The following is a 56,900-nucleotide window of genomic DNA, read 5'->3' as shown; positions in this document are numbered from 1 at the left end:
GGCCTCGTTGCCGGTGTTCATCAGGAAAAAGGAGCCGGTGCCGTAGGTGTTCTTCGCGTCGCCGGCATCGAAACAGGTCTGGCCGAACAGGGCGGCCTGCTGGTCGCCCAGCGCGCCCGCGACGGGCACCTCGGCCTCGAGGAAGCCCTCGGGATCGGTCGTCCCGTAGGTCTCGTCGTCGCTCGAGGGACGGACCTCGGGGAGCATCTCTCTGGGGATGTCGAACTCGGCGAGGAGGTCGTCGTCCCACTCGAGGTCGTGGATGTTGTAGAGCATCGTCCGCGAGGCGTTCGTGACCTCGGTGATGTGCTCGCCCGTGAGGTTGTAGATCAGCCACGAATCGATGGTGCCGAACAGCACCTCGCCTTTCTCCGCGCGGTCGCGGATGTCCTCGGGCCGGGAGCGCTCGAGTTTGATCGGATCGGCGTTGTCGAGCAGCCACTCGGCTTTCGTCGCCGAGAAGTAGGCGTCGGCCTCGAGACCAGTCTTGTCGCGGATCGTCTCGACGAGGTCGTCTTCCTCGAGTTGTTCGACGCGGTCGGTGGTCCGCCGGTCCTGCCAGACGATGGCGTTGTGGACCGGCCGCCCGGAGTCGGCGTCCCACAGGAGCGTCGTCTCGCGCTGGTTGGTCACGCCGATGGCCTCGAGTTGGTCGGGGCTGATCCCTGCCTGCCCGAGCGCCTGTCGGATGACGTCTTTGGTGTTCTCCCAGATCTCAATCGGGTCGTGCTCGACCCAGCCGGGTTCCGGGTAGATCTGTTCGTGCTTTTCGTAGGCGTTCGCGACGACCTGCCCCTCGTGATCGAACACGATGAAGCGGGTGCCTGTCGTTCCCTGGTCTACCGCACCGACGTAGGTATTGGCTGTCATTGGTGGTCACCCAAACGTCCACGCGCCATCTTTACCGACGACGCTGTGATACTGGTAAACAAGTTTGACGATCATTATAAATGTTATCGAATCCATAAGAGACGTTTCACAAATTGAGAGGGAGAACGGCCGTTTCGAGTGCGTTACTCGCTGGTATCTGGAGAGAAGCGATCAATGACCGATTTTCTCGAGACACAGTACCTGAGCGAAATATTCGATAGCGACCGATTGGTATGGCCGCTTTCTCTCCGTCGATAAAATAAAGGTGCGGGTGGCCGTAGCAGTCAGTGACAGAATGGCACGCGATACTGCGGTCCTCGTCCTCGGCGGTGGCTCGACCGGGTGTGGCATCGCCCGTGATCTGGCGATGCGCGGTCTCGACGTCACGCTCGTCGAGCGGGGCAACCTCACCGACGGGACGACCGGGCGGATGCACGGCCTGCTCCACAGCGGCGGCCGCTACGCCGTCTCCGATCAGGCCAGCGCGACGGAGTGTATCGAGGAAAACGAGATCCTCCGGGAGATCGCCGGCCACTGCGTCGAGGAGACCGGCGGCCTGTTCGTCCAGCGCCCCGAGGACTCGGACGACTACTTCCGTGAGAAACTCGAGGGCTGTCGCGAGTGCGGGATCCCCGCCCGCGTGCTCTCTGGCTCGGAAGCCCGCGAGGTCGAACCGTACCTCGCGGACGACGTCAAACGGGCGATCGAGGTCCCCGACGGCGCGGTCGATCCGTTCCGGCTCTGCGTGGCGAACGCGATCGACGCCGAGAACCACGGGGCGCGCGTCGAGACCCACGCCGAAGTGATCGACCTGCTGCGCGACGGCGACGACATCTACGGGGTCGAGGTGCGCCACGACTCGGGTCCGGGCAAGCGCACGCACGCCACCCCCGGAACCACGGAGGAGATCACCGCCGACTACGTCGTCAACGCGACGGGCGCGTGGGCGGGTCAGATCGGCGCGATGGCCGACCTCGAGATCGAGGTCCGGCCCTCGAAGGGCGTCATGACGATCATGAACGTCCGGCAGGTCGACACCGTGATCAACCGCTGCCGGCCGAAAGGTGACGCCGACATCGTCGTCCCCCACGAGACGACGGCCATCCTCGGGACGACCGACGAGGAGGTCTCGGACCCGGACGACTACCCCGAGGCGGGATGGGAGGTCGACCAGATGATCGACACGCTCTCGGAACTGGTGCCGATCCTCTCGGAAGCGCGAACCATCCGCTCGTTCTGGGGCGTGCGCCCGCTGTACGAGCCGCCGGGAACCGGCACGCAGGACCCGACCGACATCACGCGGGACTTCTTCCTGCTCGATCACGCCGACCGCGACGGCGTCTCGGGGATGTCCAGCATCGTCGGCGGCAAGTTCACCACCTACCGGGCGATGGCCGAGGAAATCTCGGACCACGTCTGCGAGCAGTTGGGCGTGAACGCGACCTGCGCGACCGCCGACGAGCCCCTTCCCGGCAGCGAGAATATCGAGACCCTCGAGGCCGGGATGGACGACTTCGGGCTGCGCTCGCCGGTGGCCCGCCGGAGCAAGCAGCGACTCGGCAGCCGAGCGAACGAGGTGCTCGAGACCGAGGAGCCGAATCCGGTGATCTGCCAGTGTGAGGGGGTGACTCGGGCGGAGATCCGAGATGCGATCTCGCAGTCCGGGTCGGACCTGAACGCGGTCCGCATCCGAACGCGGGCCTCGATGGGGAACTGTCAGGGCGGCTTTTGCTGTCAGAACATGGCGAACGAACTCCACCCGACACACGACGAAGAGACCGCCTGCGAGGCGCTGGACGAACTGTTTCAGGAGCGCTGGAAGGGCGAACGCCACGCCCTGTGGGGCGAACAGCTCTCGCAGGCGATGCTCAACTACGCGCTGCACGCGACGACGATGAACCGGGATCGCGACCCCGCGAGCGCGAGCGAGAACGTCGATTTCGCGGCCTTCGACGGCGGCCGAACCGAGGGGGACCGGGTCGACGGCCCCCGGGGGGCCCGCTGAATGGCCATCGAGGACGACATCCTCGTCATCGGCGGTGGCCTCGCCGGCGCGACCGCCGCGCTCGCAGCCGCGGACCGGGGCGCGCAGGTGCGACTCGTCTCGGCCAAACAGAGCACGCTCCGCCACGCCAGCGGACTGATCGACGTGCTGGGATACGCGCCGGCGGGCGACGGCCCGCTCGCGGACCCGTTCGCGGCGCTCGAGGACCTGCCGGCCGGCCACCCCTACGAGCGGGTGGGCGGCGAGGCGGTCCGCGAGGCACTCGCCTTTTTCGACGAGATCGCCGGCGACGCCTACGAGGGGGGGCACACGGACGCGAACGCGCTCGTACCGACCCACGGCGGCACGGTCAAACCGACGGCCAGATATCCGGTCTCGACCGCCGACGGCCTCGCGAGCGACGACCGCGACGCGCTGCTCGTCGGCTTCGAGACGCTGCCGGACTTCGACGCGCCGCTTTCGGCCGCTCACCTCGAGGCCGCCGGCGCGCCCTTCGAGGCCCGCGGCGTCACGGTGCAGTTCCCCGGTATCGTCCGTGACGACGCGAAGATCACGCGGTACGCCCACCTGCTCGACCGGCCCGAAACGGTCCAAACTGACCGCGGCGAGACCACCGCTCGCGAAGCCCTCGCCGCGGTCGTCGACCCGCACCTCGAGGGCGAATCCCGCGTCGGCTTCCCCGCCGTCCTCGGCGACGACCACGCCGACGCGGTCAGGGCCGACCTCGGGGACCGACTGGGCGTCGACGTCTTCGAGGTCCCGATGGGGCCGCCGAGCCTGCCCGGGATGCGACTCGAGGACCTGCTCTACGACGCGCTCGAGGAGCGGGGCGTCCGCGTGACGACGGGGGTTCCGGTGGTCGACTACGAAACCGACGCGGACGGGGCGAACGCGGACGAACCCGCGCGGATCGATCACGTCGTCGTCGACCGCAACGGGACCGAGATTCCCCACCGGGCCGACCAGTACGTGCTCGCGACCGGCGGGCTGGTCGGCAAAGGGGTCGAGTCGGAGCGCGAACGGGTGTTCGAACCGATCTTCGACTGCCACGTTCCCCACGCCGCGGACCGCTACGACTGGTTCGTCGACGATGTCTTCGGCGACCAGCCCTACGCGCGCTTTGGCCTGCCGGTCGACCGCGACCTCCGCCCGCTCGACGCCGACGACGGCCTCGAGTTCCCGAACCTGCGCGGAGCGGGCGCGGTGCTGGGCGGCTACGACTTCGCGGCCGAGAAATCCGGTGCCGGCGTCTCGCTCGCGACGGGCTACGTCGCAGGCCGGCGTGCCGCGGAGGAGAAACGATGACCGGCGGAGACGGCGTGGACGACTCGAGGCGGAGCATCAGTAACGGACTCGAACGACGACGACGGGCGGGCGAACGGACCCGCTCGATCGATGCGATCGACGGCGGACACGGTAGACAATCGATTCAGGTGATACGATGAGTGACGCAGAACGGCCGACCGACGACGGGGTAACGGGAGACGACGAGTTCGAACCGATTCAGGTCTTTCCGGAGGCCGAGGAGATGGACCTCCGGCCGGGCGCGGACGACTGTTACAAGTGCTCGACCTGCGACACCAACTGTCCGGTCGCCGAGGTCGACGACGAGTTCCCCGGGCCGAAGTTCCAGGGGCCCGAGCAGTGGCGGCTCAAACGACAGGAGGATCAGGACATCGACGACTCGGTGATGAAGTGCTCGAACTGCATGCGCTGTGACAGCGCCTGCCCCTCCGACGTGCCGCTCTCGCAGATGCACAACACCGCGCGCGGCGAGTACGTCGAGGAGCAGATGGACAAGTTCTCCCGGGAGTACGTCCGCAACCGAATCCTCGCCAACTACCGGCGGCTCGCCCCGCTGGGGTCGATGTTCCCCCGGACGACGAACTTCATGATGGGCCTCTCCGCGACGCAGTGGCTCGGCGAGAAACTCCTCGGGATCACGAGCGAGCGCGAACTCCCCGAGTTCGCGACGGAAACCTTCCGCGAGTGGTGGACGAAACGGGGCGGCGCGCAGGTGACGAACCCGGACAAGCGAATCGCCTACTTCCACGGCTGCTACGCCAACTACAACACCCCCGAGGTCGCGAAGGCGCTCGTGCGGGTCTACGAGCACCTCGGCTACGAAATCATGGTCCCCGACCAGCACTGCTCGGGGACCCCGATGTTCGCCAACGGGATGCTCGAGGACGCGCGTCGCTCGGCCGAGACCAACGTGCGCGAACTCGCCGCCGCGCTCGAGGACGGCGCGGACATCGTCGCCTCCTGTAGTTCCTGTTCGATGTCGCTCCGGCAGGAGTACCCCGAACTGTTCGACTTCGAGGGGACCGAAGACGTCGCCGAGAACACGTGGGACGCCGTCGAGTACCTCCGCGTTCACGAGAACCTCGCGGCCGAACTCGAGGGGACCTCGGTCGGCGACGAGTTCGACGACTTCGCCTACCACGCGCCGTGTCACGCCCGGAATCAGGGCCTCGACGGGCAGACGCTCGAAGTGTTGGCCCACATCGACGGCGTCGAAGCCCACGATGTCGGCGACTCCTGTTCGGGGATTTCCGGCACGTACGGCTGGAAAGCGGAGAACTACGAAACCTCCATGAAAATCGGGGAAGAAATGGTCGATCACATGGAAGACGCGGACGCCGAGACGGGGCTCACGGAGTGTCCGACCTGCTCGATGCAGATGGAACACGGCACCGGCTACGAGATCACACACACCCTCGAGGTGCTCGAGGCGGCGCTGGTCGGGGCGACGGGGGCGAACGCGACGGGGGCGAACGCGCAGTAATGGACCTCCAGGAGCGCATCGCTCGCCGCCGATCGGCGCGACAGGGCCGGCGCGTCGTCGTCGACCGCGACCAGCTCAGCCCGGCCGTCCACCGACCGGAACCGGTCGGTCGCGGCCCCGTGTTAGAGCAGTTGCTCGACGCGCTCGAGCCGATTTTCGAGGGCGAGTTGCCGCCACCGGTCGCGGTGGTCGGTCCGTCGGGGTCGGGCACGTCGGCCGTCGTTACCGCGCTGTTCGACGCGTTGAACGACCAGTTCGGCGGCTCGAGTCGGGCGATCGTCACGACGACACGGGGCGGCAGCACCGACCCGGCCACGTGGTTCGTCACCGTCGACGGCCGGCGGGTCGAGAGCGCGTTCGCGTTCTACCGAGCCGTGCTCTCGGGGATCTCGAGCGAACGGGTCCCCGAGAGCGGCGTCGGCACCGACGATCTGCGCGAGCGTCTCTGTGACGGCCTCGCTCGACCGGACCGGCACGCGATCGTCGCGATCGACCACCACGACGAACCCGAGACGCTCGGCCTCGAGCGGGTCCGGGAACTGCTCGCGCCGGTCGCGGACAGCACTGCCACCGTCGCGGTCGGCCATCGGGAGCCCGACGACCACTCGGGGCCAGCCGTCACCGTGCCGGCCTACCGCGATCACGAACTCGTCGACGTGGTGACCGACCGCGCCTCGACGGGGCTCGCGGCGGGCGCGCTCGATCACGACGCCGTTCGCGACCTCGCCGCGTGGGCGGACGGGAACGCCCACGACGCGCTCGCGGCCCTGTTCGGCGCCGCCGTGCTTGCGAGCGAGGACGACGCCGAGCGGATCGAACCCCGTCACCTCGAGACGGCGCGGGCGGACGTACCCGACGACGGCGTCCACGTCGGTCGCCCGCTCGCGCTCTCGGAGACCCGCCAGCAGGTGCTGCTGGCGCTCGTCGAGATCGAATCGACCGACCGACCGATTCGCGAGGTCGCGACCGCGATCGCCGATCGGTCGTCGCTGACCGACGGAACGGTCAAGCGATTCCTCTACGAACTCGCCGATCGCGGGGTCATCGAACGGCTGCCCCTCTCGACCGCCGACGCCGGGAGCGGTCGACGACCGAGTACGGTCGAGCCGCGGTTCCCGACGATCGCGTTTCGGTCGCTTTCGACGACGACATCCACGAGTGACTCGGAATGACGACACCGTCCTGCCCAGTCTAAGTGATACAATCATTTTTGATCGTGGGGAGGAATGGTTGCAGTCGTACAGAGTGAGCTATGACGATCGAGATCGAGGATACGACGGACCCGACCGGACTGGAAATATACGACTCGATCGAACAACGCCGCTTACGGATCGAAACGTCGGGGTCCGTCTCGCCGGATGCGGGCGATTCCGGTGAGTTCTGTTTTCCCGTCGAAAGGACCTGCGTGATCGAAACGAACGAGATCGTTCTCGATCAACTGTACTCCGTTACGATCCATGGACCAACGGGGCAGACCGAGGCGAACTTGGACGCCGGTGAAACGGTCCACCTCGAGGACCGAACCCAGTTCATCGGGTTGAGCGGCCGTATCAAACTCTATTGTCGAATCGATGTCCCGGGGACGATCAGTATTGGCTTAACGTCGATTCGAATCTCGCTCGACCGGAGTGCTCGGATCGAGTTGGGCATTCGATCGCTTCATGAACGTCCCGCAGCGACGGTAACGACCACCTCCGATGTCGAATCCATGATGGAGGCAGTCTCCGCCCTGCCGTCTGCACTGAAGACGATCTCGGCCGAACGGACGTGGCCGACGTTGCGCGGCCACCCGCCGCTGATCGAACTGGGCGATCGACTCGAGATTCCGGCTGTCATCGACCGACCGGCCAGTGACGTAACGCTGACCGTGCCGCCGGATCACGCGTCACTCTATCAGGCCGCTCCCCTCGTGTTCTTCCTCGGTGCGAGGGTACAACCGGGTCCCCAGCCGACGCTCGAAACGAGTCGGTTCGAACGATCACTCCCGACTGGCGAGGCATTCGAGGACGCGATCGCCCGACTGTTGAAGCGATTCTTCTTCCTCGAATGCGTCACGAGGACGGAGGGGATATTCCGATACGAACTTCACGAGCGGCAGATACTCGAAGAAGAGTTGCCATACGACCTTGCGGAGATCTACGAGGCCGATCTTCCAGAACGACTCGAGCGGTATCTCGACGTACCGTATGAACGGCTCGAACCACACATGCCGCGCTGGCCGCTGACTGCGCACGTGCCGGCCGATCCCGATACTGTCGAACTGTTACCGTACATTATCAACGAACTCGGCGTCGTTCGAGACTCACGCGGCGGCCCGCCGGAAACAGTCCCGTGTCCTGATGATACGGCGGGACTGGTTCGATCGGCCACCGGCGTCCGCCGCTCGTCACAGCCGTCGGGCGCTGACCGGTCCTCGTTTGTCGTTCCCGATGTCACCGACGAGTCCGTCGAACACGCCTGGTTCGGCGACGGCATTCCCCAGCAGGCCTCGAAGGCGACTCTCGAGGCATACCGCAATCAACTGGCCCGCGACGCCAGAAACGAATCGATCGAAATCCTGCTCGTCTGTAACGATGCCCGGATGATCGACGAACACGATCTCCTCGACGGTACGTACGGCAGTCGTGAGGTCCTCCCCTTCGAGGTCCACTCGGAGTTCGGAGTCGATACGGACCGACTCGCCAAGCTACTCACCGAGGGTGGCTACGACTTCTTTCATTATATCGGTCACGCAACCGAGGACGGTATCCGCTGTCCGAACGGCGATCTCGACGTACGGACCCTCGATTCGGTCGATCTCGGGGTCTTCTTCCTGAACGCCTGCCGGTCTTATAATCAGGGGGTGGCGCTTACCCGACGCGGCGCGTTTGGGGGTGTCAGCACGTACGCCGATGTCGTCAACGATCGGGCCGTCGAGGCCGGAGAGACGATGGCCAGATTGCTCGACTGCGGCTTTCCGCTTCGGGCCGCGCTCGAAATCGCTCGAACGAACTCGGCTCTTGGTGAGCAGTACCTCATCGTCGGCGACGGGTCAGCTGATATCGCCCAATCGGATAGCGGTGCGCCGATGGTTGTCGAACTCGAACAGTGTGGGGACGGCCAGTTCGACTTCGCCGTTCAATCGTATTCGACCAAGGAATTCAAACTTGGTACGTCCACGGAATCGACGCTCCCGTCGGTTGCGGACCGTCATCTCAGCCCCGGGAACACGTCGTTCTCACGGGTCGATCGGGAGGATATCGAGGAGTATCTCATCTGGAGCGAAGCACCGATCCGAATCGACGGGACGTTACAGTGGAACGACGGGATCAACGCGCTCACGTTAGGCGGTCTGCATCGCTAACCAGGAACCGTCTACGAACCGCTTTCCTCCGTTCTCTCTCTTCGAAAACAGTCGACTGTCAAGAGTAGTCCGCTGTTACGGTCCGACCTGTGACGAACTCGTCGCTATGGCCGATCCGGCTTGACTGAGCAGGACAAACATCGTGAACAGGGCGCCGATCATTCGTGGGTGCTGTGCGAGGTAATCCTTCATGCTGTCTGTCGCGGACATCACATTCCAACGGTTGTCACCGGCAGAAATAAATTTATCTAATACTTACGTATATGAATTATTATAATTGAACGAAGATTCGGATTCGACGACGATTTCAACCAAAACGACTCTCGACGCTACCGATGGGGCTTAGCGTACTCGAGTCCGTCGGTATATCGATCAACCAGCAAGACGGTTCCGACACCGACGATACCCGCGACAACGGCCACCGCGAGATCCGCTCTCAGTGCTGCATCGAGGTTCGACGAGACTTCCGTGGCCGGGAGCCGAAGCCCGCCTACCATCAAGCTCACGAGAAACGCCAGCGTCGTCACTCGATAGCGCTCGAGGGCGCGGCGCACGGCGTGTGCCATCGTAAACAGCCCGACGACCGCTCCCAGCGCGAAGAGTACGATCACCGTTCCTGTCTCGAAGACCGAAGCGAGCCCCTCGCCCGTGAGCAGGCCGAACAGTCCGTCGACGAACGCACTTACTGTCCCCGTGATGAACTCGTACTGGCCGAGTATCAGCAAGAAAAGCGAGCCGGAGACGCCGGGGAGAATCATCGCACAGACGGCAACGGCACCCGCCAGAACGATCATCGCCGGCCCGTGTGACACGCCGGCTTGCGTCACACCCGTCACCGCAGCAGCGAGGCCGATACCCGCGACTGAGACGGTGACGCGGCGGCCGGTCCAACGATCAATCTCACCATAGAGGATAAACGCCGATGCGGCGATCAGCCCGAAGAAAAAGCCGTAGGTTGGGACCGGATACTCGGTCACCGCGGTGTACAGCACCTCCGAGAGGACGACGATCGCCGTCCCGATTCCCAGCCCGAGTGCCAGCAGAAACGTCGCGTCGATCCGCTCGAGTTCCGCGCGGAGCGCCGCTCGCTCCGCCGGCTCGGAGACGCGCACCGCCGACCGGAACGCGCGCGGGTCGATCGCCGTGATCGCTCGGATCAACCGATCGTAGATGCCGAGGATCAGCGCTATCGTGGCTCCCGATACCCCGGGGACGACGTCCGCCGACCCCATCGAGAACCCCTTGAGATACACGACGAGAAACTCCCGCATTCCTCGAGACGTATTTCGGACCCCATCAAAAGACTTCTCACTTCGTTCGTCGCCCGAAGACGACCGCGTGACTCGAGCGGCAACGAGTCAGTTCGTCAGGGTCAGTGAGCCGGCTCAGCCGCGACCGTCGCGAGCGACTCGCTGGTCCCGTTATCGGCCGTTCCGTCGTCGGTCGATCCGGAGTCGCCGGATGCGGTTTCGCTTTCGTTGCCGGTCGACTCGTTACTGTCGGTCTCGTTCCCTGCCGGTTCCTCGGACTCGACTTCCTCGAAGGCGACATCGTCGATCGTCTCGCCGTTCACGACCGCCGTTTCGGGAACGTCCGTCTGTCCTCTGTACTGGACGGCGGGGAAGCCCTGCTCGCCGGGCGCGATGACGCTGACGTTGTAGTCGCCGGTGGCCTCGACACTGCTGTTCGTGTAGCCGTCGTCGACGCTGAGTTCGTCGTTCGTCGCGTACGGCACCGTCAGTTCGAAGCTGCCGTCGTCGGCCACGTCGGCTCGCTGGGTGTAGTTGAACGTTCGATCGGCATTGGTCTCGAGTTCGACCGAGGCCGAGACCGTGGCGTTGTCGGTATCGTTCAGGCTTCCCTCGTCGATGGAGCCCGTGATCGTCGCGCCGTCGACGCGCTCGTAGGTCTTGACCGCGGCCGCCTGCTTCTGATCGAAGATTTCGACATCGTACTGGGAATACTGCTGGATCCGCTGAAGCTGGGCCTGCGTCTGCTGGTTCCACGCTCGGTTGATCCCGACTTGGGGCTGCCCGTTCTCGTCGAGCAGGACCTGATCGTTCTGGGGATCGACGATCGCGTAACTGACGTACGCCGACATCCGAATGTCGTTCTCGTGGACGAGCCGGTAGTGCTCCATGCCCGCAGCGTCGCCGAAGTACAGCGACGACATCGTCGTGTTGTCGTACGGCACGTTGCTGAACGTGCTGGCGATTTCGTCCCGCGAGATCTGCTGGCCCGATTCGTAGTCTTCGGGGGTGACGTAGTGGTTGTAGTCAGGCCCCGTCCACTGCGTGATCGCGCCGAACTTCCCGCCGGCCATCTGGTCGTCGATCATCACGTATCGCATCTCCTCGTCGGTCTCGTTGCCCTCGACGGCCGTCCGGAGCTCTTCGTTAGACTGCTCCGAGACGGATTCGCCGGCCGCGATCGCATCGAGGATCAGCTCCGCTCGTTCCTCCGACTCTGCGGTCAGGAACGCCGACGACGATCGCGCGTTCTGCTGGAACGGATTCGAGTGTGGAATCCGCTCGCCCTGCGTCGTTATCAGGTGGCCGTAGTCCCACCACGACATGACGCCGTACGCGCCGTCGGGATACTCGTAGTCACCGTCTCCGGGAGTGTACGTCCCGTAATAGTCGAGTTCGCTGGCGTTGTTCGCACCGCCGTAGTTCCCCGGTGCGGGCGTGTTGTCCTGTAGCCACTGGTTCGAATCCTCCCAGATGACCGCGCTACCGCCCGGTTGAGCGCCCTCGGCGCTGTCCCAAGCGGTCGCCGACGCCAGCGGCGGCAGCAGCGGTGCGAACAGGAGCAAGACGACCAGTGCGACGACGATGACCTGATAGGTCTCGATCGATCGGATCGACTCGAGGTTCGTCGTGAGATCGATGTCGAAAAGCCCGACGACCTCCGCGACGAACGCGGCGTTGACGATCGCGACCGCGAGCATGAGGTAGTACGAGAAGCGGACCTGCGTCGCCGCCATGCTGATCAGGAACAGCGACCAGACGATGACGAGCGTGTGTTCGGCACGGAGCTTCCGACCGAAGAGCGGCCGGATCGCGAGGAACGCGAGTCCGATGAGCATCGTGTAGAACGCGGACCCGAACTCTCGGAAGACGCTGTTGAAGAAGTCCTCCGGCGGCTGGGCCTCCTGAATGGTGAGGTCAGTGGTCGCCCCGCCGAACGGTAACATTCGACGCGTCGCGTTACCGATGATCGTATCGAACAGACCAGGAAGGGCGAGCCACATCACCAGCAGCGTCGCACCGATGAGGCCGCCGATCGCGACGGGATAATACCGTCGCTCGAGGCCGCGGTTGTTCCACTGGCGGGCGAGCCACGCCATGAAGACACAGCCGACGGCCACGAGGAAGGCCGTAAGTGGCTGGAGGAGTCCGAAGCTCGTCGAACTCGTGCTACCGGGTTGCTCCATCAGGAGCACCGTCAGAATCGCGGTCACACCGAGGCTCACCGCGCCCACGAATGCGACGTGGTCCGGCGAGACGCCGCGGAGGTAGTCGAGGCAGAGTTGGACGGTAAAGAAGACACCGAGAATACCGATCAGCAACACGGCCGACGGCCAGACCCAGATGTAAAGCGAGAGTGCGAGTCCGGCGAGGCCACTGTAGAGGGCCGGCGTTCGGAGCGTGTCCCAGTCCCTGTCGACGACCAGTTCGTAGATCGGTTTCTCGCGTTCGGCCGCGGTGAGCGCGACCATCATCGAGAGGATCGCGATCGCCATGAACAGGACCTCGCCGACGTGGTGGTCGAGTTGGCCGACCGTCGACCGCGAGAGGAACTGCCCCTTCGCGAGCGCGAGGACGAGCACGGAAACGATGCCGCCGAGCGTGCCGCCGAGCCGCCGACCGGCGTAGAAGACGGGAATCGCCACGAGTGCGGCCATGACCGGAATCGCAAGCAGCGAGACCGTATACAGCGTCTCGGCCGACGGATCACCGAGCCCGACGATCATCGCCGCGGTGACGATGAGTTGGTCGAACAGCGTGCCGAACTGGCCGACGTAATTTCCGGTCGGGAACCCGGTCCAGACCTCGTAGGGCATCGTCTGCGGGAAGTTTTCTGCCGTCCAGTTGATCGTCCGCCAGTGATACCACGAGTCGATGCCCGCCAGCGCGGGCGTTCCGTCATCTGTTACGAACTGCTCGTACGACTGGGTTCGCAACCAGACCATAAACAGCATCACGGCCCCGAGAACGGGGAGGTGATACCAGTCTCGGAACGACTCGAGGAGGGACGTTTCGGTTCCGTCCTCGACGCGTTCTGTGTCGGTACTCATTAGCTTGCACCAGACCCAAGCCAAGAATAAGTCTTGTTATATACTCGTCAGTGTTTGATATCCGGTCGTCGAACGCGGCCGATTCGCGGACTCTCAGGGATCCGTGATCGTCGCGCCAACGGACTCGTGTGAACGAAAAAGCTTATTCAGGCCTCACCGAAATCCGTCTCCGATGAAGGTCTCCGTCGTTATCTGTACCTACGCGATGGAACGCTACGATGTCTTTTCGGAGTGCGTCGATAGCGTCCTCGCACAGACGTACGACCCGCTCGAGGTCGTGATCGTCGTTGACGGCAACGAACCGGTCTTCGAACGCGTCCGAGAGGACTACGGTGGTCTCGACGACGTCGTCCTCCACTGTAACGACGAGAATCACGGGATCTCGTACAGTCGAACGCGGGGTGCCGAAATCGCGACCGGAGACGTGGTCGCGTTTATCGACGACGACGCCGTCGCCGAGAACGATTGGGTGGCCGAACTGGCTCGAGTCTACGACGAAACTGACGCCATCGCAGTTGGTGGCGACGTCGTACCTGAGTGGGTGACGGAGAAACCCGACTTCTTTCCGGAGGAGTTCTATTGGCTCGTCGGCTGTGTAGAGCCTGGGTTCGCTGAAGATAAAGAAGAAGTCCGAAACACGTACGGATCGAACATCTCTTACCGTCGTCCAGTATTCTTGACGGTCGGCGGCTATGATCCCAATACAGGCAGGAAAGGAGACCAGCACTTACAGGCCCACGAGGCACCGGTCGGAATTCGGTTATTAGAGCGATACGGCAAAGGGATGATTTTCACCGAAGACGCGGTTGTCCACCACAAGTTGTTCGACTATCGCGGTGACCTTCGGTGGCTCGTGTTCCGATCGTTCTGGCAAGGGTACTCGAAACGGATAATGGATCTCCTCTATCCAAACGCCCCCGATGATAAGGGAGACTATCTGAAGCAATTGCTAACACACTTCATTCCGAGGCGAATTCGTAGTTTGGTTCGATCACCGTCAACATTCGGAGCGAAGCAGTTGCTATCGATTGTTCTCTTCACGGGTGCTGTTGGGCTCGGTTACCTATACGCGATTCTAACACCGAATCTCATCGAGAAAGCGAATGCGTAGCCATCTGTTCTGTGCCGAACAGAAACTCGTAGTAGTAGCCCAATCCGCGACACGCTAGCATCGCTACCGAAAGTATCGTGAACGCTACGCGCGTTGCGATGGAGTCCGGTTCGTCTCCATGGTCGCTACTCCCGGAACCAGTCGGTGTCGGTGGTATTCCCGGTCGGCCATATCGATCCGGGTAGTATCGCTGTTTCTGACAGAACCCGCGACCGACTCGGAAGTTCTTCTTCGCGATCGATTCAAGGGATGTCCGTGCAGGATGGCTGACAGTGGCATCTTCTGCATATCCCTGCACGTAATCCGCGGCTGCGACTCGGTGTCCGAACTCGATGTCGCCACCCGAAATCAGCCGACTATCGAACGCACCGACATCCTCGAAGACTTCGCGCCGGACGAGGAGCGCACACGTCGGCGCGTAATTCTCTTCCTGCAGATACGCTTGGACCGGGAATCCGGTTCGAGAATTGTACCGACCGACGAGCGTCTCCGACTCGAGAGTCAGCTTAACGGCACATCCGAGGTACGCGGCATCTTGTTCGTTCCTCGCTTCGAGTGCTGTTTCGAGCCAGTTCTTGCCGACGGTTTCGTCCGCGTCTAAGAATGCGATGATGTCTCCGGTCGCGCGTTCGAGACCAGTGTTTCTTGCCGCGTACGAACTCTGGACATCCGTTTCGGTATATCCGGACACCACGTCGGGGTATTCCGATTCGAACGCATCGATAATCGCCGGCGTTTCATCCGTCGAGTCGTTGTCGACAACGAGGACTTCGAACGGCGGAGCATCTCGCTGACTTGTTACTGATTCCAACGTATCACGGAGGCCGTTCGGATCGTTATAAACTGGGATAATAAACGAAACGAGAGGAGACGACGGCATACAAGACGGCTATATCCCGGTGCTGTTAAAAGCGTTCCTGATAGAAATCTCAACGAAGATGGATCTCAGTAACGTCCCGGGTCGTGCGGTCCGTAAGGTTCGGCAAGACGGAGCAGCGGAACTCATCTCCGAGGGGCGTGATCTTGTGGTCGATGATCTTCTTCTCTATCGAACCGTATACAAGCATCTTCTCGAAAAGCGCGTTGATATACTATACCGCGACGACGTACGGAATCGGTCGGAATGTCTCGAATACGAAGAATACAACGAACCGATGCGACTCAAAGGACCAACCGGATTCCGGGGACTCGACACGCCTGAGCAGTACGAACCCGGAAATAGATTCGTTTGCGAGTTCCCGGATGCGATGCTACTCGGTCCCGTCGGTCCTGGTCTCACTGCGGAGGGAACCGTCATCGCCGACACCGTCGGAACGCCGCCGCTCACACAGCGACGAACCGGTGTTACTATCGCACGGTCGATATCGGAGAACGGTGCTCGGCGAACTCTCGATGCACTCCGTGGCGATGGAGAACCGGATCGGCGATTCGACACAGTTGCGTTTGCCGTCCCGCCGTGGAACAACTACTACCATTGGACCGTAGAGTGTCTCTTGCGCGTTCGCCTCCTCGAGCGATATGGCTCCGAAACGGGGATTTATCCGACGCTGCTTGTCCCAGCTGACTGTTCAAGCTGGATGAAGGAATCGCTCGATATCATCGATTATACCGGAGAGATCGCCAGTTTTGACGGTGGGGTCGCGAAGGCGAATTCGTTGGTCGTTCCAACGTTTCCCGACCCCATCCCCGAGGAGTGTTTCTGGATGCGTAATCGGATGCGTGATGGCACTGTACGCGATGGCGGTTCCGATGAGGAACGGAGTAACCGGATCTACATCGCACGCGGCGATGCAACGGTACGACGCGTCTCGAATAGAGACGCGGTTCAACGTGTGTTAGACGAGTACAACGTCAATACGTATCTCCTCGGCGAGTTGAGCGTCCGTGAACAGATCGACCTATTCCGTCGTGCTGACGTCGTCGTTGCACCCCACGGTGCAGGGCTGACGAACATCCTATACGGCGACGATCTCACGGTGATTGAATTGTTTGGAGACAAGACGATGGCTACGTTTGACCGACTGGCCGCGAGCATGGATCACGAATACCGGTACGTCCAGTGTGAGCAGGTCGGCGTTGATGTTCGTGTTGATACCGACACGCTTGCTGAAAGACTCCAGACGACCATAAGAACGTAGACCGTACCGGTAACGCTACAAATAACCCAAATCTTCTAATCGCTCTTCGGCGGTCGCCGTTTCGGTAGCCGACTGTGGTGCTGGAGCACGAGGTTCATATTCCCGGTATCCGCAGCGGTTGTCTCGGCCCACGGGACGGTTCGCATACACGGCAGTGGACAACCGATAACGTGTCGGTAGAAGCTATACTCCCCGAATGCTTCTCCGTGGTCTGCAGTGATCACGACATTGTCAGCATCGACGTTGTCGAGCAAAACTTCGACTTCATCGAGCACGAACCGAAGGTTCTGTAGGTATTCGTCCCACGTCTCGTCGCGATCGACGCGTCCCGCTCTGAGCGCATCAAACGGTTCCTGTAGGTCGGGATCATCGGCCAGTGGATAGGGATCGTGTGGATACATGTAGTGGACGACCAGCCGGTCAGTGCTACGATTTCGGCCTGCCGCAATTGCACGGTCGGTCGTATAGCGTGGGTGAACACGAGTGCCATCCTCACTCCCGACCATCCACTCAGCAGAGTCGTCAAACTCTACCCGCCAGAGTTCCTCGAGATAACCGAAGTCCTCGGGACTGACGACATCGTACTCGGATGGTCCGAACGGCATCGCTGCGTGTCCCGTATCGCCGCCGTTATCGAGTACCCGCTCCGTATACCCGTTTCCGGTCACGTATGCGGTATCCTGAATCTCGTCCCGATATTCGGCGTCAAAGGTATGGTTCATCCATTCGAAAGACGTACTCCCGACTGAGGTTATCGAGTCGTCGACGGTCAGGAACTCGTACTCGTCGGCGACCTCCCGTAATGCATCAACACGACAGGCGTCGAGAATGATGAGCGCATCCCAATCACGTTCGAAAATGTTGGTTCCGTACGGATACTACTTCGTGATACTGAGAAGGAACGCGACGTAGATATAATAGATCGGTCGGAAAACACGTGACAACAGCGGTTTATCCGTCTCCCGGAAATTCGATATACTCTGAGAGAACAACTTTGTAAAGCTAACTGTCATTAGTGGTGAAGTGATTTGCACCTGTTTATCACTAACGGAATGCGTCAGATAGGGTTCTAATTTCTTTAGTATTTCCTCGTGTATAATATGGCAGGTGTATATTCCACCTACCGAAGTATACAAATATGCCCGTCCGAACCCATACGTATGGATCAGCCGAACGTTCTTCTCGTTATTCTCGACAGTGTTCGTGCCCAAAACGTGGGCCATCTTGGCTATCCGCGACAGACAACACCACGTCTGGACGAGTTTGCAACCCGATCGACGACCTATACAACTGCGAAATCACCCGGTATTCACAGCATCTCGAGTCACGTGAGTATTTTCACCGGCTATCACGTGGCCGAGCATCGGGCTACGTCGCATAGTGCGAATTTAGCGTCCGGACATACGATTTGGGAAGAGCTAGCTGACGACGGGTACCGGACTGGACTGTTCACACCAAACGCGATCGTTTCTGAATCTTCGAACCTTTCGACGTTCTTTAACCACGTTGTGGGACCGAAACGTGATGAACTAGTATTTCCGGATGCGCTCGGTCCGGAACACGTTTCGGGAAATCCGAGTTACATCGAGTACGTTCGAGCGTGTCTCGAGAGCGAGTCACCACTCAAAGCCATCGCGAACGGGTTAGCGAGGGAGTTCGGCAATTCGAGCGCGGCACACGATCCGGAGAGAGAACACGGGGGAGAGTACGTCAAAGAGTTCCTCGAGTGGCGAGAGTCGAACGACGGCCCGTGGGCGGCGTGTCTCAATCTCATGGACGCTCATTATCCGTACTTGCCACAGGAGAAGTACGACCGGTGGGGCGGCGATGTCCTCCAAGACCTCCATCGAGAGGCAATGGGCGGGCCGCTGACGACCCAATACCTCGGCGACCGGCCGTTCTGGGAACTCGAAGCGTGTACGAGTCTGTACGACGGCTGCATCAGGCAAGCCGACGCGTACCTCGCCGAATTGCTCGACAGACTCGAGGCGGCGAACGAACTCGAGGACACCTTAGTTGTCGTGACGAGCGACCACGGCGAGGGGTTCGGAGAGTACAGCGTCGTGAACGACGCAGTACGTCTGATCGACCACAGTTGGGGGATCGGTGACGAACTCGCTCACGTTCCCTTGGTGGTCAAGTATCCCGGACAGACGGCAGGCGAAACCGTAACCGAACCCGCGTCGTTAACTCGATTTCCGTCAGTCGTGAAAAGCGTCATCGACGGTGAGAGAGGGAGTTTCGTTCCGGACGACGGCTATACGATCACGAGTTCGTACCGACTCGAGGAGCCAGCAACGGAGTTACCGTTGCCGGAGAGCGAGCGGGAACCGTACTTCGGGCCGTGGCATGCAGTCTGCCACGAACAAGGTGACAGAACGGTAGTTGACGCCATTCGTCGTGAGGACCAAGTTCGATTCGAATCGACGAGACACGATCAGCGAGCGGCGAGAGGACTCGCGGACCGGGAACTTGTCGAATCGTCCGTTGAAACCTTAGACCGAGTCGACGTGACGGAAGCCGACGGAGATATCGACGCCGAGGTCGAGCAGCGATTACACGAACTCGGATACAAGGCGTAAATAACGGCTGCAACCGAGAACAACGCGTGAATTATGTCTCGAGTACTTCGCTGTTAGTATCGAAAAAGAGGCCTTATTGCCTTCCCGCCCACCGGTAGGCGTATGCGACTGGGCCAGACATCGATCGTTCATTTCACCTCCCGGTTTTTGGCATCCATGCTTGGGTTCGTCGCGACGATATTTATCGCTCGATTTCTCGGTTCCGAGACGCTCGGTATCTATTATCTCGTGCTCTCGACGGTCTCTTGGCTCGGAATCGCAGTGAAAATGGGCGTTCCGAGTGCGATCAACAAACGCGTCAGCGAGGGCGAGGACGAAGCGGCCTACACGATCGCCGGCGGGACGATCGTCCTCGCCCTCTTCCTGATCGTCTCCGTACTCACCCTGCTCTTTCGCGAACAGATAAACGACTACATCGGATACCCTGCCGCGGCAGCCGTGGTACTGTTCTTATTCGTGAATCTCGTTCAGTCATCCGTAAACTCGATACTGAGCGGACAACACCTCGTCCACATCTCGGGTATCTTCAATCCGATTCGGACCGGAACACGGAGTCTCGTCCAAATCGGAGCCATTCTCGCTGGGTTCCAGATAACCGGTCTCTTCATCGGGTATACTGCTGGGTACGCACTCGTCTCCGTACTCGGGCTCTGGATAGCGATTCGTCATTTCGACTCGATCTCGCTCCCGACGGTGGAACACTACCGCCGGATCGTCTCTTATGCGGAGTACTCGTGGCTCGGCGAGATCCGTTCGCGCGCGTTCAACTGGGTTGACGTCGCCGTCCTCGGGTTCTTCGTGTCGTCGTCGCTCGTCGGAATCTACACGGCGGCTTGGAACATTGCGGTGTTTCTGATACTGTTCGGCGGCTCACTGAGCGAAACGCTGTTCCCCGAGATGAGTTCGCTCTCGGCGGACGACGACTCAGAATCGGTCGCGGAACTATTCGAGGCTGCGCTCACGTACGGTGGGTTGATCCTCATTCCGGGGCTCGTCGGAGGAACGCTGCTCGGTGAGCAATTACTCCGAGTGTACGGCGAGGAGTTCACGCAAGGAGCGACCGTTCTCTCAGTTCTCATCGTCGCGACGTTGATTCAGGGGTACCAGCGACAGTTCACGATGACGCTCGACGCGATCGACAGGCCCGACGTGTCCTTCAAAATCAACGCTGTATTCATCGGGGCGAACGTCCTTCTAAACGTCAGTTTGATCCCGATCTTCGGTGTTGTCGGTGCGGCGGCGGCGACTGCTTCGTCAGTCGCCATTAGTCTCGTCATCGCCTACATTTCTCTCTCGTCACTGGTCGAATTCTCCGTTCCCGTCGGAGAGATCGGACGACAGTGGATCGCGGCAGGAATCATGGGCCTCTTCGTCTACGCTGGTCTCTGGTTCGAGGCAGAATACGTAAATCTCAGCAGTAATATCGCCGTCGTGCTAGCGCTCGTTGGACTCGGCTCGGTCGTCTACTTCACGACCCTCATCGTCATCTCCGCTCACTTCCGGCTGACTGTCGATCAGAACCTTCCAATCGATCTCCCGCTGGATTGGACCTGACGTGTGCGATCGGATATATGCATCCGAACTGGAGATAATGTGGCACCCTGTTACCGAGAGGATTTTATCAGGCTGTCGACGAAGATAGTATATGACATCGCCTAACGTTCTCCTCGTCGTTCTCGATAGCGTTCGAGCGGCGAATACGAGCCTTCACGGCTATTACAACGAGACGACACCGAATCTGGAGGAGTTTGCGTCAGAGGCGACGGTGTACACGCAGGCGCGCTCACCGGGCATTCATAGCATCGCGAGCCACGCGAGCCTCTTCACTGGATACGAGGTTGCTGAACACCGTGCCGTAGATCACACGGCGGAACTCAAGCGGGGAACGACCATCTGGGAGGAACTTTCCGAGGAAGGGTATCAAACTGGTCTCTTTACGTCCAACACTGTCGTCGCCGAAGCGTCCTCGCTTGCACGGCCGTTCGACGATGTCGATGGACCGTCGTCTTCGACGTACCCGTTTCCTAATGCGTTGTCACCCGATGAACTGAGCGGCGCGACCGGAAAAACGGAGTATCTTACCGCCGCGCTCAGCAGTGATCACCCGATCAAATCGTTATACAACGGTGCTAGCGACCAGATCGAACAAATTCGGGGACCGACCGTTGATCACGACGAGAGCCGCCAGCATATCGAATCGTTTCTCGAGTGGACCGACGACCGGAGTGACCCGTGGGCGGCGTGTATAAACCTCATGGACGCCCACTATCCATACCTTCCGGCGACGAGGTATGATCGATGGAGCAGTTCGGAACTCCGAAGTCTCCACGAGGGGATCAGTGAGCCGTTGTTACGTGAGTTTTTGGGCAATCGTCCGTGGTGGCAACTCGGAGCATTCGAGTCACTGTACGATGGGTGCATACGGCAGGCCGATGCGATCGTCGGCGAATTGATTGAGGCGCTGAAGGCCCGCAACGACCTTTCTGAAACCGTACTCGTTATTACGTCCGATCACGGGGAGGGATTCGGAGAACCGTGCGAGCTCGGAACACCGATACGGCTTATCGATCATAATTTCGGGATCAACGAGGAGCTAACACACGTTCCACTTCTCGTTAGTACACCCGACGACAATAGTGGGTTGACTATCGATGCTCCTGTTTCGCTAACCCGGTTCCCCGATGTCGTGCGCGCCTACGTTGAGGGCCATCCTCGAACGTTCGAGAGCGACGACCCCGTCGTCACTTCGACGTATCGGATGCAGGAACCAGGTGATGAACTTCCGCTTGAACCGGACGACCGAGAGCCGTACTTCGGCCCGTGGCACGCGGTGTACAGCACCCAAGATGGGGCCGTTCGAAAGGATGCACGCAATGGCGATCGGGATGCGTGCGTCCTGATCCAGAACGCTCGAGAGCGATCCGTCGTCGGTGGCGCCGACCGACCTCTGATAGAGGAAACCGTTTCGGCTCTCCAGCCGGCCGATGTCGTTTCCGGCACACAACACGCATCCGACTCGATCAAACAGCGACTGAACGATCTCGGATACATTCAGTAGCCTTCGAGACAGGGACTGTTCAGTAGCTATTGATTCTATCTGAATCGCGTTCGAGTTCTGCTCCGTACCGTGCAGACAGGGCAGTAACGATCCCCGCTCCGGTCGAGTCCCGAGCAAGCCGTCCCGAAGACATATAACACTCAAGTATAATCGGTGAGCATATGCAAGCAGTCGTACTGGCCGCGGGAAAGGGAACTCGCCTCCGGCCGCTTACCGAAGACAAGCCGAAGGTCCTCGTCGAGGTCGACGGGAAACCCCTCATCGAGGACGTTATGGACAACCTCATCGAGGTCGGTGCGACCGAATTCGTCCTCGTCGTCGGCTACATGAAAGAGAAGATAATCGAACGCTACGGCGACGAATACGAGGGCGTTCCGATCACCTACGCCCATCAGCGCGAGCAGCTCGGACTCGCCCACGCGATCCTGCAGGCGGAACCGCACATCGACGACGACTTCATGCTCATGCTCGGAGACAACGTCTTCCGGGCGAACCTCGGCGACGTGATCAACCGCCAGCAGGAGGAACGGGCCGACGCCGCGTTCCTCGTGGAGGAGGTCCCTTACGAGGAGGCCTCGAGGTACGGCGTCCTCGATACGAACGAGTACGGGGAGATCGTCGAAGTGATGGAGAAACCCGACGATCCGCCGTCCAATCTCGTCATGACCGGCTTCTACACGTTCACGCCGGAGATTTTCCACGCGTGTCACCTCGTCCAGCCCTCGGCTCGAGGCGAGTACGAACTGCCGGACGCGATCGATCTCCTCATCCAGTCCGGGCGGACCATCGACGCGATCCGGATGGACGGCTGGCGCATCGACGTGGGCTACCCGGACGATAAGGACCGCGCCGAGGAGCGACTGGGTGACGCTGAAGTCGCGGTGCCGACCGAGTAACGACGGCACCCGCTCACTGCTGTCGCCGCCGCTCGAGCACGCGCCGCACTCTTTATCGAGCGACGACGCGAGTTCACTCGAGGGACGCCGAACTCCCCGTCCGTCGCGCATCGACTCGTCGCTTGAATCCCCAGACGAGGACGCCACAGAGGCCGGCGACGAGTGCCGGCCAGCGGTCGGTGCTCATGTAGAGCCCGCCCGAGGGCGGCCGGTACTCGGTCAACGGCCAGAACGCGGCGTAGGAGTACCCAGTCGGCGTCATGAGTCCCAGATCGAGGAGGTGGTGTGACGCCGCACCGATCGCGACCAAGAGGACCGCGTCTCGGCGGTGCTCGGGGGCGAACAGGAGCGATCCGAGGAGGGCGACGACGATCGTTCCGCCGAGGGTGTGCAGCGGTCCCCACGCGAACGGAACGCCGAGCAGATAGCTGACGAACTCGTCCGGGAACGCGAGATCGGCCTTCACGAAGTCGGGCGAGAGCGCGCCGACCATCGCGAGCGTGACGTGTGCTCGCCGCAGTCGCGGGTAGCGAATCGACAGGACCGTCCCGATGATGTAGCCGACGATAGCGTGCGTGAGGACGTCAGGCACCGCGATCACCTCCGCTCGCAGACCCTCGAGGCCACGGGGTCACGTCCCGAAGGGAGAGCGGGTCGTCCCGAGGGACGAACGCGAGTCGGTCGAAATCGAATCGCCAGTCGCGGGCGAATCGGCCGACGACCCAGAGGCCGGCGACAAAGGAGACGAGAAGCATGTACGCCGTCCCGGCCGTATCACCGATCGTCGTGCGCTCGGCGACGAGGGTCGACTCGTCCTCGAGCGTGCCGAAGGCGGTCACGCTGTCGCCCCGCTCGAGCGGTTCGTCCCCGTTCTGGAGCCCCTCGTTTGCGTTCACGAGGGTGAACCTGCCGGAGCCGCTGGCGCGAGTCGCGATAACGACGGGATCCGTCTCGACGACTCGGCCGCCGAGGGCCACACGATCGCCGACGTAGGCTTCGCGGTTCTGGGTCACGTCGACCTCGGTCGGATGGTCGCTATCCGTCAGATCGCCGGGGATCGTGCCGGCCCAGCACACGAATCCGGCCAGAACGACGAGGAGGACGACGCCTGCCACGAGGCGACCGCGTTGGCCGAAGGGTTCCTGCATGCCTTTCTAGAGGCGTCCGAATAGCAAGAATAGCTTTCGTGTTCGTGACGGTCACTGATCGCGGTCGGTCCGGCCGCTCGAGCGCGTTTCGGCGTCCCTGCTCGGGGATAGTCGGCCGAAAAGCGCGGATCCGTCTCGAGCCGACCGAACCCAAAAGGGACTAACGAGACCGGCGCGTCTCGTCCGCTATGAACGTCTCCATCGTCGGCAGCGGCTACGTCGGCACCACCGTCGCCGCCTGCCTCGCGGACCTCGGCCACGACGTGATCAACATCGAGATCAACGAGGACATCGTCGACGCGATAAACGCCGGCGAGGCCCCGATCCACGAGTCGGGCCTCGCGGAGCGAATCGCCGAGCACGCCGGTACGACCCTCCGCGCGACGACCGAGTACGACGATGTCCGCGATACGGACGTGACCTTCCTCTGTCTGCCCACGCCCCAGTCCGACGACGGGAGCCTCGACCTCGCGATCATGCGGGCCGGCGCGGAGTCGCTTGGCCGCGCGCTAGCGGACAAGGATGACGACCACCTCGTGGTCGTCAAGAGCACGGTCCTGCCTGGCACCACCGAAGACGTCGTCGGCCCGATCCTCGAGTCCGAATCGGGAACCCCGCTCGGGGACGGCATCGAGATCGCGATGAACCCCGAGTTCCTCCGGATGGGGACCGCGGTCGGGGACTTCCTCGAGCCGGACAAGGTGGTCTTGGGAACGGCGAGCGAGGGAGCCGCCGCGACGCTGCGCGAACTGTACGCGCCGATCCTCGAACGGGAGGAGACGGACCTCGTCGAGACGGACATCCGCGAGGCCGAACTCATCAAGTACGCGAACAACGCCTTCCTCGCGTCGAAAGTCTCGCTGGTCAACGAACTGGGCAACATCGCCAGGGAGTACGACGCGGACGCCTACGAGGTGCTCGAGGCGGTCGGCCTCGACGATCGGATCTCGGAACGGTTCATGCGCTCGGGCCTCGGCTGGGGCGGCTCCTGTTTCCCGAAGGATGTCAACGCCCTGCGGGCCGGCGCTCGCGAGCAGGGGTACGACCCCGAACTGCTCGACGCCGCGGTCGCGGTCAACGACGAGCAGCCGCGACGGCTCGTCGGCCTGCTCGCGGATCACGTCGACCTCGAGGGGGCCCGAATCGCGGTCCTCGGACTGTCGTTCAAGCCCGGCACCGACGACGTTCGGAAGTCCCGCGCGCTGGACGTGATCGAGTACCTCGCGGATCGCGGCGCGGACGTCGTCGCGTATGATCCGGTCGCGATCGAGAACGTCCGGCCCGATTACCCCGAAATCGAGTACGCCGAGTCGGCCGAGGGCGCACTCGAGGGGGCGGACGGTGCCGTCGTCGCGACCGACTGGCCCGAGTTCGACGACCTCTCCTTCGAGGGGATGGCCCGGTCGGTCGTGGTCGACGGTCGGCGGATCGACATCGACGAAGACGCCCTCGAGGTCTACGAGGGACTGACTTGGTAACGCGGTGATGGCCGCGTTCCGAGGGACCGACCGTGATCGCCCTTCGCGTTCGGAACCGAGAGTGCCAGCAGCACGCCGACGTAAAAGCCCGACACTGGTCAATCAGTAGCCTTTTGCAGTTCGGAGGGGGAATAGTGCCCGATGGAAGATGACGCGGTTCGTGCGGGCTCGAGTATCCTTTCGGACGGCGCGGGGACGGTCGCCGTGACCGAGGACGCCCGCGAGATCTCGTCCGACGACGTTTGCATACTCATCCCAACGCTCGACGAAGCGGCGACGATCGCCGACGTGATCGAGGGCTTCTACGAGCACGGGTACACGAACGTCGTCATCGTCGACGGCGACTCGAGCGACGACACGCGCGAGATCGCCCGCGAACACGGTGCCGAGGTGCTGGTCCAGTCCGGCGACGGAAAGGGCCAAGCCGTTCGCGAGGCCCTCGAGTACATCACGGTCCCGTACGTGTTGATGGTCGACGGCGACGGCACCTACGATCCGGCCGACGCCGACAAGATGCTTGAGCCGCTTTCGCGGGGGTACGAGCACGTGATCGGCAACCGCTTCGCCGATATGGACGACGACGCGATGCGCGCCCTGAACGGCTTCGGCAATCGGATGATAAACCGCGCGTTCGGGTTCGTCCACGGCGCGAACTACGAGGACATCCTGTCGGGCTATCGGGCGTTTACCGTCGACTCATTCGAGCGGCTCTCGCTCGACTCGGACGGCTTTACGATCGAGACCGAACTCGCCGTCGAGTGTGTCAAACACGGCGTCGAGACGACGGTCGTCCCGATCAGTTACAGCGCCCGGCCCGACGAGTCAGAAACCAATCTCCACCCGGTCAGAGACGGCGGGACGATCCTGCTGGCGCTGTACTCGCTGGCCAAGACCAACAACCCGCTGTTCTACTTCGGGAGCCTCGGCGTGACCGGCATCCTGTCGGGCGGCCTCATCGCGACCTACGTCCTCTGGGAGTGGATCCAGTACCAGCAGGGCCACGAGATCATGGCGCTCGCCTCCGCGGCCGCCGTTCTCCTCGGCGTCCAGCTGCTCATGTTCGGCGTCCTCTCGGACATGCTCGTGACCCTCCACCGCGAGCAGCGACGCCGCCTCGAGCGGATCGCTCGAGACTCGCGCGACGAGTAACGGACGTCGTGAATCGGGTCTTCGCAGTGTCCGTTTCTCAGCGTCCGAGATCAAAACAATACGTTCGTCCCCGACACCTGTGACCGGAGCCAGCGACGAGCGATCAGTGGACGACGCCGACCCGGGTTCAGAACGGCAACAGCGAGCGAAACTGTGCGACGACGCCGTTCGAGTTGTTCCGTCGGTACGCTTCGAACGGCTTGTGGAGCGCGTTCAATAGCTCCTGTCGGGAATCGAACTCCTCAGCCGGGACTTCGGCGAGCATCTCGCTGAGCGGGACGTCGTTCCCGTGAACGTCGTAGGGGATGCGCTCGTGGCCGATTTCGGCCCTGATATCGTCTTTCGTCGCCGGAAAAGACAGGTCCGAATTCCTGAGATGAGCGTCGACGGCGGCGATGCCGAACTCGATACTGTCGGGTTCCTCGTCGTCTCCGCTCGATGGTGGCCGAACTCCCATACCTAGCACCCGCTACGGAGCCAGATATAAAAATGGCTGTGGAGACGGTCGGCGGCGAGCCGACTGGACCAGCAGGTCGCTGCCTGTCGACACTCCTTTGGGCCCCGCGACGGAGTATGGGATATGACCGAGTATACCACGGTGTCGATCCCGAAGGACCTCGCGGACCGGGTCGAGGACACCATCGAGGGAACGAGTTTCCAGAGTACGAGCGACCTCGTTCGGTTCCTGTTGCGCAGCATCGTCATCCAACACCAGAAGGAAGGCGAACTCACCGAAGCTGAATTCGAGGAGATCACCGAACAGCTCCGCGGACTCGGCTACCTCGAGTAGTTCGGTCCGTCATCGTTCGTCTTCCCTCATTCGTCGCCGTCGCAGCAACTCCATCGCTCGGCGTCTGAGAACAGTGCTTTTGGGCCTCGAGGCACTAGTTCCGACGGGGTCGAGAGTATGCCACACGTTCCGAACTTCCCGTCAGACGACTCCGACGACGGCGACGAGCGCGATCGGAACTCCGGTCGCATCATCGATCGAATTATCGGCGACGACGAGGTCCCGGTACCGATCGCATAACGCACCGTCCCGTCTTTTTCGAGCGCGCGACTCAGTCCGTCAGCGATTGCCCCGGCGGCGAGGCGTCGACGATCTCGAGGGGCTGGCGCGTCCCGCTGCGGTCGAACGCGCCGAACGACCGCTCGTCGACCTCCCACGGCGGGACGGCGACGAAGATCACCTGCGCCAGATCGTCCCGTCGCGTCACCTCGAGTTCACCGACGGGGTGGGAGACGAATCGGCCCTGCGTCTGGCGGGCGGGCGTCGAGAGATCGACGCCGAAGACGGCGTTGACGGGATTACCGGGGTCGGGGAGAAAGAAGTCGGTGAAGACCGGCGTCTCGGGCGGGATTCCGTCCGCGCCCTCGAGGTCGCTCGCCGGGGTGACCGAGACGCCGGTCGTCACGTCGTCGGGATCGGCGTCGCTGGCGAGATCCAGCAAGACGTCGACGAGCCCGCGGGTTACGTAGACCACAGGGCTGCTTTGGGTGCGGGGTAGTTAGATGTATGCCTCGCGCGGGATGGCGTCGCTCCGCGCTGTCGATTATCGTTAGAAGGGGAGCATTTCCCACGCCGTCGACGCGTACAGCCGCGGGGCTCGCTTTCGGGACCCGGCGAGCGCCGCCTCGAGGACGCGCGCACCACCGTCCATCACGCCGGATCCGTGGCCGACGAGGACGCGTTCGGGCGCGACGCCGCGGAGTGGCGTCCGCGGTGGTGTTAGTCGCAACATGGGATGGACCCCGAGTTCCTCGTCGCCGGCGAGGAAGAACTCGGCCGTGCCGACCGATTCGGGGACGACGAGCGTCCCGTCGGCCGGGTTGTAGAGGGCGACTTCCTGCCAGAAGCGGCTATCGATGAGCGTGATGGCTCGGATCCCGGTATCGGAGAGTTCGTTGTCGAAGCGGGCGACCGCGGCGTCGAGTTCCCCGGTGACGCCCTCGAAGAACTCGGGGAGGTAGACGGGAACGTCGTGTCGGTCCGCGACGGCGGCGGCGTCGCGCTTGTGCCGATCGAGGGTGACGACGACGCCGGCCACGTCGCCGAACTCGGCGAACAGGTCGTCGATCCCCTCTGCGTCGACGGGGTCGACGACCCAGACCTCGCCGTCTACCGCGAGGGCGTGGCTGGCGCGTTGCATCCGTTCGTCGGGGTGGGCGATCCAGCCGACGCCGCCGTCGAAGCGGTCGATCTCGCGGAAGTCGGTCGCGCGCTCGTCGACGCGGAAGCTCATACGAGCGTGATACGGCCGCACAGCCCATAAACGTATAGTAGCCACTGAAAGTCAATGCACACCTGATCGCCGGACTACGTTGTGATCAGTGTGTGAATCGTTTCAGTGGCTACTAGAGGCGAACGGTCCGGGACGCGGCCCCGATGTGTCTCGAGCATCGACGACTGCGAGCGGTCGCTCACGGACCGTTCGGCGGGGACTGCCGGCGACGCTTCTATGCACCCGCTTCGCGTACGGTCGGGCATGCTCACCGGGCTGGCTTGGCTCGCCCTCGAGGCAAAGTTCCTCGAGTCGGCGAGGGAGTTCTACGAGGAGCAACTGGGGCTAACCGTCAGCGAACACGGGGCGGACGAACTCGCCTTCGCGGCCGGCGAGACCGATCTCGTCTGCCGCCGCCCCGACGACCTCCCGCGGGGTGGTCTGCACACGCACTTCGCGTTCTCGATTCCCGAGGACGAGTACGACGACTGGTGGGACCGACTGGACGACGAGTACGACCTCGAGGAAGCCCAGTTCGGCCCCGCGCGGTCGCTGTACCTGTACGATCCCGACGGCAACTGCGTCGAACTCGGCCAACAGGATGTGGCCGGCCCCGGAATCGATGGGATCTTCGAGGTCGTCCTCGAGGTCGAGAGCCTCGAGCGCGCACGGGAGTTCTACGAGGATTTGGGCTTCGAGACCGTCGATACCGGAGAGAACCGCAAGCGCGTGCGACTACACGGGCCGATGGCCCTCGAACTCTGGGAACCCCATCTCGGCATCGCCGACGCCCGCGGCGGCGTCCACGTCGACCTCGGGTTCGAGACAGACGATCCGAGCGCGGCGCTCGCGGCGGTCCGGGACCGGATCGGCTCGCTCGAGCGGGAGACCGAGGCGGAAATCGTCGTCCGCGATCCGGACGGCCACTTTCTGACGTTTACCGCGCCGTGACTCCTGTTCTCCGACGCCGACAGCATTGACTCACACCCCTTCGTCGCCGATTTCGAGTCCGCTCAGAGGCGTTCGGTACTCACGTCGACACCCGGCGGCGCGACGAGCAGAAAGCCCCGGAAGTGGACGAGGTTCCCGCCCGCTTCCTTGACGTCCCGCGCGAATCCGGCGGCCAGATCGTTGACGTCGCCGTCGACGTTCAGTACCAGCACGTTCCCCTTCGAGATCGCCTCGAGCCACTCGTCGGCCGGCGTCTCCCCGTCGAGAACGCCGAGGACGATGCTGCCCTCGATCTCGAGTTCGTCGTCGATGTGCTCCTCGACGGTCCGAAGGTCGAGGTCGAAATCGCTCATACGGGCTGGGTGGAAGCGGTACGAGAAAAACGTTCGGCATCGACCTTTTACGCTGCGGTCTGTCGCGCTGGCGGCACCATAGCTGCCGCACAGCGCACCGTCCCTCGGTAAAAGGTCGATCAAAAGCACGTCGTCACCCCCTCAGCCGCGCCACCGGCGCGGCTTCGAGGATTCCTCGGCCCGCTCGCTCACTGGCTCACGGCTTCGCCGTTCGCCTTTCCGCGGCGCAAAGCGCCGCGCATCCGTTCGCTCGCGGATGCTATTCTTTGGTCCGACCGCTCACCGACACACGACCGTGTCCGTTCGTCGTTGCGCGGCACGTAGCGGCGCGCACCCGTTCACTCCCGATCACTGTCGAGTACGAGACGATCAGTCCATGGGGAACTCCTTCTGGAACCCGCGGAACTCCGTCCGGTGGGCCTCCTCGTCGGTGAGGATCGTCACCGCCACGTCCTCCGTGACGGGATCGTTCGCCTCGGTCGCGGCCTCGATCAGGGACCGGTAGGTCTCGATGGCGTCCTCCTCGGCCTCGAGGACGCCCTCGATGACCGACTGGACGTCGGTCGTGTCCTCGGGCGGCTGGAGGCTGTGCTGGTTGGCCTCGAACGACTCCGAGCCGGGCGGGGACTCGTCGAGCTGTTTCAATCGCTCGCCGATCATCTGGGCGTGGTCGAGTTCTTCCTGTATGTCCTCCTCGAGGCTCGTCTTCACTTCCTCGGCGTGAATGCCGTCCAGCACGATCGCGTTCGAGAGGTAGTTCATCACGGTCTCGAGTTCGTCGTTGTACGCCTCCGTCAGCAGATCGGTGATCTCGTCGGTCGTCATGCGCGCTCCCCTACCACGACCGGGCATAAAGTCCTGATACGCGCGCTTGCGTCGTCGTTCATGTCGCAGATTCGGGGCTCAGTCGACGTGTCGATACCGCAGCCTCGAGCGTGACCATCGAGTCCCGGCGACGATAACTGGCTGCCCGTCTTCGAATCACATCGAAATTGGACGATTTTTATTTCGGGGCGGGATTCGGGAAGCGGTACCGACCGAACGTCCACAGCAGAGCGCGCGCCAGCGCTCGAGCGAGCCGATTGGCCGTGGGTGGGCGATCATTCGCGCTCGAGACGCGGAATTCGCGCCGCTCGGCCGAATCGGACTAAACAATACTAGGATGTACGAGTCAATAATAGGCCGACGCCGTCCTTCGGTTTTCGAACCTTGATTATTGATGGTGGGTGTTATTAGATACCATGAATCGTCGTCGACAGCGGTAGCTTTATATATATCGTCGCACCTCGGATTCAGATACAATGTCTTCACAAGACAGCCCATCCTCTGATACCAATCAGGGGGGTCGAGTTCTTCCAGGGCACGTTAGATTCCACTGACGAAATAGAGTCAGCACGTGTCTTCGATACGACCCTCCGGGACGGCGAGCAGTCGCCCGGCACATCGTTTTCCTACGACGACAAACGGCAGATCGCGTCCATTCTGGACGACATGGGAACCCACGTCATCGAGGCCGGGTTCCCCGTCAACTCCGACGCGGAGTTCGAAGCCGTTCGTGATATCGCTTCGGCGACCAGTTCGACGACCTGCGGGTTAGCCCGCGTCGTCGACAAGGACATCGAAGCGGCCCTCGATTCCGGCGTCGAGATGGTGCACACGTTCGTCAGCACCAGCGACGTCCAGATCGAGGATTCGATGCACGCCACCCGGGAGGAAGTCGTACAGCAAGCAGTCGAGTCGGTCGAACGCATCAAAGCGGCGGGCGCGACCTGCATGTTCTCGCCGATGGATGCGACCCGAACCGACGAGGAGTACCTGATTGAGGTCATCGAAGCGGTCTCGGATGCGGGTACCGACTGGATCAACATTCCCGACACCTGCGGCGTCGCCACGCCGACCCGGTTCCGGGCCATGATCGAGAAGGTCTGTGCCCACACCGACGCGCAGATCGATGTCCACACCCACGACGACTTCGGGTTGGCCACCGCCAACGCGCTGGCCGGCATCGAAGCGGGTGCGGCACAGGCGCAGGTGTCGGTCAACTCGATCGGCGAGCGGGCCGGCAACGCCGCCTTCGAGGAGTACGTGATGGCCGTCGAGTCGCTCTACCAGTGCGACACCGGGATCGACACGACGCGCATCACCGAGCTCTCGAACGTCGTCGAGGAGAAGAGCGGGATGGACACGCCGGGCAACAAGCCCGTCGTGGGCTCGAACGCCTTCTCCCACGAGAGCGGCATTCACGCCGCCGGCGTCATCGAGAACTCCGATACCTTCGAACCCGGCGTCATGACCCCCGAGATGGTCGGTGCCGAACGCCGACTGGTCATGGGGAAACACACCGGGACCCACTCGGTCCGCGAACGGCTCGTCGAATCCGGGTTCGACCCCACCGACGAGCAGGTCCGTGCGGTCACCCGCCGGGTCAAAGACTACGGGGCCGAGAAGCGCCGTGTCACGGTCGACGACCTCGAGCGCTTCGCCGAAGAGGCCGATATCGAGCGTCAGCACGAGGAGGAGGAGGAGGTGCGCGCCTGAGGGATGTCCTCCCCGTTTGCCACCGTCCGCGAGCATCGGGTATCGCGTTCGAGCAGTCGGACTCGAGTGACCCGTAACGATTATGTCCCTCGAGAGAGCTACGTAGACAGTAATGACGGTCCGCGCTCCACTGTCGGCTCGCGTTCGCACGGTCGGCAACAGCGCGCTCGCTCCGATTCGTATTGTAGGGGCGTTCTAGCCCCATTTTCAGCACTTCGTAGCCCCGGACCCGAATTCGCGGTATCGTTCTCCGAGCGATCACCAATCCAGCAGATGACATACTACCGTACACCACCCGATCGCCTGCAAACGGCGGGAGACAACCGATGAGCGAACGCGCAGCAAAGGTCACGCCAGCGGACGACGAACAGGACGACGACCAAATCACCGACAGCGCCGCGCCCGACGCGGCCACCGACGCGTCGACCGAGTCCGAGACCACGACCGATCCCGTCACGACGGGTGCCGAATCCGTCGTGCGCGCACTCGAGAACGCGGGCGTCGAGTACGCCTTCGGCGTGCAAGGCGGGGCGATCATGCCCGTCTACGACGCGCTCTACGACTCGGACATCTACCACGTGACGATGGCCCACGAGCAGGGCGCGGCCCACGCGGCCGACGCCTACGGCATCGTCTCGGGCGAGCCGGGCGTCTGTCTGGCAACGTCGGGGCCGGGCGCGACCAATCTGGTCACCGGCATCGCCGACGCCGACATGGACTCGGACCCGCTGCTCGCGCTAACCGGGCAGGTTCCGACGGAGTTCGTCGGCAACGACGCGTTCCAGGAGACCGACACCACCGGCGTCACGACCCCGGTCACGAAGGAAAACACCTTCTCGAGCGACTCGGATCACGTCGGGAGCGACGTCAGCGAGGCGTTCGCACTCGCCCGCGAGGGTCGACCGGGGCCGACGCTGGTCGACCTGCCGAAAGACATCACGAACGGCGAGACCGACCGCGAGCCGGACGCGCCGAAGGTGCCCGACACCTACGAGGTCCAAGAGCGGGCCGACGAGGAGATCGTCGCGGCCGCGGCCGAGCGGATCGAGAACGCCGACCGACCCGTCTTGCTGCTCGGCGGCGGCGTCATCAAGGGCGAGGCCAGCGAGGCCTGCCGGGAGTTCGCCATCGAGCACGAGATCCCGGTCATCACCACGATGCCCGGCATCGGCTCGTTCCCCGAGGATCACGAGCTCTCCCTCGAGATGGCGGGGATGCACGGCACCGGCTACGCCAACATGGCGATCACCCACTGCGACACGCTGATCGGCATCGGCACCCGGTTCGACGACCGACTGACCGGCGGGATCGAGACCTTCGCGCCCGAGGCAGAGCTCATCCACGTCGACATCGACCCCGCGGAGATCTCGAAGAACATCTACGCGGACTACCCGCTGGTCGGCGACGCCGAAACCGTCGTCGAGCAGCTGTCCGACGCCGTCGACGAGTCGCCGGAAGCCAAGAAGTGGCGCGCGCAGTGCCAGCAGTGGAAGTCCGACTACTCGATGGCCTACGACGCGCCGGAAGACGAACCGGTCCAGCCGGAGTTCGTCATCGAGGCCTTGGACGAGGCCACGAGCGACCGCGCGATCGTCACCACCGGCGTCGGCCAACACCAGATGTGGGCCTGCCAGTACTGGACCTACACCGAGCCCCGCACGTGGGTCTCGAGTCACGGTCTCGGGACGATGGGCTACGGGCTGCCATCGGCCATCGGCGCGCGGATCGCGGCCGACGACGATCAGGAGGTCGTCTGTATCGACGGCGACGGCTCGTTCCTGATGACCCTGCAGGGGCTGTCGGTCGCCGTCCGCGAGGAACTCGACATCACCGTCGCCGTGCTCAACAACGAGTACATCGGCATGGTCCGCCAGTGGCAGGACGCTTTCTTCGACGGCCGCCACTCCGCGTCGGACTACGGCTGGATGCCCGAGTTCGACAAGCTCGCCGAGGCATTCGGCGCTTGCGGCTTCCGGATCGACGACTACGACGACGTCGCCGAGACGATCGACGAGGCGATCTCCTACGACGGCCCGTCGGTGATCGACGTCCACATCGACCCCGACGCCAACGTCTACCCGATGGTTCCCAGTGGCGGCGACAACGGTCAGTTCGCACTGACGGAGGACCAGCTATGAAACGCGGACTCGAGGGACCTGAACCCGAGGAGCGACCGTCCCCCACGGGGCGGCGCAACAAGCAGGGCATTCGCATCGACCCCGAGGTCGAAGCGACCCACGAGCCCCGCCGGACCGTCATCTCGGCGCTGGTCACACACGAACCCGGCGTGCTCTCGGACGTCTCGGGACTGTTCTCGAGGCGGCAGTTCAACATCGAGAGCCTGACCGTCGGCCCGACAGAAGACGAGGATCGCGCGCGGATCACGATCGTCGTCGAGGAGCCCGACCCGGGGATCGACCAGATCGAGAAACAGCTGCGCAAGCTCGTGCCGGTCATCTCGGTCCGGGAACTCGAGCCCGACGCGATGCGCCGGGAGCTGGCGCTGATCAAGGTCGACGCCGAGCGCCCCGATCAGGTCGCCGCCGTCGCGGACATGTACGACGGGAAGACCGTCGACTCGAGTCCGGAGACGGCGACGATCGAAGTGACCGGCGCGCGTCAGAAGATCGAGGCCGCGATCGACACCTTCAGCCAGTTCGGGATTCGGGAGATCTCCCGGACGGGGACGACGGCGCTGGCCCGCGGCACGGACCGAACGGCCGCTCCCAGTTCGACAGCACAGCCCGCCGACGAGGCGAACCACGACGACCAATACACACCAGCAGACGATGACTGACGACTTCACCACCGACATCTACTACGACGACGACGCAGACGTATCGACGCTCGACGACGAGACCGTGGCCGTGCTGGGCTACGGGAGCCAGGGCCACGCCCACGCACTGAACCTCCACGAGAGCGGGGTCGACGTGATCGTCGGCCTGCGCGAGAGTTCGTCCTCGCGATCGGCCGCCGAGGCCGACGGACTGACCGTCGAGACGCCCGCCGACGCGGTCGCACAGGCCTCCTACGTCTCCGTGCTCGTGCCCGACACCGTCCAGGCGTCGGTCTACGAGAACGCCATCGAACCCAACCTCGAGGAGGGTGACACGCTGCAGTTCGCCCACGGCCTGAACATCCACTACAACCAGATTCAGCCCCCCGAGGGCGTCGACGTGACGATGGTCGCGCCGAAGAGCCCGGGCCACCTCGTCCGCCGCAACTACGAGAACGACGAGGGGACCCCCGGACTGCTGGCGGTCTATCAGGACACGACCGGCGACGCCGAAGAGCGCGCCCTCGCGTACGCGAAGGGAATCGGCTGTACCCGCGCCGGCGTCATCGAGACGACGTTCCAGGAAGAGGTCGAGTCCGACCTCTTCGGCGAGCAGGCGGTGCTGTGTGGCGGCGTCACCTCGCTGGTCAAACACGGTTACGAGACGCTGGTCGACGCGGGCTACTCGCCGGAAATCGCCTACTTCGAGTGTCTCAACGAGCTCAAACTGATCGTCGACCTGATGTACGAAGGCGGGAACATGGAGATGTGGAACTCCGTCTCCGACACCGCCGAGTACGGCGGTCTCACCCGCGGCGACCGGATCGTCGACGAGTCGGTTCGGGAGAACATGGAAGAGGTCCTCGAGGAGGTCCAGAACGGCGAGTTCACGCGCGAGTGGATCGTCGAGAACCAGGCCGGCCGGCCGAGCTACAGTCAGCTTCGGAACGCCGAGCAGAACCACGACATCGAGGAGGTCGGCAGCCGACTGCGCGACCTCTTCGCGTGGGCCGAGGAAGAGAGTGAAGACGAAGACGAGTCCGTCCAGGTGCAGGCGGACGACTAACGAAAGCACATGAGCGAGACCGACGACACAACGGAGACGATGGCCGACGTCAGCCACACCAATCCCTACACGGGAGAGACGGCCGGTCGGCTGTTCAGCCGCGGGCCGACCGTCGTCGCCGACGGCGGGGAGTCGGCTGCGACCGAAGCCAGCGAAAACGGGCGCACAGAGACGGACGAAACGATGCGTAGCGTCGACCACACGCCGCCGAAACAGGCCGACGACGCCAACCGCGTCTTCGAGCGCGGCACCGAACACGGTCGCCGCGTCGAGCGCGACACCGTAGGAGACGAGAAATGAGTCAGGGCACGCTATACGACAAGGTCTGGGATCGACACAAAGTAACCCAACTGCCGACCGGACAGGATCAGCTGTTCGTCGGACTCCACCTCATCCACGAGGTGACCAGCCCGCAGGCGTTCGGGATGCTCCGCGAGCGCGACCTCGAGGTCGCCTACCCCGAGTTGACCCACGCGACGGTCGACCACATCGTGCCGACGGCCGACCAGTCCCGGCCCTACAAGGAGGACGCGGCCGAGGAGATGATGGCCGAACTCGAGGCGAACGTCCGCGACGCGGGCATCGAGTTCTCGGACCCGACGACGGGCGATCAGGGGATCGTCCACGTCATCGGTCCGGAGCAGGGCATCACCCAACCCGGCAAGACGATCGTCTGTGGCGACTCCCACACCTCCACGCACGGCGCATTCGGCGCGCTCGCGTTCGGGATCGGGACCTCCCAGATCCGCGACGTGCTCGCGACGGGCACCATCGCCATGGAGAAACAGAAGGTCCGCAAAATCCAGGTCGACGGCGAACTCGGCGACGGCGTCGAAGCGAAGGACGTCATCCTCGAGATCATCCGCCGACTCGGCACCGAGGGCGGCGTCGGCTACGTCTACGAGTACGCCGGCGAGGCCATCGAGTCGCTGGGGATGGAAGGCCGGATGTCGATCTGTAACATGTCCATCGAGGGCGGCGCTCGCGCGGGCTATGTCAACCCCGACGAGACCACCTACGAGTGGCTCGCGGAGACCGACTACTTCCAGGAGAACCCGGAGAAGTTCGAGAAACTCAAGCCGTACTGGGAATCCATCCGGAGCGACGAGGACGCCGAGTACGACGATGTCGTCCACATCGACGCGAACGAACTCGAGCCGGTCGTCACGTGGGGGACCACGCCGGGACAGGGGATCGGCATCTCCGACCCGATTCCGGAGCCGGAGTCACTCGCCGACGAGAAACAGGACACGGCCCGACGCGCACAGGAGCACATGCGCGTCGAGCCCGGCGACACGATGGAGGGCTACAACATCGACGTGGCCTTCCTCGGGTCCTGTACGAACGCCCGCCTGCCGGACCTGCGACGCGCCGCCCGGATCGTCGAGGGCCGCGAGGTCGCCGACGACGTTCGCGCGATGGTCGTCCCCGGCAGCCAGCGCGTCCAAAAAGCCGCCGAGGAGGAAGGACTCAAAGACACCTTCGAGGAAGCCGGCTTCGAGTGGCGCAACGCCGGCTGTTCGATGTGTCTCGGCATGAACGAGGACCAACTCGAGGGCGACGAGGCCTGTGCCTCCTCCTCGAACCGGAACTTCGTCGGCCGACAGGGGTCGAAGGACGGCCGCACGGTACTGATGAACCCGCGGATGGTCGCCGCCGCAGCGATCACCGGGGAAGTCTCTGACGTGCGCGATCTGAAGGAGGTGAACCTCGCATGACGGACGAAGTCGAGATTCCCGAAGTTAACTACGTCTCCGGCTCTGGCGTCCCCATCCGGGGCAACGACATCGACACCGACCAGATCATTCCCGCGCGGTTCATGAAGGTCGTCACCTTCGACGGACTGGGCGAGTTCGCGTTCTTCGATCTGCGGTTCGACGACGACAACCAGAAAGAGCACCCGTTCAACGAGGACCGCTTCCAGGACTCCTCAGTGATGGTCGTCAACAGCAACTTCGGCTGTGGCTCCTCCCGCGAGCACGCCCCCCAGGCCCTGATGCGCTGGGGGATCGACGCGATCATCGGCGAGAGCTTCGCCGAGATTTTCGCGGGCAACTGTCTGGCGCTCGGTATTCCGACCGTGACCGCCGACAGCGAGACGATTCAGACCCTGCAGGACTGGGTCGACGCGAACCCCGACGGCGAGATCGACATCGACGTCGAGGCCGAGGAAGTTACCTACGGCGACACGACGATCGACGTCACCGTCGACGACGCCCAGCGCAAGGCGCTTGTCGACGGCGTCTGGGACACGACGGCGCTGATGAAGTCCAACGCCGGCGCAGTCCGCGAGAAGGCTCGAGAGCTGCCGTACGTCGACGGCGCGGCGATTCCGGAAGCCGAATAACTCGCTCGACCCCTTCGAGATTGCCGTTTTCCCCTTGTACTGGACCTATCGCCAGAGACATCGCAGTCGGCCGTTCGTCTCGCAGTCCTCGCTCGAGCGGTCGGATTCGAGCGATTCGCGATCATACCGGAAGCGGGAGACCCGTGCCGGCACCGCTACCGCTTTCGGCGCCAGTCCGTAACGTCGGGTATGTCTCGGAACCGCGACGTGGCGATGTTTCTGTCTCTGGCCGTGCTGTGGGTCTTTCCTTTCCGTCGATCTCTATCGGTCTCGAGTCGCTCCCGCCGTTGCTCTTCGCCGCCGCTCGGTACGATATCGCGGCGTTGCTGTTGCTCGCCGCCGCGGGCGTCCGGGTCGACGACTGGCGGCCGACCGCGCGGAACGACCTCGCGGCAGTCGCGGGCGGGGCGTCTTCCTCATCGCCGGCAACGGCCTGCTCTTCCTCGGCCAGCAGACGGTCCCCAGCGGTGTCGCCGCGATCCTCCAGGGGCTGGTGCCGGTCATCACCGCGCTGTGGGCGATCCCCCTGCTGGGCGAGCGCCTCTCAGGGCTCGGCACCGCCGGTGCCGCGGTCGGCTTCCTCGGCGTCGGCCTGATCGTCCAGCCCGATCCGGGGAACCTGCTCGCGGGTGACACCGCCCCGAGACTGCTCATCGTCGGACAGGTCTGTAGCGTCGCGCTCGGCGGCGTCCTGATCCAGCGGGCCGGCCTGACCCTGGAGCAGTTGCCGCTGGTCGGCTGGTCGATGCTCGTCGGCGGCCTCGTCTTGCACGCCGTCAGCCTCGGCGCGGGCGAGGTTCCCAGCGCCGATGTCGTCGGCCCCGTCTCGGTCGGGGCGCTGCTCTACCTCGGTGTCTTCGCGACCGCGATCGCGTTCATGATCTACTTCGCGATCCTCGAGGAACACGGCGCGTTCGAGGCGGCGCTGATCGGCTATCTGGTACCGATCGTCGCGACGATCGCCGGCATCGTCTTACTCGACGAGTCGATCAGCGCGCTGACGCTCGCCGGTTTCGTGCTGGTCGCCGCGGGCTTCGGGCTGCTCAAACGCCGTGCGATCGCCGACGCGGTAGGGTTCTCGACGGGCGTCGGAAGCCCCTGAATCGGACGCGAGCGATGACGGTATCGATACCCTCTTTTCGGGCCCACGTCGATGGGTGTGTATGACTCACGAAATCGCCGTCATTCCGGGCGACGGGATCGGACAGGAAGTGACACCCGCCGCGGTCGCGGTCCTCGAGGCCCTCGAGATCGACTTCGAGTTCGTCGAAGCCGACGCGGGCGACGCCGTGAAAGAAGAGACGGGCGAGGCGCTGCCACAAGAGACCTACGACCTCGCGGCGTCGGCCGACGCGACGCTGTTCGGGGCGGCCGGCGAGACGGCGGCGGACGTCATCCTGCCGCTCCGAACGGCCGTCGATTCGTTCGTCAACGTCCGCCCCGCGAAGGCGTATCCGGGGATCGACGCCGTCCGGCCCGAGACCGATCTGGTCTTCCTCCGCGAGAATACGGAGGGCGTCTACGCGGGCCACGAGGATCGGCTCACGCAGGACGTGTCGACGCTCACCCGCGTCGTCACGGAGTCGGCCTCCGAACGACTCGCCGACTTCGCCTGCGAGTACGTCTCCGGCGACGACCACGACGGCTTCACCATCGCACACAAGGCGAACGTCATGCGCGAGACGGACGGACTCTTCCGCGATACGGTCCGCGACGTGGCCGAAACGAACGGCGTCGAAACCGACGAGGTGCTGATGGACGCCTTCGCGACGCGGGTCTGTCTCGACCCCGAGCAGTTCGATGTCGTCGTCTGTCCGAACCTCGCGGGCGACGTACTCTCGGATCTGGCGGCCGGGCTCGTGGGCGGTCTCGGTCTCCTGCCCTCGGCCAACATCGGCCCCGATCGCGCGCTGTTCGAACCAGTCCACGGTACCGCGCCCGACATCGCCGGTGAAGGGATCGCGAATCCCGCCGCGACGATCATCTCCGCCGCCATGCTCCTCGAGTACCTCGGCTACGACGCGGAGAGCGACCGCGTCCACGAGGCCGTCGAGGCGACGCTCGAGGACGGGCCGCGAACGCCGGATCTGGGCGGCGACGCCTCGACCGAGGACGTGACGGAAGCGATTATCGACCGACTGTAACCGCCCGGCGCGAGTTCTGCTCAGTTTCGGTGCCGGCTTTCGGTCCGGTTCCGAGGTCTGTTTTCGAGTCCGGCACCGGCCCAGGTTCGCGTTTCGTTTTCGCCCGCCGTCGTTTCGCGCTGCCTGTAGCCGACGAGCGAACGCGATCCGTCCCACGATCGTTCTATGCAAACAGAAACGATCGCATAGATCGGCATAAACAAATAAAACCGTGCAGACCCGAGACGGTATCGAAGACGATCCCCATGTTACCCGAACAGCGGAAGCGGAAGATCGTCGAACTCGTCTCGGATCGGGACGGCTGCTCGGTCGACGCGCTCGCCGACGAGCTCGGCGTGTCGAAGGCGACGATTCGGCGTGACCTCGACGAGCTAGAGGACGAGCGACTGATCGAGCGGTCCCACGGCGGGGCCGTACCGGTGACGGCGGTCGGCCGCGAGCAGACCTACGGACAGAAGGAGGTCCAGAACCTCGAGGCGAAAGCCGCGATCGGTTCGCGGGCGGTGACGGAGATTCACGACGGTCAGGTCGTCTTCTTCGACTCGGGGACGACCACGATGCAGGTCGCGATGCAGGTGCCGACGGACATCTCCTTCATTCCGGTGACCAACTCCCCGCTGCTCGCGCTCGAACTCGGGAAGGAGGCGACCGACGTGAAGCTCACTGGCGGGACGCTTCGCCACCGGACGCGGGCGCTCGTCGGCCCGAGTGCGGAGGCGTTCATGGAGCGAACGAATTTCGACCTCCTCTTTCTCGGAACGAACGCCCTCTCCGACGACGGGAACCTGACGACCCCCAACGAGGACGAAGCCCGTATGAAACAACTCATGGTCGAGAGCGCCGAGCGCGTCGTGCTCGTCGCCGACGAGACCAAGTTCGGAGAGCGGAGCTTCGCCCAGTTCGCCACCCTCGAGGACGTCGACGTGCTGGTGACCGACGCCGAACCAACCGGTGAACTCGCCGAGACGTGTTCGGCGGCCGACGTGACTGTCGGGGTGGAGGCTGGATGATCGCGAGCGTCACACTCAACCCGGCAGTCGACTACACGGTCGAGTTGCCGGACGCGCTCGCCGACGGTGCGATCGCGCGCGCCGACGAGTACCGCTACGACGCGGGCGGCAAGGGGATCAACGTCTCGAAGTACCTGACGGCACTCGGTGTCGACACCGTCGCGACCGGCCTGGCCGGCGGCCGGCTCGGGCGGTTCCTCCGGGACGAACTGTCGACGGGCGGGATCGCGACCGATTTCGTCGAGATCGAAGGCGAGACCCGGCTGAACACGACCGTCCTCACGGCCGACGGCGAGTACAAGATCAACCAGAACGGCCCGCGGGTCTCGGGGGTCGCGATCGAGACGATCGGTGACCGACTGCGCGAGTACGACCCCGAGACGGTGGTCATCGCCGGCAGTCGCCCGAAGGGCGTCGGCCCCGACGCGATCGATCGGCTCGCCGACGCCGGACCCTGGGAGACGGTCGTGGACGTCGACGGCGCGACGCTCTCGGAACTTGACGGGGAGTATGGGCTCTGCAAACCGAACCTCGAGGAACTCGCGGCGGCGACGGGAACCCGGATCGACGGCGTTCGGGACGCGCTCGCGGCCGCCGAGGCCCTTCGGGCGGACGGTTTCGAGCGCGTCGTCGCCTCCCTCGGTGATGAGGGCGCCGTGATGGCGACCCCGGAACGACATCTCCACGCACCTGCGAGGAACGTCGACGTGGTCGATACCGTCGGCGCTGGCGACTCCCTGTTGGCCGGCGTCCTTGCCGCGTACGCGCGCGGCGAGTCGGCCGCTCAGGCGCTCCGATCCGGCGTCGCGGTCTCGTCGCGCGTCGTCTCCGTCTCGGGGACCCAGGTCCCGTCGCTGACCGATGTCAGCACTGAGCGGGACGCGATCGCGGTGTCGACGTACTGATCGAGCGCGATTGCATTCGATCGAACCGATCGGTGTGACCGACGGTGACGCAACCGATTGTACTCCTCCCGTACTGACCGCCTCGACGCGTCCCGTCCGTCTCCGCCCACGACTTAATAATATAAGGTTCGGTAAGAAACAAACATACTCGAAACTATTTTGCCACAGAGATGCGAATGTTTCGCTATAGCGTGTTAGATAATAATGAACGATAGGGTAGCAAACGGACTTCGCACGCACCTCACGTCTGTGAAAGAGGACCTGATGACGGGCGTATCGTTTATGATCCCGTTCGTGACGATCGGCGGGATCTGCCTCGCGCTCGCGTTCATGGTCGCCGAGCTGCCAGAGACGGTTCTTGGAATCACGGTGCCCGGCGCCGGAGCGACCACCGAGACCGTCTTCGAGGACACGGGGACCCTTCCGTGGTACCTGGCCCAGATCGGCGACCTCGGACTAACGATGATGATCCCCGTACTGGGCGGGTACATCGCGTACGCGATCGCGGACAAACCCGGACTCGCACCCGGATTCATCCTCTCGTGGGCGATCCAACAGGAGGCGATCATCGAGGCCGCCGGTCTGGTCATCGGGTTCGAAGCCGAGGGGGCGACCGCCGGCTTCCTCGGCGCGATCGTCGCCGGCCTGCTCGCGGGCTACGTCGCCCGCTGGATGAAGGGTTGGTCGGTGCCGTCGGTCGTCTCGCAGATGATGCCGATCCTCGTGATTCCCGTCTTCACAACGCTGTTGCTCGCGCCGATCGTCATCCTCGGACTCGGCGTCCCGATCGCCATCCTCGACGACGCGCTGACGTCCGCACTCGAGGGGATGCAGGGGTCGAACGCCATCCTGCTCGGGGCGATCCTCGGCGGGATGATGGCAGTCGACATGGGCGGCCCGGTCAACAAGGTCGCGTACGTGTTCGGGACCGTTCTCGTCGGCGAGCAGATCTTCGCGCCGATGGCCGCCGTGATGATCGGCGGGATGGTCCCGCCGCTCGGCCTCGCGCTCTCGAACTTCATCGCACCCCAGAAGTACGCCGCGGAAATGTACGAGAACGCGAAGGCGGCCGTGCCGCTCGGCCTCGCGTTCATTACGGAGGGGGCGATTCCCTACGCCGCCGCCGATCCGCTCCGGGTCATCCCGTCGGCGGCCGTCGGCAGCGCGACGGCCGGCGCGGCCGCGCTCTGGCTCGGGGTGACGATGCCGGCGCCCCACGGCGGCATCTTCGTCATGTTCCTCTCGAACAGCCTCTGGCTGTTCCTCGGCTGCATCGCGCTCGGGACGGCGATCACGGCCACGGTCGCAACGCTGATCAAGCCGGACTACCACGAGCGAGTCGCCGGCGCCAAACCCGCAAAATCCGTGACGGACTCCGGACAGACGAACGCAGGACAGACAAACGACTAACGCCGCGATGGCCGATACCACCACAGCGATCAGACGATGACTCAAACCGAACCCGAAATCGACGCCGTACTGACTTCCGAACTGATCACGCTCGAGGAACCGCCCGCGGAGAAGGCGGCCGCGATCGAGTTCCTGCTCGATCGCGCGGTCGACGCCGGCCGCGTCACCGACCGCGAGGCGGCCCTCGAGGCGCTGCTGGCCCGCGAGGAAGAGACGACGACCGGCGTCGGCATGGGAATCGGCATCCCGCACGCGAAGACCGACGCGGTCGCCGAGCCGACCATCGTCTTCGCGCGCTCCTCGGCCGGCATCGACTTCGACGCGATGGACGGCGAGCCGGCGACGCTGCTGTTCATGCTGCTCGTCCCCGCCGAGGGCGGCGAGGACCACCTCGAACTCCTGAGTTCGCTCTCGCGGGCCCTGATGCACGACGACGTCCGCGAGCGCCTCCACGAGGCCGACTCGAAGGCGGCGATCGAGGAGACGATCACGGAGGCGGTCGCGTGATGGAGCGCACCGTCACCGTGGTCCCCGAGGACGGGCTCCACGCGCGGCCGGCTGCGACGTTCGTCGAGACGGCGACCGAGTTCGACGCCGACGTGCGGGTCGCCCCGGCCGACGGGGACGATCCGGTCGACGCCGCGAGCATGCTCGCCGTGACCAGCCTCGGCGTCGCCAGCGGAGAGGACGTCCGGCTGATCGCGGAGGGCGACGACGCCGAGGCGGCGCTCGACGACCTCGAGGAACTGCTCTCGACGCCCGAGACCGAGTCCGCGGCCGAATCGAGCTCGGGGACCTGAACCGATGGCTGCCAACGAGACCGCACCGCGATCGCACGATGGAACCGGCGTCACGCCGCTGTCCGGCGTCGGCAGCGCCGTCTGGTACGATCCGAACGCCGACCTCGAGCTCGGCGAGCCGCCGGCGGCCGAGACGGTCGATCCGGACGCCGAACGCGCGCGGTTCGAAGACGCCCGCGACCGCGCCCGAACGGAACTCGAGCGCGAACGCGAGCGGACCGCCGAGCGCGTCGGCGAGGACGAGGCGGCGGTGTTCGACGCCCACAAGCAGTTCGTCGACGATCCCCAGATCGTAGACGGCGTGGAAGCGGCCGTCGACGACGGCCTGCCCGCCGAACACGCGGTCGACGCCGCCTTCGAGGATCCCATCGCGCAGTTCGAGGGGATGGACGGTCGGATGGCCGAGCGCGCCGACGACCTCCGCGACGTGCGGGACCGACTGCTGCGGCTGCTCACCGACGCGGATCGCGTCGACCTCGCCTCGCTGTCGACGGGTTCGGTTCTCCTCGCCGAACGCTTGACGCCGAGCGACACCGCACAGCTCGACTCCGAGCGCGTCGCCGGCTTCGCGACGATCGAGGGCGGGCGGACCTCCCACGCCGCGATCTTCGCCCGCTCGCTGGGGATCCCCGCCGTCGTCGGCGTCGGTGACGACCTCGAGTCGATCGACGACGGGGCCGACGTGCTGGTCGACGGGGAGGACGGCGCGGTGATCGCCGACCCGACGCCCGACCAGCGCGAGCGCGCGGCCGCAGGTCGCGACGTCGAGGTTCGCTCAGAGCCGGTCGCGACGGCCGACGGGCGCGCCGTCGAGGTCGCGGCCAACGTCGGTACCCCCGCGGAACTCGAGGGCGCCGTCGCGCAGGGCGCGGACGGGATCGGTCTCTTCCGGACCGAGTTCCTCTTTCTCGACCGCGAGGCACCGCCCGACGAGGACGAGCAGTTCGAGGTCTACCGCGAGGCGCTCGCGGCGTTTCCCGAGGGGCGGGTCGTCGTGCGGACGCTCGACGTCGGCGGCGACAAGCCGATCCCGTATCTCGACATGCCGGACCCGGAGAACCCGTTCCTCGGCGAACGTGGGATCCGGCGATCGCTCGGGCCCGACGCCGACCTCTTCGAGACGCAGTTGCGCGCGCTGCTCCGGGCGAACGCGGCCGAACCGGGAACGCTCTCGGTGATGTTCCCGATGGTCGCGACGGTATCGGAACTCGAGGCCGCCCTGGAGACCGTGGCGTCGGTCGCCGACGACCTCGCGTCCGAGGGACTCGACCACGAGGTGCCGGAGCTGGGCGTGATGATCGAAACGCCGAGCGCGGCGCTGACGGCCGAGGCGCTCGCCGAACGCGTCGACTTCCTGAGTATCGGGACGAACGACCTCACGCAGTACGTGATGGCCGCGGCCCGGGAGAACGACCGGGTCGCCGAGTTGCACGATCCCTGCGAGCCGGCCGTGCTCGGGGCGATCGAGCGCACCGTCGCGGCCGGCCACGCGGGCGACGCGTGGGTCGGCATGTGCGGCGAGATGGCCGGCGATCCCGACCTGACCGAACTGCTCGTGGGACTCGGGCTCGACGAGCTCAGTATGAGTGCCGTAACGATCCCCGACGTAAAGGCAAATATCGCGGCGGTCGATACCGCGGACGCCGAGACGGTCGCCGATAGCGCGACGGACGCGGCCGCGAGCGCCGCCGTCCGCGAGCGCGTAGCGAACCGTGATTCAGATTCAGACCCAGACCCAGATTCCGAAACACCATGAAATTCGTCGCAGTCACGTCCTGTCCGACCGGTATCGCACACAGCCAGATGGCAGCAGAGAACTTAGAGCAGACGGCCCAAGCGAACGGCCACGAGATCGATGTCGAGGTCCAGGGTGCCATGGGCCAGGAGAACGAACTCTCGAGCGAGGCCATCGAGGCGGCCGAGGCGGTCATCATCGCCGCGGACACCTCGGTGAACCAGGACCGCTTCGCGGACATGCCGGTCGTCAACGGGCCGGTAAAAGAGGCCGTCAACGACGCCGACGGGCTCCTCGAACGCGCGATCGAGGAGGCCGACGGTGCCGCGACGGCGACAACCCCGAGCGAGCCGGGAGTGGAGACCGATGTCGCCGCCAGCATCGACGGCGACATCGAGGGCTCGAGCGACTCCGTGAAACGCGGCGGCGACCCCTCGAAAGGGCTGTTCGCCCGGCTCAAGCGGCTTCTTTCCTAACGCCGATCGCTTCGGTGTGTTCGCTCTGTTCTCCGCCCGCACGGTCCGCTCGATCGCTCCGGGTGCGAGCGCGTCGACTTGGTATCGAAACTCGGTGCAGTAATCGAAGTCGCACTCGTTACTCGGTCCCGAGGACGGATTGTATCCGGCCGATCGGCTCCGGAGAGCCGACGAAGACCGGCACGCGTTCGTGCAGACCGTTCGGGTCCCGCTGTCGGAGCCGGTTCGGTGCCGTGTCTGTATCGGCCTCACTCCCGACCGTGGGACCGTCGATCGCTCGGCCGCCGGCAGTCTCGACGACGTGTGCGATCGGATTCGCCTCGTACTGCAGGCGCAAGACACCGTCCGGTCGGCGATCCGTGCCCGGATAGCAGAGCACCCCGCCGTGTTCGAGGAGCGTCACCACGTCGGCGACTGCCGCGCCGCAGTACCGCAACCGTCGCTCGGCGCGGAACGAATCGAAGAGATCCAGCAGGGTCGGCGACAGGTCGTCGCGGCGGCCGGAGTAGCCACAGACGCCGTTGATCTCGTCGCCGGCACCGTCCGCGACACGCTCGCTCGCGAGAGAGACCCGGTGTGGATCGGTTCGCTCACCGTCCTCGTCGACCCGATACCGAACCACGTCGCCGTCGGCCGCGACGGTCATCGTGACAGTCGGCCCGAAGATCACGATTGCGCTCGCGACGAGGTCGGTGCCGCGGGCCGGCAGCGGCGCGTCGTAGATCCCTAGGACCGTCCCGATCGGGGCGTTCGCGGCGAGGTTGTCCGAGCCGTCGAGCGGGTCGATGGCGACGCCGTACCCGTCGCCGCAGTCGAGCGCGTCGGTGCGTTCCTCGCTCGCGTAGGCGCCGACCGCCTCGAGCGACGCGATTGCCTCGCGAAAGCGGTCGTCGAGCCACCGATCGGCCGCCGACTGATCGTCGCCGGTCGGGTTGCGTTCGTCGGTCGCCCGGTCGTCGTCACCGCCAGTGGCGGCGGGAGCCGTAGCGGCGTCGCGGTGGCCGCGCAGACGCGGCAGTTCGGCGGGCACGTCGGCGGCGACCGCCGCGACCGCGTCCAGGATCGGTTCGTGGTCGGCATCCGAATCGACCACGGTCATAGCGCGCCGTCAGCCGACGCGCCCTCGAATATCACTCTCTCGAGGGCGTCGAGGATCCGTTCGGGGTTCTCTCGCTGCCAGACGTTTCGACCGACGGCGAGCCCGCCCGCACCGGCGTCCATGGCAGCTTCGACCGTCGAGAGGAACTCGTAATCGCTCGTCTTCGACCCGCCGCTCAGGACGACCCGGACGTCGCCGGCCGCGTCGACCGCGTGTGCGAGCGCCTCCGGACTGCGCGGGTACTTCACCTTCGCGATGTCGGCGCCCAACTCGAGTCCGATCCGGGCCGCGTAGGCGATGACCTCGGGACTGCGGTGTTCCTTGATCGCCTGGCCGCGCGGATACGACCACATGGCGACGGGGCGGTCGTGCTCGCGCGCTCGTTCTTGGACCGCGCGGAACTCCTCGAACATCTCCGGCTCGCGGTTCGTGCCCGGGTAGACGGTGTAGCCGATCGCGTCGGCGCCGGTCTCGACGGCGCTTTCGACCGACCACGTCCGCGGCGAGTACGGTTCTCCTTCCCAGAGGCTCGAGGTCCCGTTGCACTTCGCGAGCAGGGCCACGTCGTCCTCGTAGGAGGGGTAGTACGTCTCGGCGAGTCCCTTCTGGACGGCCAGCGCGGTGACCGCGTCGTGGGTCGCCATCTCGAAGACCGTCTCCGGATCGAGCCGATCCTCGACGCCCTCGAACGCCGTCGGCCCGTGCTCGAGGCCGTGGTCGTGGGCAAGGATGAGCGATTTCCCGTTTCGACTGATCGGTGTCTCGTCGAACGCTTTCATGTCTCGTCCCATTCGAACCCAGTGATGAATTGTTTTCGAATATGATTGTTTCCGATCGATACTATCGAATTAAGGTCGCCAGTGTTCACTGAGTGACATCGGCCGTGACCGATCCCAAATCCGGGAGACGGGAGTAGCCATCGCGTTCGAACCGACGCCGGTTGTGAAAGCAATCCCGACACCTATCACACTCGCCGTGATTGGGGCAGGTATGCCTCGGGACGACACCCTCGCTGGCGTCGACTCGCGAACCGTCGAAACCGACCGCCTCGAGACGCACTACCTCGAGTCCGGCGGCTCCGGTCGAGCCGACGAGGGCGAAACCGTCGTCTTCCTCCACGGCAACGTCTCTTCCTCGCGGTTTTTCGAAGACGTGATGGCGGACCTCTCGGGCCGTCACCGAACGATCGCGCCCGACTTGCGGGGGTACGGCGATTCGGAGACGAAACCGGTCGACGCGACGAACGGGCTCGGCGATTTCGAGGCCGACCTGCACGCGCTAGTGACCGAACTCGACCTCGCGCGCCCGTTCGTTCTCGTCGGCTGGTCGAACGGCGGTGGGGTCGCGATGCGGTACACGATCGATCACCCCGAGGCCGTCTCCGACCTCGTCCTCATCAACCCCCTCTCGCCGTACGGATTCGGCGGCACGAAAGACGTCGACGGAACGCCCTGCTTCGACGACTACGCGGGTTCGGGCGGCGGAATCGGCAACGACGACTTCGTCGCGGGACTCGCCGACCGCGACCGGAGTGTGGAGGGCCAGACGTCCCCGCGAAAGGTCCTCCGAACCTACTACGTCGACCCGACCCACACGTTCGACGACGACCGCGAGGAATCGTACCTGACCGGGATGCTCGATACGGCGACCGGCGACGAGAACTATCCGGGCTCCTCGAACCCGAGCGATAACTGGCCGGGTATCGCCCCGGGCGAAACAGGTGTCAACAACGCCATCTCACCGAAGTACTGCGAGCTCGAGGCGATCACCGAGATCGACCCCGACGAGAAACCGCCGATCACGTGGATTCGCGGCGAGGACGACCAGATCGTCTCGAACGCCTCGCTGTTCGATCTCGGCACGCTCGGACGAATGGGCGAACTGCCGGACTGGCCCGGCGAGGACGTCTTCCCGCCCCAGCCGATGGTCGACCAGACCCGCGCGGTCCTCGAGACCTACGCCGACCGCGGCGGCGAGTTCGAAGAGGTCGTCTTCGGGAATACGGGCCACACGCCCCACGTCGAAGTCCCCGGGGACTTTCTGGATCGCCTCGAGTCAGTCGTGGACGGCTGAGGCCGGACCGGGCATGACCGCCGCGATTCGCAGGCCCGTTTTGCCTACGACCTCGCGTTTTGCGCCGGGGTCGCGTCCGCTGCTCGCTCTTCCTCTGCTTCGTCGGTCGCACCCTCGCTCCGCATCGATCGCAGCGTCGACAGTCCGCGCTTCCGGGTCACGCCCTTCGAGATTCTGACGCCGTCGAACGTGCCCTCCCATCGGTCGTCGCTCGCGCCGAGGTGATCCATGTAGTACGCGAAGGCGCCGAGCCACAGGAGTGTGGCCGTGAGTGCGAGGAAGGCGACCGCCGAGACGACGGTCGACGGACCGAGCGCACCGACTGCGATACCGGCGACGACGTAGACGAACGCGGCGATCACCATGAGGACCGTGATCGTCGCGAACATGTCGTTGACCGCCGTCACCCGGGCGTTGTACTCGATCCACCGCCCGTAGCTCCGGAGCAGTCGCACCTCGAACCGGTCCGCGTCGGCCGCGGGATCGGTTCGAGCCGTCGCGAGCGCGGCGTCGACCGCGTCGCCGTCGATGCCGCCCCGGAGGTTCGAGGCCGTGTACGTCACACCGGCGAGCCCTGTCGAGACCAACAGGAGGAGCGCGCTGGCGATCGTAAAGGAGTTGATGAAGGGCGCGATGTCGAGGTCGGTCTGGACGACGATCGATCCGCCCGTGACGACCAACCCGATCAACAGGAGGTTCGCTTTCAGGATCTCGATGGCCTTCTCGTCGATCTCCCGTACGCGCTCGACCTGATAGTCGAACGTCGTCCGGAGTTCCTCGCGGGCCAACTCGAACGTCTCCCGGTCGAAGTCGGCCCGCTCGTCGGCTGCGTCCGACTCGTCGAGGCGAGCCGCGTCGTCCGTGACCTCCGGACCGCTCATGGGCCACCCTTTCCCGCCCCGGCCGTAAATCTGCCGGCGTTCGGTTTCGAACGGAATGCCGTCTCGAGTCCGAGCGATTCGATCGACGGGGCGACGGTCTCACGCAATGCGGAGGCTCTCTCGGTCCGCACCGGCCAGTTCGACCAGCGCGTCGGCCTCGAGCAGGTGACACTCCCCCGGAACGACGAGCAGATGCAGCGGATCGCCGAACTCCCGGTCCGCGAGTTCGGCCATGGTCCCGGCCTCGACGAGCGGGTCGGGGCTGCCCGCGCGGGCGACGACGACGCCCGCGAGGTCGGGGTACTCCTCGGCGATCAGTTCCGCACCGACGTCGGCGGTCATGTACTCCTCGCGCTCGGCCTTAATGTCGAGGTAGACGACGGTATGTAGTCCGTCGTCCTGATTGTCATCGATCGTTTCGGTCACGCTCGCGGGGAGCCCGTCCGCGCCGTGGGCGTAGGGAAACGGCAGCGTCGTCGCTTTGCCGAACCGGTAGTTCTGTAGGCCTGTCAGCGAACTGGTGGCGGTCTGGGCGGTGACGCCGTGGATCACGCGCGTCTCGATCCCGCGGTCGTGAGCGCGCAGCCGCAGGTCGACGTGGGTCGTCGAAATCATCGTATCTCCGGCCGTCAGGAAGGCGACGTCCTCGGTTTCGGCTGCCGCGAGCATGTCGTCCGGTTCCTGTTCGACGCCCGCGCGGTCCCGGACCTCGATCTCGATATCGTGGGCGGCCTCGAGGTCGTCGACCGTCGTGCCGATCAGTTTGCTGGTGTAGAACTCGGCGTAAACGCGGTCGGCCGCCTGCAGGGCGTCCCGGCCCTCGACGGTGATCGAGCTCTCGTCGTAGAGACCGAGGCCGATGAAGGTGAGCATAGCCGCCCGTAGTCGTAGCGCTCGGAATACGTTTTCGAGACGGCGCTCTTCGCCGGGCTCGCGTCCCGGTCAGAACCCGATGTGCGAGGTCGATGACGGGCCGCCCTCGTCGTCCCCCTCGTCGATCCCGCCCTCGTGGGCGAAGGTGACGTCGTCGTCGGTCAGGTAGACGACGCCGTCGTCGACGCGTATATCGACGGACGGCAGCGTCGTGTCGGCCGCCTCGCCGTTATCGCAGTAGCCCGAACAGGAGTCGAACATCGAGCCGTGTTTCGGGCAGATGACCTGCCCGTCCCGCATCGCCGCGCCCCGGCCCGTATCGAGACGCTGGGACTCGTGGGTACAGCGGTTGATCCAGGCCTCAACGCCGCCGTCGGGAGCGTCAGCGACCGAGGGCTCGGAAGGCGCGGAGCGCCTTCCGGTGTCGTTGGCCGCAGGCCGACTGCTCGTCGAACCGTCCTCAACACTGTCTTCGCAGGGAACGAGGATCACCTCGTCCGGTTCGCCGTACTGGTCTCGAATCGTGAACAGCCACGACCGACTCTCGTAAACCGTCTCGACGGTCGTGAGCCGCGTTCGCACGCTCATCGCGAGCGAGTACGCGTGCCGAACGGAAAATGCTCTCGACGGCCGCGTTCCGATCGACACTGTTCTCGCCGAGTCACGGCAGCGGGCCGCGACTCGAGACGGCACCGCGGACGGCCCATCAGAGGGTGAAAGCGAGCGGGAGTGCCGGTCGGATTATCAGCACGATCACGCCCGCGACGAGAGAGACGAGGCCGGTCCCGACGGCGATCTCCTCGCCCCACGACGGGAGACGCTCGATCGTGACGACGCCGGTCAGCGCGACCATCCAGACGAGGTTCATCTCGCCGACGACGATCATCACCAGGAAGAAGAGGCCGAAGCAGGTGCAGACGCAGCGAATGCCGTGATACAGGCCCTCCCGGACCGCTCGCAGTACGCCGTCGAGATGGGCCGGGACGTTCGCACAGCACGTCCGCAGGTACGACCGTTTGAAACTCGAGCACTGGTAGAGCCCGGTGAGGACGAGGACGCCGCCGATGACGGCGTGGGTGTGTGCACGGGTGAACCCGTAAATCCCGCCCGGAAGGATTCCGTCATACAGGAGCGGTACGACGGCGGACGCCATCCAGACGGCGTAGTACCCGCCGAGAAACGCGACGAGCGCCCGCGTCGCGCCGATAGCCGACCCCTGATACGCGGCGGCGTACGATCGGGTGAACCGCGTCATCGCCGGCTGCATCATGGCCCACATCATCACGCCCCACACGACGGCGTACCCGAGTACCGCCTTGAGCGTCCCGACGTGGAAGGCGGCGCGCTCCATTGCCCCGGGCGCGGCCATCGGGATTCCGGCGTCCGTCATCAGCCAGCCCATTCCCGGCATCGGGACGTGGCCGCCGTACAACAGCAGCCACCAGAGCGCATCGAGAGCGAACATGGCCGCAACGACGGCGGTCGTTCGATCGAGATCGACGGAGACGAGACCGGTCGCCCGTTCGATCCCGGACCGGAGCGACGCACTCATCCGGTGATCACCTGCCCGAGGGCGGAACGGGTCACCGACCGTAGTTCGTCGCGGGAACGACGAAGCAGCCGTCTTGACCGACAGACGAGTCGCGACGGCATTATTCGGGAACGTCGTAGCCGGCTTCCTCGATCGCGTTACGGACACGGGGTTCCGCCGACGGATCCCCGTCGATCGTTACCCGACCAGCCTCGGCGTCGGCCTCGACCCGGCCTACTCCGGGCACCGCCGTCACCGCGCCGGTGATCACTATCTCACAGCCTTCACACGTCATTGCGGGAACCTCGAGCGTGTATTCGTCCATTCTGCATCCGGACAACGCACCGATGGAATATAAATTGATTAATTACTGATATCTTCTGTACTAAACGGTACGGAAGACTAGCACCGATTCAGATCGCGTCTCAATCTCATCGGAGTCGCGGCTGATGGCCGCGATTTCGGTTGACTCATCGGCGAGCGGCTGAACGACCGTCTCGATACGACACGAGCATCCGGGTCGGCGAGTTCACTGAGCATCCACATTCGATATAGCGACTATCGATTTATTTGAAGTGAGTAGCCTCGAGCGTCCCCGCGAAAACGTCAGCGTTACGGCGGCCCGCCGGCCAGTTCGGATATGGAAGTTCCGTGTGTCCGCGTCGCGCTCGAACACGGCGAAGCGACGCGTGCGGCGCTGGCCGACGCGGACCTGATCGACGACGGGTACGAAATCGCTGTCGAGGACAGCCGGATCTACATTCCGATCGCCGATCCCGACGGTGTCAGTGATGTCCTCGAGGCTCCCGAAATCGTCCCGCGGACGGTCGCCGAGCGCGAGAGCCAAACCACGCCCGCGGATCTCCTCGCGTTCGAGCCCACCTACGAGCGACTCGGGCGAGCCGCGCTCATCGACGAAGACGATCCCGACCGTGCGCGGGCGATCGCCGACGCCATCCTCGAGTCCGATCTCCCCGTCGAAACGGTGTTGAACAAGGCCTCGAAGGTCAAAGGCGAGACGCGGGTCCGGGACTGGGAGCTGCTCGCGGGCGAGAACACCGAAGTCGTCCACCGCGAGTACGGGTGTGAGTTCCTGTTGGACCTCTCCGACGTGTACTTCTCGCCGCGGCTCGCGACTGAGCGCCACCGCGTGGCAGAACAGGTGACGGCGGACGAGCACGCCTTCGACATGTTCGCGGGCGTCGGCCCGTTCGTCGTCCCCTTCGCCAAACGCGGCGCGGAGTGCGTCGGCGTCGATATCAACCCCGAGGCCGTCGACTACCTCCGCGAGAACGCGCGCCGAAACGGGGTCGAGGACCGCGTGACCGCTATCAACGACGACGTTCGGACAGTCACCACCGAGTACGAGAACTGGGCTGATCGGATCGTGATGAACCTCCCGCACAGCGCCGACGACTTCCTCGAGTCGGCCGTTACCCTCGCCGGCGACGACTGTACGATCCACTATTACGATATCCAACACGAGGACGACCCCTTCGGCCCGGGCGAACGCGCGATCCGCGCGGCGGCCGACCCCGACTACGAGGTCACCGTCGAAACCCGCCACACGGTCCGGTCGTACGCCCCGCACGAACTGAACGTCTGTCTGGACGTGCGACTCGAGCGATAACCGGGTCTCAGGGCTCGGTTCTCGAGACGCGTAACGCCCTCACACGACCGGATCGATTCGCAACCCTTATGGCCAATATCGGCCCTACGAATAAACGCACTCGAAGCGACGTGCCGGTGTAGCTCAGACTGGCAGAGCGAATCCTTCGTAAGGATTAGGTCGAGGGTTCAAATCCCTCCACCGGCTTCACTCCTCAGTTTCAAAGCTTCTACCTGCGGGTCTCTAAACTTCCTGCAGAAATACGTCTTCACACAGTCCGAACCGCAGGTTCAAAGCTCATTCTCATGGCTTGCCTCTTGCGACGAACATCCATGAGGGGCACAGCAAGCCCTGGAAGATTTGAATCAGGGAGCAGTTTCACGTGGCTGTGACCGTGGTTTACCATTCCCTCCACCGGCCTACCGGCACTTCGACGTTCACCTCAGTAGCCGGCCCTGTGAGTCGGTAGCCGGTCTGCTTTCGTCGAGATCCGTTGCAATGAGGGGTGGGCTATCGTGATCGGTACGAGAGCCACCGCTCGAGTCTCGGTTTCGTCTCGCGTGAGACGGCACTCGAACAGGACGGCGACGAGCGCAACTGTTAGTCTGTGGGTGATTTGGGGAGTAAGCCCGGCTTTGCCGTCTCGTCTGCGAGTACGGGAGAGCTGCCGATAACGGCGATAAACCAAATATGGCGATAGCAAATGGTGATGAACGAAAATTCTGTGATACTATGCTGAGTTGGAACGACAGGGGCTTCGAGTACGACGGCGGAGAAGTCGATCGAGTTACACAGAGATTCGCTTTAAGCGATTCGAGACCGGCACACGCAGTTCGGAACCGAGCGCCCGCAGTCAGTAAAACGTCGACAGCGCGAGGACGACGGCGAGAACGAGGACGGGGTAGTCGGCCCGCGAGAAGGAAAGCGGCGGGAGCGTGGGGTTCCACGCGAAACACCGCGCTTGCAGCGCGAGCGAGAGGCGATCCGCTCGGTCGAACGCCCGCGTCAGCCCGAGGATAGCGGTCGTCCCGGCGCGGTCGACCGCGCCGCGTTCGGTTCCCAGCCGAGCGGCCATCGCCTCGCGGATCGTCCGGAGGTCGCCCCGAAGCACCGGGAGGAACCGAAAGACGAGCGCGACGCCGATGCCGAGTATCTGGCCCGGCTTTCCGGGAACCGTCCGCTGGATCGCCGCTCGAGAGTCTCGAACCGGCGTCGAACGCACGTAGGCCGCGCTG

At 64.2% G+C, this 56,900-nt stretch carries 54 protein-coding genes, 1 tRNA gene and 1 pseudogene (2 of these 56 running past the window's edge); 35 read left to right on the top strand and 21 right to left on the bottom strand.

Annotation, left to right across the window (positions count from 1 at the left end):
• Nucleotides 1-870: the 5' portion of a glycerol kinase GlpK gene (glpK, locus tag FEJ81_RS05245; protein ID WP_138244288.1), read on the bottom strand. Its footprint begins 672 nt before the window's first position; the window shows 870 of its 1,542 coding nt (coding positions 1-870); the start codon lies at nt 868-870; its stop codon lies off the left edge, out of view.
• 295 nt (nt 871-1,165) lie between these two features.
• On the opposite strand from glpK, the gene glpA reads away from it, so the two are divergent.
• From glpA to FEJ81_RS05220, 5 genes are all read left to right on the top strand, one after another.
• On the top strand, nt 1,166-2,875 hold the full coding sequence (glpA, locus tag FEJ81_RS05240; RefSeq protein WP_138244287.1) for an anaerobic glycerol-3-phosphate dehydrogenase subunit GlpA: 1,710 nt from the start codon (nt 1,166-1,168) through the stop codon (nt 2,873-2,875).
• On the top strand, nt 2,876-4,180 hold the full coding sequence (gene glpB, locus FEJ81_RS05235) for a glycerol-3-phosphate dehydrogenase subunit GlpB (RefSeq protein WP_138244286.1): 1,305 nt from the start codon (nt 2,876-2,878) through the stop codon (nt 4,178-4,180).
• Between the two features lie 136 nt (nt 4,181-4,316).
• Complete coding sequence (locus FEJ81_RS05230; RefSeq protein WP_138244285.1) at nt 4,317-5,663, top strand: anaerobic glycerol-3-phosphate dehydrogenase subunit C; 1,347 nt, start codon at nt 4,317-4,319, stop codon at nt 5,661-5,663.
• Complete coding sequence (locus tag FEJ81_RS05225) at nt 5,663-6,835, top strand: Cdc6/Cdc18 family protein (protein ID WP_138244284.1); 1,173 nt, start codon at nt 5,663-5,665, stop codon at nt 6,833-6,835. Before FEJ81_RS05230 ends, FEJ81_RS05225 begins: the two co-directional genes overlap by 1 nt.
• An 80-nt stretch (nt 6,836-6,915) precedes the next feature.
• The gene (locus tag FEJ81_RS05220; protein WP_138244283.1) at nt 6,916-9,006 is read left to right on the top strand and encodes a hypothetical protein; all 2,091 of its coding nucleotides are present in this window, start codon (nt 6,916-6,918) and stop codon (nt 9,004-9,006) included.
• 75 nt (nt 9,007-9,081) lie between these two features.
• Here the strand turns inward: FEJ81_RS05220 and FEJ81_RS24510 are convergent, their stop codons facing one another.
• The 3 genes from FEJ81_RS24510 to FEJ81_RS05210 form a co-directional block, all read right to left on the bottom strand.
• On the bottom strand, nt 9,082-9,216 hold the full coding sequence (locus FEJ81_RS24510) for a DUF7503 family protein (RefSeq protein WP_463605661.1): 135 nt from the start codon (nt 9,214-9,216) through the stop codon (nt 9,082-9,084).
• A gap of 119 nt (nt 9,217-9,335) precedes the next feature.
• Nucleotides 9,336-10,277 carry a DUF368 domain-containing protein gene (locus FEJ81_RS05215; RefSeq protein ID WP_138244282.1) on the bottom strand — a complete coding sequence of 314 codons (942 nt, stop codon included), beginning with the start codon at nt 10,275-10,277 and terminating at the stop codon, nt 9,336-9,338.
• A 101-nt stretch (nt 10,278-10,378) separates the two neighbouring features.
• Nucleotides 10,379-13,306, bottom strand: a complete 2,928-nt coding sequence (locus tag FEJ81_RS05210; RefSeq protein ID WP_138244281.1) for an oligosaccharyl transferase, archaeosortase A system-associated — start codon at nt 13,304-13,306, stop codon at nt 10,379-10,381.
• 172 nt (nt 13,307-13,478) lie between these two features.
• Between FEJ81_RS05210 and aglG the strand changes: the two genes are divergently transcribed.
• Nucleotides 13,479-14,417 carry a glucosyl-dolichyl phosphate glucuronosyltransferase gene (aglG, locus tag FEJ81_RS05205; RefSeq protein WP_138246718.1) on the top strand — a complete coding sequence of 313 codons (939 nt, stop codon included), beginning with the start codon at nt 13,479-13,481 and terminating at the stop codon, nt 14,415-14,417.
• Here the strand turns inward: aglG and FEJ81_RS05200 are convergent.
• On the bottom strand, nt 14,395-15,297 hold the full coding sequence (locus FEJ81_RS05200) for a glycosyltransferase family 2 protein (RefSeq protein WP_138244280.1): 903 nt from the start codon (nt 15,295-15,297) through the stop codon (nt 14,395-14,397). The two genes, aglG and FEJ81_RS05200, sit on opposite strands and share 23 nt — an antisense overlap.
• 58 nt (nt 15,298-15,355) lie before the next feature.
• On the opposite strand from FEJ81_RS05200, the gene FEJ81_RS05195 reads away from it, so the two are divergent.
• A complete protein-coding gene (locus FEJ81_RS05195; RefSeq protein ID WP_138244279.1) occupies nt 15,356-16,555 on the top strand; it encodes a glycosyltransferase family 61 protein in 1,200 nt (399 codons plus the stop codon).
• Between the two features lie 35 nt (nt 16,556-16,590).
• Here the strand turns inward: FEJ81_RS05195 and FEJ81_RS05190 are convergent, their stop codons facing one another.
• On the bottom strand, nt 16,591-17,223 hold the full coding sequence (locus FEJ81_RS05190) for an alkaline phosphatase family protein (RefSeq protein WP_138244278.1): 633 nt from the start codon (nt 17,221-17,223) through the stop codon (nt 16,591-16,593).
• 432 nt (nt 17,224-17,655) lie between these two features.
• Between FEJ81_RS05190 and FEJ81_RS05185 the strand changes: the two genes are divergently transcribed.
• The 4 genes from FEJ81_RS05185 (at nt 17,656) to aglF (ending at nt 23,091) form a co-directional block, all read left to right on the top strand.
• On the top strand, nt 17,656-19,137 hold the full coding sequence (locus FEJ81_RS05185) for a sulfatase-like hydrolase/transferase (RefSeq protein WP_138244277.1): 1,482 nt from the start codon (nt 17,656-17,658) through the stop codon (nt 19,135-19,137).
• Between the two features lie 102 nt (nt 19,138-19,239).
• Entirely contained in the window at nt 19,240-20,691 is a 1,452-nt protein-coding gene (locus FEJ81_RS05180) for an oligosaccharide flippase family protein (RefSeq protein WP_138244276.1), read from the top strand.
• Nucleotides 20,692-20,782: 91 nt separating this feature from the next.
• Nucleotides 20,783-22,195 (top strand): sulfatase, encoded by a 1,413-nt coding sequence (locus tag FEJ81_RS05175; protein ID WP_138244275.1) that lies wholly within the window; start codon nt 20,783-20,785, stop codon nt 22,193-22,195.
• A gap of 161 nt (nt 22,196-22,356) precedes the next feature.
• The gene (aglF, locus tag FEJ81_RS05170) at nt 22,357-23,091 is read left to right on the top strand and encodes a UTP--glucose-1-phosphate uridylyltransferase AglF (RefSeq protein ID WP_138244274.1); all 735 of its coding nucleotides are present in this window, start codon (nt 22,357-22,359) and stop codon (nt 23,089-23,091) included.
• 73 nt (nt 23,092-23,164) lie between these two features.
• On the opposite strand, the gene FEJ81_RS05165 is transcribed toward aglF, so the two are convergent.
• Nucleotides 23,165-23,692 carry a metal-dependent hydrolase gene (locus FEJ81_RS05165; RefSeq protein WP_138244273.1) on the bottom strand — a complete coding sequence of 176 codons (528 nt, stop codon included), beginning with the start codon at nt 23,690-23,692 and terminating at the stop codon, nt 23,165-23,167.
• Nucleotides 23,676-24,239, bottom strand: coding sequence for a hypothetical protein (locus tag FEJ81_RS05160; protein ID WP_138244272.1), 564 nt, complete (start codon nt 24,237-24,239; stop codon nt 23,676-23,678). The genes FEJ81_RS05165 and FEJ81_RS05160 overlap by 17 nt, the downstream gene beginning before the upstream one ends.
• Before the next feature lie 188 nt (nt 24,240-24,427).
• Between FEJ81_RS05160 and aglM the strand changes: the two genes are divergently transcribed.
• Both aglM and aglJ read left to right on the top strand, forming a co-directional pair.
• A complete protein-coding gene (gene aglM / locus FEJ81_RS05155; protein ID WP_138244271.1) occupies nt 24,428-25,717 on the top strand; it encodes a UDP-glucose 6-dehydrogenase AglM in 1,290 nt (429 codons plus the stop codon).
• A 141-nt stretch (nt 25,718-25,858) separates the two neighbouring features.
• Nucleotides 25,859-26,866 carry an S-layer glycoprotein N-glycosyltransferase AglJ gene (aglJ, locus tag FEJ81_RS05150; RefSeq protein ID WP_138244270.1) on the top strand — a complete coding sequence of 336 codons (1,008 nt, stop codon included), beginning with the start codon at nt 25,859-25,861 and terminating at the stop codon, nt 26,864-26,866.
• Nucleotides 26,867-26,993: 127 nt separating this feature from the next.
• On the opposite strand, the gene FEJ81_RS05145 is transcribed toward aglJ, so the two are convergent.
• Nucleotides 26,994-27,323, bottom strand: coding sequence for a DUF5789 family protein (locus FEJ81_RS05145; RefSeq protein WP_138244269.1), 330 nt, complete (start codon nt 27,321-27,323; stop codon nt 26,994-26,996).
• A 123-nt stretch (nt 27,324-27,446) separates the two neighbouring features.
• Here FEJ81_RS05145 and FEJ81_RS05140 point away from each other — a divergent pair, with 123 nt between their 5' ends.
• Both FEJ81_RS05140 and FEJ81_RS24125 read left to right on the top strand, forming a co-directional pair.
• Nucleotides 27,447-27,656 (top strand): ribbon-helix-helix domain-containing protein, encoded by a 210-nt coding sequence (locus tag FEJ81_RS05140; protein WP_006179895.1) that lies wholly within the window; start codon nt 27,447-27,449, stop codon nt 27,654-27,656.
• A 117-nt stretch (nt 27,657-27,773) separates the two neighbouring features.
• Nucleotides 27,774-27,896, top strand: coding sequence for a hypothetical protein (locus FEJ81_RS24125; RefSeq protein WP_267877927.1), 123 nt, complete (start codon nt 27,774-27,776; stop codon nt 27,894-27,896).
• A gap of 31 nt (nt 27,897-27,927) precedes the next feature.
• On the opposite strand, the gene FEJ81_RS05135 is transcribed toward FEJ81_RS24125, so the two are convergent.
• Nucleotides 27,928-28,350 carry an MPN domain-containing protein gene (locus tag FEJ81_RS05135; RefSeq protein ID WP_138244268.1) on the bottom strand — a complete coding sequence of 141 codons (423 nt, stop codon included), beginning with the start codon at nt 28,348-28,350 and terminating at the stop codon, nt 27,928-27,930.
• Nucleotides 28,351-28,425: 75 nt separating this feature from the next.
• Entirely contained in the window at nt 28,426-29,109 is a 684-nt protein-coding gene (locus tag FEJ81_RS05130) for a hypothetical protein (RefSeq protein ID WP_138244267.1), read from the bottom strand.
• Between the two features lie 243 nt (nt 29,110-29,352).
• Here FEJ81_RS05130 and FEJ81_RS05125 point away from each other — a divergent pair, with 243 nt between their 5' ends.
• A complete protein-coding gene (locus FEJ81_RS05125; RefSeq protein WP_138244266.1) occupies nt 29,353-30,039 on the top strand; it encodes a VOC family protein in 687 nt (228 codons plus the stop codon).
• A 62-nt stretch (nt 30,040-30,101) separates the two neighbouring features.
• Here the strand turns inward: FEJ81_RS05125 and FEJ81_RS05120 are convergent, their stop codons facing one another.
• Together FEJ81_RS05120 and FEJ81_RS05115 are read right to left on the bottom strand one after the other, a co-directional pair.
• Nucleotides 30,102-30,392, bottom strand: coding sequence for a DUF5779 family protein (locus tag FEJ81_RS05120; RefSeq protein ID WP_138244265.1), 291 nt, complete (start codon nt 30,390-30,392; stop codon nt 30,102-30,104).
• Between the two features lie 369 nt (nt 30,393-30,761).
• On the bottom strand, nt 30,762-31,217 hold the full coding sequence (locus FEJ81_RS05115) for a ferritin-like domain-containing protein (RefSeq protein WP_138244264.1): 456 nt from the start codon (nt 31,215-31,217) through the stop codon (nt 30,762-30,764).
• A 501-nt stretch (nt 31,218-31,718) separates the two neighbouring features.
• Here FEJ81_RS05115 and FEJ81_RS05110 point away from each other — a divergent pair.
• The 16 genes and pseudogenes from FEJ81_RS05110 to FEJ81_RS05035 all read left to right on the top strand — a co-directional run bounded on the left by FEJ81_RS05110 (nt 31,719) and on the right by FEJ81_RS05035 (nt 47,599).
• Nucleotides 31,719-32,930, top strand: coding sequence for a LeuA family protein (locus FEJ81_RS05110; protein ID WP_229504778.1), 1,212 nt, complete (start codon nt 31,719-31,721; stop codon nt 32,928-32,930).
• A 326-nt stretch (nt 32,931-33,256) separates the two neighbouring features.
• Nucleotides 33,257-35,068: a biosynthetic-type acetolactate synthase large subunit gene (gene ilvB, locus FEJ81_RS05105; protein ID WP_138244262.1), complete on the top strand. Its 1,812-nt coding sequence runs from the start codon at nt 33,257-33,259 to the stop codon at nt 35,066-35,068.
• The gene (gene ilvN, locus FEJ81_RS05100) at nt 35,065-35,727 is read left to right on the top strand and encodes an acetolactate synthase small subunit (protein WP_138244261.1); all 663 of its coding nucleotides are present in this window, start codon (nt 35,065-35,067) and stop codon (nt 35,725-35,727) included. The genes ilvB and ilvN overlap by 4 nt, the downstream gene beginning before the upstream one ends.
• Nucleotides 35,720-36,772 carry a ketol-acid reductoisomerase gene (ilvC, locus tag FEJ81_RS05095; protein ID WP_138244260.1) on the top strand — a complete coding sequence of 351 codons (1,053 nt, stop codon included), beginning with the start codon at nt 35,720-35,722 and terminating at the stop codon, nt 36,770-36,772. Before ilvN ends, ilvC begins: the two co-directional genes overlap by 8 nt.
• A 9-nt stretch (nt 36,773-36,781) precedes the next feature.
• A complete protein-coding gene (locus FEJ81_RS05090; protein ID WP_138244259.1) occupies nt 36,782-37,072 on the top strand; it encodes a hypothetical protein in 291 nt (96 codons plus the stop codon).
• The gene (gene leuC / locus FEJ81_RS05085; protein WP_138244258.1) at nt 37,069-38,490 is read left to right on the top strand and encodes a 3-isopropylmalate dehydratase large subunit; all 1,422 of its coding nucleotides are present in this window, start codon (nt 37,069-37,071) and stop codon (nt 38,488-38,490) included. Before FEJ81_RS05090 ends, leuC begins: the two co-directional genes overlap by 4 nt.
• On the top strand, nt 38,487-39,119 hold the full coding sequence (gene leuD, locus FEJ81_RS05080) for a 3-isopropylmalate dehydratase small subunit (protein ID WP_138244257.1): 633 nt from the start codon (nt 38,487-38,489) through the stop codon (nt 39,117-39,119). The genes leuC and leuD overlap by 4 nt, the downstream gene beginning before the upstream one ends.
• Nucleotides 39,120-39,308: 189 nt before the next feature.
• Nucleotides 39,309-40,221, top strand: a pseudogene (locus FEJ81_RS05075) (DMT family transporter).
• Between the two features lie 61 nt (nt 40,222-40,282).
• Nucleotides 40,283-41,263: a 3-isopropylmalate dehydrogenase gene (gene leuB / locus FEJ81_RS05070; protein ID WP_138244256.1), complete on the top strand. Its 981-nt coding sequence runs from the start codon at nt 40,283-40,285 to the stop codon at nt 41,261-41,263.
• Nucleotides 41,264-41,508: 245 nt separating this feature from the next.
• On the top strand, nt 41,509-42,273 hold the full coding sequence (glpR, locus tag FEJ81_RS05065) for an HTH-type transcriptional regulator GlpR (RefSeq protein WP_138244255.1): 765 nt from the start codon (nt 41,509-41,511) through the stop codon (nt 42,271-42,273).
• Nucleotides 42,270-43,178: a 1-phosphofructokinase gene (gene pfkB, locus FEJ81_RS05060; protein WP_138244254.1), complete on the top strand. Its 909-nt coding sequence runs from the start codon at nt 42,270-42,272 to the stop codon at nt 43,176-43,178. The genes glpR and pfkB overlap by 4 nt, the downstream gene beginning before the upstream one ends.
• A 204-nt stretch (nt 43,179-43,382) precedes the next feature.
• Nucleotides 43,383-44,588 carry a PTS fructose transporter subunit IIC gene (locus FEJ81_RS05055; RefSeq protein WP_138244253.1) on the top strand — a complete coding sequence of 402 codons (1,206 nt, stop codon included), beginning with the start codon at nt 43,383-43,385 and terminating at the stop codon, nt 44,586-44,588.
• A 36-nt stretch (nt 44,589-44,624) separates the two neighbouring features.
• Nucleotides 44,625-45,095 carry a PTS sugar transporter subunit IIA gene (locus FEJ81_RS05050; protein ID WP_138244252.1) on the top strand — a complete coding sequence of 157 codons (471 nt, stop codon included), beginning with the start codon at nt 44,625-44,627 and terminating at the stop codon, nt 45,093-45,095.
• Entirely contained in the window at nt 45,095-45,388 is a 294-nt protein-coding gene (gene ptsH1, locus FEJ81_RS05045) for a phosphocarrier protein HPr (RefSeq protein ID WP_138244251.1), read from the top strand. Before FEJ81_RS05050 ends, ptsH1 begins: the two co-directional genes overlap by 1 nt.
• Nucleotides 45,389-45,392: 4 nt before the next feature.
• A complete protein-coding gene (gene ptsP, locus FEJ81_RS05040; protein ID WP_138244250.1) occupies nt 45,393-47,144 on the top strand; it encodes a phosphoenolpyruvate--protein phosphotransferase in 1,752 nt (583 codons plus the stop codon).
• Nucleotides 47,141-47,599, top strand: a complete 459-nt coding sequence (locus FEJ81_RS05035; RefSeq protein ID WP_138244249.1) for a PTS fructose transporter subunit IIB — start codon at nt 47,141-47,143, stop codon at nt 47,597-47,599. The genes ptsP and FEJ81_RS05035 overlap by 4 nt, the downstream gene beginning before the upstream one ends.
• A gap of 118 nt (nt 47,600-47,717) precedes the next feature.
• Here FEJ81_RS05035 and FEJ81_RS05030 read toward each other — a convergent pair whose 3' ends face one another.
• Nucleotides 47,718-48,698: a class 1 fructose-bisphosphatase gene (locus FEJ81_RS05030; protein ID WP_138244248.1), complete on the bottom strand. Its 981-nt coding sequence runs from the start codon at nt 48,696-48,698 to the stop codon at nt 47,718-47,720.
• Nucleotides 48,695-49,477, bottom strand: a complete 783-nt coding sequence (locus FEJ81_RS05025) for a class I fructose-bisphosphate aldolase (protein WP_138246717.1) — start codon at nt 49,475-49,477, stop codon at nt 48,695-48,697. The genes FEJ81_RS05030 and FEJ81_RS05025 overlap by 4 nt, the downstream gene beginning before the upstream one ends.
• 211 nt (nt 49,478-49,688) lie before the next feature.
• Here FEJ81_RS05025 and FEJ81_RS05020 point away from each other — a divergent pair, with 211 nt between their 5' ends.
• On the top strand, nt 49,689-50,771 hold the full coding sequence (locus FEJ81_RS05020) for an alpha/beta fold hydrolase (protein WP_138244247.1): 1,083 nt from the start codon (nt 49,689-49,691) through the stop codon (nt 50,769-50,771).
• Nucleotides 50,772-50,815: 44 nt separating this feature from the next.
• Here the strand turns inward: FEJ81_RS05020 and FEJ81_RS05015 are convergent, their stop codons facing one another.
• The 5 genes from FEJ81_RS05015 to FEJ81_RS04995 all read right to left on the bottom strand — a co-directional run bounded on the left by FEJ81_RS05015 (nt 50,816) and on the right by FEJ81_RS04995 (nt 54,381).
• Nucleotides 50,816-51,652, bottom strand: coding sequence for a hypothetical protein (locus tag FEJ81_RS05015; protein WP_138244246.1), 837 nt, complete (start codon nt 51,650-51,652; stop codon nt 50,816-50,818).
• A 99-nt stretch (nt 51,653-51,751) separates the two neighbouring features.
• Nucleotides 51,752-52,525 carry a diphthine synthase gene (gene dph5, locus FEJ81_RS05010; protein ID WP_138244245.1) on the bottom strand — a complete coding sequence of 258 codons (774 nt, stop codon included), beginning with the start codon at nt 52,523-52,525 and terminating at the stop codon, nt 51,752-51,754.
• A 69-nt stretch (nt 52,526-52,594) separates the two neighbouring features.
• Nucleotides 52,595-53,113: a Rieske (2Fe-2S) protein gene (locus tag FEJ81_RS05005; RefSeq protein ID WP_138244244.1), complete on the bottom strand. Its 519-nt coding sequence runs from the start codon at nt 53,111-53,113 to the stop codon at nt 52,595-52,597.
• A 118-nt stretch (nt 53,114-53,231) separates the two neighbouring features.
• On the bottom strand, nt 53,232-54,077 hold the full coding sequence (locus FEJ81_RS05000; protein ID WP_138244243.1) for a DUF2182 domain-containing protein: 846 nt from the start codon (nt 54,075-54,077) through the stop codon (nt 53,232-53,234).
• A 100-nt stretch (nt 54,078-54,177) separates the two neighbouring features.
• Complete coding sequence (locus tag FEJ81_RS04995; protein ID WP_138244242.1) at nt 54,178-54,381, bottom strand: heavy-metal-associated domain-containing protein; 204 nt, start codon at nt 54,379-54,381, stop codon at nt 54,178-54,180.
• Nucleotides 54,382-54,696: 315 nt separating this feature from the next.
• Here FEJ81_RS04995 and FEJ81_RS04990 point away from each other — a divergent pair, with 315 nt between their 5' ends.
• Both FEJ81_RS04990 and FEJ81_RS04985 read left to right on the top strand, forming a co-directional pair.
• Nucleotides 54,697-55,686: a class I SAM-dependent methyltransferase gene (locus FEJ81_RS04990; protein WP_138244241.1), complete on the top strand. Its 990-nt coding sequence runs from the start codon at nt 54,697-54,699 to the stop codon at nt 55,684-55,686.
• A gap of 112 nt (nt 55,687-55,798) precedes the next feature.
• Nucleotides 55,799-55,872, top strand: a tRNA-Thr gene (locus FEJ81_RS04985).
• 646 nt (nt 55,873-56,518) lie between these two features.
• Here the strand turns inward: FEJ81_RS04985 and FEJ81_RS04980 are convergent.
• Nucleotides 56,519-56,900 carry the 3' portion of an energy-coupling factor transporter transmembrane component T family protein gene (locus FEJ81_RS04980; RefSeq protein WP_138246716.1) on the bottom strand. It continues 323 nt past the right edge of the window, so the window shows 382 of its 705 coding nt (coding positions 324-705); its start codon lies beyond the right edge, outside the window; its stop codon occupies nt 56,519-56,521.

Origin of the sequence: Natrinema versiforme, assembly GCF_005576615.1 — an archaeon.
GTDB lineage: Archaea > Halobacteriota > Halobacteria > Halobacteriales > Natrialbaceae > Natrinema > Natrinema versiforme_A.
Note: the sequence above shows the minus strand (reverse complement) of the source record. Positions and strands in the feature narration are given on the sequence as shown.

Coding starts and splice junctions, on each gene's coding strand:
- ilvC (WP_138244260.1), top strand. CDS start 35,720: ATGACTGACGACTTCACCACCGACATCTACTACGACGACGACGCAGAC.
- FEJ81_RS05210 (WP_138244281.1), bottom strand. CDS start 13,306: ATGAGTACCGACACAGAACGCGTCGAGGACGGAACCGAAACGTCCCTC.
- FEJ81_RS24510 (WP_463605661.1), bottom strand. CDS start 9,216: ATGTCCGCGACAGACAGCATGAAGGATTACCTCGCACAGCACCCACGA.
- aglM (WP_138244271.1), top strand. CDS start 24,428: ATGAACGTCTCCATCGTCGGCAGCGGCTACGTCGGCACCACCGTCGCC.
- FEJ81_RS05030 (WP_138244248.1), bottom strand. CDS start 48,698: ATGACCGTGGTCGATTCGGATGCCGACCACGAACCGATCCTGGACGCG.
- glpB (WP_138244286.1), top strand. CDS start 2,876: ATGGCCATCGAGGACGACATCCTCGTCATCGGCGGTGGCCTCGCCGGC.
- FEJ81_RS05015 (WP_138244246.1), bottom strand. CDS start 51,652: ATGAGCGGTCCGGAGGTCACGGACGACGCGGCTCGCCTCGACGAGTCG.
- leuC (WP_138244258.1), top strand. CDS start 37,069: ATGAGTCAGGGCACGCTATACGACAAGGTCTGGGATCGACACAAAGTA.
- FEJ81_RS05130 (WP_138244267.1), bottom strand. CDS start 29,109: ATGAGCTTCCGCGTCGACGAGCGCGCGACCGACTTCCGCGAGATCGAC.
- ptsP (WP_138244250.1), top strand. CDS start 45,393: ATGGCTGCCAACGAGACCGCACCGCGATCGCACGATGGAACCGGCGTC.
- FEJ81_RS05120 (WP_138244265.1), bottom strand. CDS start 30,392: ATGAGCGATTTCGACCTCGACCTTCGGACCGTCGAGGAGCACATCGAC.
- aglG (WP_138246718.1), top strand. CDS start 13,479: ATGAAGGTCTCCGTCGTTATCTGTACCTACGCGATGGAACGCTACGAT.
- glpR (WP_138244255.1), top strand. CDS start 41,509: ATGTTACCCGAACAGCGGAAGCGGAAGATCGTCGAACTCGTCTCGGAT.
- FEJ81_RS05035 (WP_138244249.1), top strand. CDS start 47,141: ATGAAATTCGTCGCAGTCACGTCCTGTCCGACCGGTATCGCACACAGC.
- FEJ81_RS05115 (WP_138244264.1), bottom strand. CDS start 31,217: ATGACGACCGACGAGATCACCGATCTGCTGACGGAGGCGTACAACGAC.
- ptsH1 (WP_138244251.1), top strand. CDS start 45,095: ATGGAGCGCACCGTCACCGTGGTCCCCGAGGACGGGCTCCACGCGCGG.
- FEJ81_RS05225 (WP_138244284.1), top strand. CDS start 5,663: ATGGACCTCCAGGAGCGCATCGCTCGCCGCCGATCGGCGCGACAGGGC.
- FEJ81_RS05230 (WP_138244285.1), top strand. CDS start 4,317: ATGAGTGACGCAGAACGGCCGACCGACGACGGGGTAACGGGAGACGAC.
- FEJ81_RS04990 (WP_138244241.1), top strand. CDS start 54,697: ATGGAAGTTCCGTGTGTCCGCGTCGCGCTCGAACACGGCGAAGCGACG.
- FEJ81_RS05090 (WP_138244259.1), top strand. CDS start 36,782: ATGAGCGAGACCGACGACACAACGGAGACGATGGCCGACGTCAGCCAC.
- FEJ81_RS05145 (WP_138244269.1), bottom strand. CDS start 27,323: ATGGGAGTTCGGCCACCATCGAGCGGAGACGACGAGGAACCCGACAGT.
- FEJ81_RS05025 (WP_138246717.1), bottom strand. CDS start 49,477: ATGAAAGCGTTCGACGAGACACCGATCAGTCGAAACGGGAAATCGCTC.
- FEJ81_RS05000 (WP_138244243.1), bottom strand. CDS start 54,077: ATGAGTGCGTCGCTCCGGTCCGGGATCGAACGGGCGACCGGTCTCGTC.
- ilvN (WP_138244261.1), top strand. CDS start 35,065: ATGAAACGCGGACTCGAGGGACCTGAACCCGAGGAGCGACCGTCCCCC.
- FEJ81_RS05195 (WP_138244279.1), top strand. CDS start 15,356: ATGGATCTCAGTAACGTCCCGGGTCGTGCGGTCCGTAAGGTTCGGCAA.
- FEJ81_RS05140 (WP_006179895.1), top strand. CDS start 27,447: ATGACCGAGTATACCACGGTGTCGATCCCGAAGGACCTCGCGGACCGG.
- FEJ81_RS24125 (WP_267877927.1), top strand. CDS start 27,774: ATGCCACACGTTCCGAACTTCCCGTCAGACGACTCCGACGACGGCGAC.
- FEJ81_RS05125 (WP_138244266.1), top strand. CDS start 29,353: ATGCTCACCGGGCTGGCTTGGCTCGCCCTCGAGGCAAAGTTCCTCGAG.
- FEJ81_RS05220 (WP_138244283.1), top strand. CDS start 6,916: ATGACGATCGAGATCGAGGATACGACGGACCCGACCGGACTGGAAATA.
- leuD (WP_138244257.1), top strand. CDS start 38,487: ATGACGGACGAAGTCGAGATTCCCGAAGTTAACTACGTCTCCGGCTCT.
- aglF (WP_138244274.1), top strand. CDS start 22,357: ATGCAAGCAGTCGTACTGGCCGCGGGAAAGGGAACTCGCCTCCGGCCG.
- pfkB (WP_138244254.1), top strand. CDS start 42,270: ATGATCGCGAGCGTCACACTCAACCCGGCAGTCGACTACACGGTCGAG.
- FEJ81_RS05160 (WP_138244272.1), bottom strand. CDS start 24,239: ATGCAGGAACCCTTCGGCCAACGCGGTCGCCTCGTGGCAGGCGTCGTC.
- FEJ81_RS05050 (WP_138244252.1), top strand. CDS start 44,625: ATGACTCAAACCGAACCCGAAATCGACGCCGTACTGACTTCCGAACTG.
- FEJ81_RS05175 (WP_138244275.1), top strand. CDS start 20,783: ATGACATCGCCTAACGTTCTCCTCGTCGTTCTCGATAGCGTTCGAGCG.
- aglJ (WP_138244270.1), top strand. CDS start 25,859: ATGGAAGATGACGCGGTTCGTGCGGGCTCGAGTATCCTTTCGGACGGC.
- FEJ81_RS05185 (WP_138244277.1), top strand. CDS start 17,656: ATGGCAGGTGTATATTCCACCTACCGAAGTATACAAATATGCCCGTCC.
- FEJ81_RS05055 (WP_138244253.1), top strand. CDS start 43,383: ATGAACGATAGGGTAGCAAACGGACTTCGCACGCACCTCACGTCTGTG.
- FEJ81_RS05215 (WP_138244282.1), bottom strand. CDS start 10,277: ATGCGGGAGTTTCTCGTCGTGTATCTCAAGGGGTTCTCGATGGGGTCG.
- FEJ81_RS04995 (WP_138244242.1), bottom strand. CDS start 54,381: ATGGACGAATACACGCTCGAGGTTCCCGCAATGACGTGTGAAGGCTGT.
- dph5 (WP_138244245.1), bottom strand. CDS start 52,525: ATGCTCACCTTCATCGGCCTCGGTCTCTACGACGAGAGCTCGATCACC.
- FEJ81_RS05180 (WP_138244276.1), top strand. CDS start 19,240: ATGCGACTGGGCCAGACATCGATCGTTCATTTCACCTCCCGGTTTTTG.
- glpA (WP_138244287.1), top strand. CDS start 1,166: ATGGCACGCGATACTGCGGTCCTCGTCCTCGGCGGTGGCTCGACCGGG.
- FEJ81_RS05005 (WP_138244244.1), bottom strand. CDS start 53,113: ATGAGCGTGCGAACGCGGCTCACGACCGTCGAGACGGTTTACGAGAGT.
- FEJ81_RS05020 (WP_138244247.1), top strand. CDS start 49,689: ATGCCTCGGGACGACACCCTCGCTGGCGTCGACTCGCGAACCGTCGAA.
- leuB (WP_138244256.1), top strand. CDS start 40,283: ATGACTCACGAAATCGCCGTCATTCCGGGCGACGGGATCGGACAGGAA.
- FEJ81_RS05200 (WP_138244280.1), bottom strand. CDS start 15,297: ATGCCGTCGTCTCCTCTCGTTTCGTTTATTATCCCAGTTTATAACGAT.
- ilvB (WP_138244262.1), top strand. CDS start 33,257: ATGAGCGAACGCGCAGCAAAGGTCACGCCAGCGGACGACGAACAGGAC.